General features: G+C 62.9%; 58 protein-coding genes and 1 pseudogene (2 of these 59 only partly in view). 29 read left to right on the plus strand and 30 right to left on the minus strand.

Features of this window, described 5'->3' with window-relative positions:
• From JTE92_RS20460 to merT, 7 genes are all read right to left on the minus strand, one after another.
• Positions 1-72, minus strand: partial view of a recombinase family protein gene (locus JTE92_RS20460; RefSeq protein ID WP_003124096.1) — the start only. It extends 489 nt beyond the left edge of the window; the window shows 72 of its 561 coding nt (coding positions 1-72); the start codon lies at positions 70-72; its stop codon lies beyond the left edge, outside the window.
• Between the two features lie 130 nt (positions 73-202).
• Positions 203-1,192 (minus strand): DUF3330 domain-containing protein, encoded by a 990-nt coding sequence (locus tag JTE92_RS30795; RefSeq protein WP_003132006.1) that lies wholly within the window; start codon positions 1,190-1,192, stop codon positions 203-205.
• The gene (merE, locus tag JTE92_RS20470; RefSeq protein WP_003132004.1) at positions 1,189-1,425 is read right to left on the minus strand and encodes a broad-spectrum mercury transporter MerE; all 237 of its coding nucleotides are present in this window, start codon (positions 1,423-1,425) and stop codon (positions 1,189-1,191) included. Before merE ends, JTE92_RS30795 begins: the two co-directional genes overlap by 4 nt.
• Complete coding sequence (gene merD / locus JTE92_RS20475; RefSeq protein WP_000995360.1) at positions 1,422-1,787, minus strand: mercury resistance co-regulator MerD; 366 nt, start codon at positions 1,785-1,787, stop codon at positions 1,422-1,424. The genes merE and merD overlap by 4 nt, the downstream gene beginning before the upstream one ends.
• A gap of 17 nt (positions 1,788-1,804) precedes the next feature.
• The gene (gene merA, locus JTE92_RS20480) at positions 1,805-3,490 is read right to left on the minus strand and encodes a mercury(II) reductase (protein WP_003156770.1); all 1,686 of its coding nucleotides are present in this window, start codon (positions 3,488-3,490) and stop codon (positions 1,805-1,807) included.
• Positions 3,491-3,561: 71 nt separating this feature from the next.
• Entirely contained in the window at positions 3,562-3,837 is a 276-nt protein-coding gene (gene merP / locus JTE92_RS20485; protein ID WP_003131987.1) for a mercury resistance system periplasmic binding protein MerP, read from the minus strand.
• Between the two features lie 12 nt (positions 3,838-3,849).
• The gene (gene merT, locus JTE92_RS20490) at positions 3,850-4,200 is read right to left on the minus strand and encodes a mercuric ion transporter MerT (RefSeq protein ID WP_006224622.1); all 351 of its coding nucleotides are present in this window, start codon (positions 4,198-4,200) and stop codon (positions 3,850-3,852) included.
• A gap of 71 nt (positions 4,201-4,271) precedes the next feature.
• On the opposite strand from merT, the gene merR reads away from it, so the two are divergent.
• The 6 genes from merR (at position 4,272) to JTE92_RS20520 (ending at position 9,013) form a co-directional block, all read left to right on the plus strand.
• Positions 4,272-4,706: a mercury resistance transcriptional regulator MerR gene (gene merR, locus JTE92_RS20495; protein ID WP_003131969.1), complete on the plus strand. Its 435-nt coding sequence runs from the start codon at positions 4,272-4,274 to the stop codon at positions 4,704-4,706.
• A 98-nt stretch (positions 4,707-4,804) separates the two neighbouring features.
• Positions 4,805-5,587 carry a sulfite exporter TauE/SafE family protein gene (locus JTE92_RS20500; protein ID WP_063238898.1) on the plus strand — a complete coding sequence of 261 codons (783 nt, stop codon included), beginning with the start codon at positions 4,805-4,807 and terminating at the stop codon, positions 5,585-5,587.
• A gap of 99 nt (positions 5,588-5,686) precedes the next feature.
• A complete protein-coding gene (locus JTE92_RS20505) occupies positions 5,687-6,649 on the plus strand; it encodes a chromate resistance protein ChrB domain-containing protein (protein ID WP_063238897.1) in 963 nt (320 codons plus the stop codon).
• Between the two features lie 35 nt (positions 6,650-6,684).
• Positions 6,685-7,878, plus strand: a complete 1,194-nt coding sequence (locus JTE92_RS20510) for a chromate transporter (RefSeq protein WP_084254560.1) — start codon at positions 6,685-6,687, stop codon at positions 7,876-7,878.
• A 22-nt stretch (positions 7,879-7,900) separates the two neighbouring features.
• A complete protein-coding gene (locus JTE92_RS20515) occupies positions 7,901-8,491 on the plus strand; it encodes a superoxide dismutase (protein WP_063238895.1) in 591 nt (196 codons plus the stop codon).
• 63 nt (positions 8,492-8,554) lie between these two features.
• Positions 8,555-9,013 (plus strand): chromate resistance protein ChrB domain-containing protein, encoded by a 459-nt coding sequence (locus tag JTE92_RS20520; protein WP_063238894.1) that lies wholly within the window; start codon positions 8,555-8,557, stop codon positions 9,011-9,013.
• A 123-nt stretch (positions 9,014-9,136) separates the two neighbouring features.
• Here the strand turns inward: JTE92_RS20520 and JTE92_RS20525 are convergent.
• Both JTE92_RS20525 and JTE92_RS30720 read right to left on the minus strand, forming a co-directional pair.
• Positions 9,137-9,265, minus strand: a pseudogene (locus JTE92_RS20525) (plasmid pRiA4b ORF-3 family protein); the annotation flags it as partial.
• Positions 9,266-9,499: 234 nt separating this feature from the next.
• Complete coding sequence (locus JTE92_RS30720) at positions 9,500-9,832, minus strand: hypothetical protein (protein ID WP_306431148.1); 333 nt, start codon at positions 9,830-9,832, stop codon at positions 9,500-9,502.
• 81 nt (positions 9,833-9,913) lie between these two features.
• Between JTE92_RS30720 and bufA1 the strand changes: the two genes are divergently transcribed.
• The 6 genes from bufA1 to JTE92_RS20560 all read left to right on the plus strand — a co-directional run bounded on the left by bufA1 (position 9,914) and on the right by JTE92_RS20560 (position 13,551).
• Positions 9,914-10,222, plus strand: a complete 309-nt coding sequence (bufA1, locus tag JTE92_RS20535; RefSeq protein ID WP_063238892.1) for a BufA1 family periplasmic bufferin-type metallophore — start codon at positions 9,914-9,916, stop codon at positions 10,220-10,222.
• Between the two features lie 12 nt (positions 10,223-10,234).
• Positions 10,235-11,125: an MNIO family bufferin maturase gene (gene bufB, locus JTE92_RS20540; RefSeq protein WP_063238891.1), complete on the plus strand. Its 891-nt coding sequence runs from the start codon at positions 10,235-10,237 to the stop codon at positions 11,123-11,125.
• Complete coding sequence (locus tag JTE92_RS20545; RefSeq protein ID WP_063238890.1) at positions 11,097-11,912, plus strand: HvfC/BufC N-terminal domain-containing protein; 816 nt, start codon at positions 11,097-11,099, stop codon at positions 11,910-11,912. Before bufB ends, JTE92_RS20545 begins: the two co-directional genes overlap by 29 nt.
• Positions 11,909-12,415, plus strand: a complete 507-nt coding sequence (locus JTE92_RS20550; protein WP_063238889.1) for a DoxX family protein — start codon at positions 11,909-11,911, stop codon at positions 12,413-12,415. The genes JTE92_RS20545 and JTE92_RS20550 overlap by 4 nt, the downstream gene beginning before the upstream one ends.
• 145 nt (positions 12,416-12,560) lie before the next feature.
• Entirely contained in the window at positions 12,561-12,737 is a 177-nt protein-coding gene (locus JTE92_RS20555; RefSeq protein ID WP_169834810.1) for a hypothetical protein, read from the plus strand.
• 289 nt (positions 12,738-13,026) lie between these two features.
• Positions 13,027-13,551 carry an OmpH/Skp family outer membrane protein gene (locus JTE92_RS20560; protein ID WP_063238888.1) on the plus strand — a complete coding sequence of 175 codons (525 nt, stop codon included), beginning with the start codon at positions 13,027-13,029 and terminating at the stop codon, positions 13,549-13,551.
• Positions 13,552-13,820: 269 nt separating this feature from the next.
• Here the strand turns inward: JTE92_RS20560 and JTE92_RS20565 are convergent, their stop codons facing one another.
• Together JTE92_RS20565 and JTE92_RS20570 are read right to left on the minus strand one after the other, a co-directional pair.
• On the minus strand, positions 13,821-13,994 hold the full coding sequence (locus tag JTE92_RS20565; RefSeq protein ID WP_157096923.1) for a hypothetical protein: 174 nt from the start codon (positions 13,992-13,994) through the stop codon (positions 13,821-13,823).
• Between the two features lie 105 nt (positions 13,995-14,099).
• Complete coding sequence (locus JTE92_RS20570; protein ID WP_306431149.1) at positions 14,100-14,561, minus strand: GNAT family N-acetyltransferase; 462 nt, start codon at positions 14,559-14,561, stop codon at positions 14,100-14,102.
• Positions 14,562-15,049: 488 nt separating this feature from the next.
• On the opposite strand from JTE92_RS20570, the gene JTE92_RS20575 reads away from it, so the two are divergent.
• The 3 genes from JTE92_RS20575 to JTE92_RS20585 all read left to right on the plus strand — a co-directional run bounded on the left by JTE92_RS20575 (position 15,050) and on the right by JTE92_RS20585 (position 18,514).
• The gene (locus JTE92_RS20575) at positions 15,050-15,712 is read left to right on the plus strand and encodes a helix-turn-helix transcriptional regulator (RefSeq protein WP_063238887.1); all 663 of its coding nucleotides are present in this window, start codon (positions 15,050-15,052) and stop codon (positions 15,710-15,712) included.
• A gap of 198 nt (positions 15,713-15,910) precedes the next feature.
• Entirely contained in the window at positions 15,911-16,648 is a 738-nt protein-coding gene (locus JTE92_RS20580) for a slipin family protein (protein WP_063238886.1), read from the plus strand.
• A 174-nt stretch (positions 16,649-16,822) separates the two neighbouring features.
• Positions 16,823-18,514 (plus strand): site-specific integrase, encoded by a 1,692-nt coding sequence (locus tag JTE92_RS20585; RefSeq protein WP_198065757.1) that lies wholly within the window; start codon positions 16,823-16,825, stop codon positions 18,512-18,514.
• A gap of 258 nt (positions 18,515-18,772) precedes the next feature.
• Here the strand turns inward: JTE92_RS20585 and JTE92_RS20590 are convergent, their stop codons facing one another.
• A complete protein-coding gene (locus tag JTE92_RS20590) occupies positions 18,773-19,831 on the minus strand; it encodes a GNAT family N-acetyltransferase (RefSeq protein ID WP_084254559.1) in 1,059 nt (352 codons plus the stop codon).
• A 597-nt stretch (positions 19,832-20,428) separates the two neighbouring features.
• Between JTE92_RS20590 and JTE92_RS20595 the strand changes: the two genes are divergently transcribed.
• Positions 20,429-20,698 (plus strand): hypothetical protein, encoded by a 270-nt coding sequence (locus tag JTE92_RS20595; protein WP_063238884.1) that lies wholly within the window; start codon positions 20,429-20,431, stop codon positions 20,696-20,698.
• A 124-nt stretch (positions 20,699-20,822) separates the two neighbouring features.
• Here JTE92_RS20595 and JTE92_RS20600 read toward each other — a convergent pair whose 3' ends face one another.
• Entirely contained in the window at positions 20,823-23,033 is a 2,211-nt protein-coding gene (locus JTE92_RS20600; protein WP_063238883.1) for a penicillin-binding protein 1A, read from the minus strand.
• Positions 23,034-23,196: 163 nt separating this feature from the next.
• Between JTE92_RS20600 and JTE92_RS20605 the strand changes: the two genes are divergently transcribed.
• Complete coding sequence (locus tag JTE92_RS20605) at positions 23,197-23,499, plus strand: hypothetical protein (RefSeq protein ID WP_084254558.1); 303 nt, start codon at positions 23,197-23,199, stop codon at positions 23,497-23,499.
• A 280-nt stretch (positions 23,500-23,779) separates the two neighbouring features.
• Here the strand turns inward: JTE92_RS20605 and JTE92_RS20610 are convergent, their stop codons facing one another.
• From JTE92_RS20610 to JTE92_RS20655, 10 genes are all read right to left on the minus strand, one after another.
• Entirely contained in the window at positions 23,780-24,541 is a 762-nt protein-coding gene (locus JTE92_RS20610) for a GntR family transcriptional regulator (protein ID WP_063238882.1), read from the minus strand.
• A 97-nt stretch (positions 24,542-24,638) separates the two neighbouring features.
• Positions 24,639-25,697, minus strand: a complete 1,059-nt coding sequence (locus JTE92_RS20615; RefSeq protein ID WP_232353278.1) for a branched-chain amino acid ABC transporter permease — start codon at positions 25,695-25,697, stop codon at positions 24,639-24,641.
• A gap of 4 nt (positions 25,698-25,701) precedes the next feature.
• Positions 25,702-26,568 carry a branched-chain amino acid ABC transporter permease gene (locus JTE92_RS20620; protein WP_063238881.1) on the minus strand — a complete coding sequence of 289 codons (867 nt, stop codon included), beginning with the start codon at positions 26,566-26,568 and terminating at the stop codon, positions 25,702-25,704.
• An 8-nt stretch (positions 26,569-26,576) separates the two neighbouring features.
• Positions 26,577-27,278, minus strand: coding sequence for an ABC transporter ATP-binding protein (locus JTE92_RS20625; RefSeq protein ID WP_063238880.1), 702 nt, complete (start codon positions 27,276-27,278; stop codon positions 26,577-26,579).
• A complete protein-coding gene (locus JTE92_RS20630; protein WP_063238879.1) occupies positions 27,275-28,003 on the minus strand; it encodes an ABC transporter ATP-binding protein in 729 nt (242 codons plus the stop codon). The genes JTE92_RS20625 and JTE92_RS20630 overlap by 4 nt, the downstream gene beginning before the upstream one ends.
• A 7-nt stretch (positions 28,004-28,010) precedes the next feature.
• Positions 28,011-28,916 carry a SphA family protein gene (locus JTE92_RS20635; protein ID WP_239477836.1) on the minus strand — a complete coding sequence of 302 codons (906 nt, stop codon included), beginning with the start codon at positions 28,914-28,916 and terminating at the stop codon, positions 28,011-28,013.
• 42 nt (positions 28,917-28,958) lie between these two features.
• Positions 28,959-30,215, minus strand: coding sequence for an ABC transporter substrate-binding protein (locus JTE92_RS20640; protein WP_116386848.1), 1,257 nt, complete (start codon positions 30,213-30,215; stop codon positions 28,959-28,961).
• A 165-nt stretch (positions 30,216-30,380) separates the two neighbouring features.
• Positions 30,381-32,159: an FAD-dependent oxidoreductase gene (locus tag JTE92_RS20645; RefSeq protein WP_063238877.1), complete on the minus strand. Its 1,779-nt coding sequence runs from the start codon at positions 32,157-32,159 to the stop codon at positions 30,381-30,383.
• A 34-nt stretch (positions 32,160-32,193) separates the two neighbouring features.
• Positions 32,194-33,048, minus strand: coding sequence for a fumarylacetoacetate hydrolase family protein (locus tag JTE92_RS20650; protein WP_063238876.1), 855 nt, complete (start codon positions 33,046-33,048; stop codon positions 32,194-32,196).
• A 155-nt stretch (positions 33,049-33,203) separates the two neighbouring features.
• Positions 33,204-34,166: a VOC family protein gene (locus tag JTE92_RS20655; protein ID WP_063238875.1), complete on the minus strand. Its 963-nt coding sequence runs from the start codon at positions 34,164-34,166 to the stop codon at positions 33,204-33,206.
• A 630-nt stretch (positions 34,167-34,796) separates the two neighbouring features.
• Here JTE92_RS20655 and JTE92_RS20660 point away from each other — a divergent pair.
• The 9 genes from JTE92_RS20660 to JTE92_RS20700 all read left to right on the plus strand — a co-directional run bounded on the left by JTE92_RS20660 (position 34,797) and on the right by JTE92_RS20700 (position 45,377).
• Positions 34,797-35,762, plus strand: a complete 966-nt coding sequence (locus tag JTE92_RS20660) for a WD40/YVTN/BNR-like repeat-containing protein (protein ID WP_063238874.1) — start codon at positions 34,797-34,799, stop codon at positions 35,760-35,762.
• Positions 35,763-35,794: 32 nt separating this feature from the next.
• Positions 35,795-38,182 (plus strand): efflux RND transporter permease subunit, encoded by a 2,388-nt coding sequence (locus JTE92_RS20665; protein WP_063238873.1) that lies wholly within the window; start codon positions 35,795-35,797, stop codon positions 38,180-38,182.
• A gap of 66 nt (positions 38,183-38,248) precedes the next feature.
• Positions 38,249-39,895 carry a DUF1302 family protein gene (locus JTE92_RS20670; RefSeq protein WP_232353280.1) on the plus strand — a complete coding sequence of 549 codons (1,647 nt, stop codon included), beginning with the start codon at positions 38,249-38,251 and terminating at the stop codon, positions 39,893-39,895.
• 26 nt (positions 39,896-39,921) lie between these two features.
• On the plus strand, positions 39,922-41,181 hold the full coding sequence (locus tag JTE92_RS20675; RefSeq protein ID WP_084254557.1) for a DUF1329 domain-containing protein: 1,260 nt from the start codon (positions 39,922-39,924) through the stop codon (positions 41,179-41,181).
• 85 nt (positions 41,182-41,266) lie between these two features.
• Positions 41,267-43,042, plus strand: coding sequence for an FAD-dependent oxidoreductase (locus tag JTE92_RS20680; protein ID WP_198065741.1), 1,776 nt, complete (start codon positions 41,267-41,269; stop codon positions 43,040-43,042).
• Positions 43,043-43,058: 16 nt separating this feature from the next.
• Positions 43,059-43,724 (plus strand): alpha/beta hydrolase, encoded by a 666-nt coding sequence (locus JTE92_RS20685; protein ID WP_084254556.1) that lies wholly within the window; start codon positions 43,059-43,061, stop codon positions 43,722-43,724.
• 12 nt (positions 43,725-43,736) lie between these two features.
• Positions 43,737-44,141 carry a hypothetical protein gene (locus JTE92_RS20690; protein ID WP_063238871.1) on the plus strand — a complete coding sequence of 135 codons (405 nt, stop codon included), beginning with the start codon at positions 43,737-43,739 and terminating at the stop codon, positions 44,139-44,141.
• 101 nt (positions 44,142-44,242) lie between these two features.
• The gene (locus JTE92_RS20695) at positions 44,243-44,686 is read left to right on the plus strand and encodes a nuclear transport factor 2 family protein (protein WP_063238870.1); all 444 of its coding nucleotides are present in this window, start codon (positions 44,243-44,245) and stop codon (positions 44,684-44,686) included.
• A gap of 196 nt (positions 44,687-44,882) precedes the next feature.
• The gene (locus tag JTE92_RS20700; protein ID WP_063238869.1) at positions 44,883-45,377 is read left to right on the plus strand and encodes a LysR family transcriptional regulator; all 495 of its coding nucleotides are present in this window, start codon (positions 44,883-44,885) and stop codon (positions 45,375-45,377) included.
• Positions 45,378-45,458: 81 nt separating this feature from the next.
• On the opposite strand, the gene JTE92_RS20705 is transcribed toward JTE92_RS20700, so the two are convergent.
• Positions 45,459-46,130 (minus strand): ArsR/SmtB family transcription factor, encoded by a 672-nt coding sequence (locus tag JTE92_RS20705; RefSeq protein WP_063238868.1) that lies wholly within the window; start codon positions 46,128-46,130, stop codon positions 45,459-45,461.
• A gap of 176 nt (positions 46,131-46,306) precedes the next feature.
• Between JTE92_RS20705 and JTE92_RS20710 the strand changes: the two genes are divergently transcribed.
• Both JTE92_RS20710 and JTE92_RS20715 read left to right on the plus strand, forming a co-directional pair.
• Positions 46,307-47,053 carry an MBL fold metallo-hydrolase gene (locus JTE92_RS20710; protein WP_063238867.1) on the plus strand — a complete coding sequence of 249 codons (747 nt, stop codon included), beginning with the start codon at positions 46,307-46,309 and terminating at the stop codon, positions 47,051-47,053.
• Positions 47,050-48,312, plus strand: coding sequence for an MFS transporter (locus JTE92_RS20715; RefSeq protein ID WP_063238866.1), 1,263 nt, complete (start codon positions 47,050-47,052; stop codon positions 48,310-48,312). The genes JTE92_RS20710 and JTE92_RS20715 overlap by 4 nt, the downstream gene beginning before the upstream one ends.
• Positions 48,313-49,113: 801 nt before the next feature.
• Here JTE92_RS20715 and JTE92_RS20720 read toward each other — a convergent pair.
• Positions 49,114-49,359 (minus strand): hypothetical protein, encoded by a 246-nt coding sequence (locus JTE92_RS20720; RefSeq protein ID WP_147318566.1) that lies wholly within the window; start codon positions 49,357-49,359, stop codon positions 49,114-49,116.
• Positions 49,360-50,228: 869 nt separating this feature from the next.
• On the opposite strand from JTE92_RS20720, the gene JTE92_RS20725 reads away from it, so the two are divergent.
• Positions 50,229-51,446: a Fic family protein gene (locus JTE92_RS20725; RefSeq protein ID WP_063238865.1), complete on the plus strand. Its 1,218-nt coding sequence runs from the start codon at positions 50,229-50,231 to the stop codon at positions 51,444-51,446.
• A 249-nt stretch (positions 51,447-51,695) separates the two neighbouring features.
• On the opposite strand, the gene JTE92_RS20730 is transcribed toward JTE92_RS20725, so the two are convergent.
• The 5 genes from JTE92_RS20730 to JTE92_RS20750 form a co-directional block, all read right to left on the minus strand.
• The gene (locus JTE92_RS20730; protein ID WP_157096922.1) at positions 51,696-51,863 is read right to left on the minus strand and encodes a hypothetical protein; all 168 of its coding nucleotides are present in this window, start codon (positions 51,861-51,863) and stop codon (positions 51,696-51,698) included.
• 66 nt (positions 51,864-51,929) lie between these two features.
• Positions 51,930-53,099, minus strand: a complete 1,170-nt coding sequence (locus tag JTE92_RS20735; protein WP_063238864.1) for a CaiB/BaiF CoA transferase family protein — start codon at positions 53,097-53,099, stop codon at positions 51,930-51,932.
• A 34-nt stretch (positions 53,100-53,133) separates the two neighbouring features.
• Positions 53,134-54,060, minus strand: coding sequence for an IclR family transcriptional regulator (locus JTE92_RS20740; protein ID WP_232353282.1), 927 nt, complete (start codon positions 54,058-54,060; stop codon positions 53,134-53,136).
• Positions 54,038-54,949: an alpha/beta fold hydrolase gene (locus tag JTE92_RS20745; RefSeq protein WP_063238862.1), complete on the minus strand. Its 912-nt coding sequence runs from the start codon at positions 54,947-54,949 to the stop codon at positions 54,038-54,040. The genes JTE92_RS20740 and JTE92_RS20745 overlap by 23 nt, the downstream gene beginning before the upstream one ends.
• Positions 54,950-54,958: 9 nt before the next feature.
• A protein-coding gene (locus JTE92_RS20750) for an alkyl sulfatase dimerization domain-containing protein (protein ID WP_063238861.1) crosses the window boundary here: on the minus strand, positions 54,959-55,688 show its 3' portion. 581 nt of this gene lie beyond the right edge of the window; the window shows 730 of its 1,311 coding nt (coding positions 582-1,311); its start codon lies beyond the right edge, outside the window — the gene reads right to left on this strand; it ends in the stop codon at positions 54,959-54,961.

Here is a 55,688-nt window from a genome sequence, read left to right on the forward strand (position 1 = left end):
CTGTTCGAGCTGCCGTTCTGGGTTCTGGTCGAAGCTGCTGACGCGGACGTAACCGATGCGCTGACCGTGCAAGGTATCCTCCTGAGGGAAATGTGTCAGGAAGAAATCTATGACCCTTGACGGCGTATGTCAATCAATTCGGAAGGCAACTCTATTCTGACGATTTAGCGCCGGATGGTCTGACGCCAAGTTAGGGTATGCCTCAATCTGACGGTAGCGAGTCGCAGGCGTTCGGATCGGCATCGGTTTCGTTCCCTGTCTTGGCACGCGCTTCGAAGCGTTGATAACACTCCAACCCGCAGAAGTGCTCGACGTATTCCGCGCCTTCCGGGGTGAAGGCGGCATCGAGCGGGATTTCCTTGCAGCACACGCAGCAACTGGTGGTGGTCGAGTCACTTGCATTCATGGTGGCACCCCTCCATTGACTGACGAAGACGGCGAATGCCGCCGCCGGCATTGGCTTCGCGAACAGGAAGCCTTGTCCTGTGTCGCAGTCCGCTTGTCGCAATAGATCAAGACTCGCCGATGTTTCCACGCCTTCAGCCACCACATCCATGCCCAGCCCGTGCGCAAGCTGAATCACGGTGTGCACGATGGTTTGGTCGCGGCGGTCGTTGGCGAGCCCGGCGACAAACGATTGGTCGATCTTGAGCGTGCTGATTGGGCAGCACTTCAGATGTTGCAGACAGGAATACCCCGTCCCGAAGTCATCGGCGGCGAAGCGCACACCGATCTGCCGCAAGGCGTCCAGGGCGGGGAAGATCGCCGGATCACCAAACGCGACCGATTCGGTCAGCTCGATTTCGAGATACTCGGCGGGCAACTCGGCATCAGCCAGCACGCCCTTTACCCACCCGTCGAAGTCCGGTCCCACTTGGCTCGCCGAAACATTGACGGCCAGCCGGAACGGTCGCCATGCCAGCATTCGCCAGTCACGCATCTGGCGGCAGGCTTCGCCCAGCACCCAAGCGCCGATTTCAGGCATCAGGCCGGACGATTCGACCACGGGCAGGAACTGGCCCGGTGGCAATAGTCCAAGCGTCGGATGACGCCAGCGCAACAGGGCTTCCGCGCCGACAATCCCACCACTGCGCAGATCGACGACGGGCTGGTAGTGCAGTTCAAGCTGCCCGCGCTCGACCGCTTGGGCCAGTTCCGGCGTCGTCCATCCATCCGGCCGGAAAGCGCTCATTCTCTTTCCCTGAATGCCCGCAACGCCCGCGACAGGGACAGAAGGAACAGGCCGGTCAAACCGAGCGCCGCGATGACCCAATGCTCGCCGAGGAAAGCACCGGCGGTTGTGCCGGCCAGCACGACAGCGAGGATGGGCAGGTGGCAGGGGCAAGTCAGCACAGCCAGTCCGCCCCACAGGTAGCCGGTGATCGGTTTGTGCGTCTCGGACGGCAAGCGCTCGGGGTTGTTCATGGCAGACTCTCCGCGTGCTGTGCCGGCTCGGTCGGCAGGGTGGCCAACTGCACTTCCAGATCGGCCAACGCTTCGCGCCGACGCTCGACGAACTGACGCAGCAGGGCAAGCTGCGCGGCCGCTTCGTCGCCGTCCGCCGCATCCAGCGCCCGGCACAGCCGCGCCAGCGCGTCGAGGCCGATGCCCGCCTCGAAGGCCGCCCGCACGAAGCACAGCCGTTGCAAGGCGGCGTCATCGAACAAGCCGTAGCCGCCTGGTGTGCACGCCACCGGGCGCAGCAATCCGCGCAGCAGGTAGTCGCGCACGATATGCACGCTCACCCCGGCATCAAGAGCCAGCCGGGACACCGTGTAGGCGTTCATTGAACACCTCCTTTTTCTCACCCGGCGCAGCAGGAAAGCTGCTTCACATCCTTGTTGAAGGTCTGCGCCGCGAGCTTCAACCCCTCGACCATCGTCAGGTAGGGGAACAACTGGTCGGCCAGTTCCTGCACCGTCATGCGGTTGCGAATGGCCAGAGCCGCCGTCTGGATCAGTTCACCCGCTTCCGGCGCGACCGCCTGTACGCCGATCAGCCGATGGCTGCCTTCCTCGATAACCAACTTGATGAAGCCGCGTGTGTCGAAGTTGGCGAGCGCACGCGGCACGTTGTCCAAGGTCAAGGTGCGGCTGTCGGTCTCGATCCCGTCGTGGTGGGCTTCCGCCTCGCTGTAGCCCACGGTCGCCACTTGCGGATCGGTGAACACCACGGCCGGCATTGCGGTCAGGTCGAGCGCCGCATCGCCGCCGGTCATGTTGATCGCGGCACGGGTGCCGGCCGCTGCCGCCACATAGACGAACTGCGGCTGGTCGGTGCAGTCGCCGGCCGCGTAGATGTTCGGGTTGCTCGTGCGCATGCCTTGGTCGATGACGATGGCACCTTGCGCATTGACAGTGACCCCCGCTGCGTCCAGCGCGAGGCTGCGCGTGTTCGGTGTCCGACCGGTGGCAACCAGCAGTTTGTCGGCGCGCAATTCACCGTGCGTGGTGGTCAGCACGAATTCACCGTCCATATGGGCGACCTGGCTGGCTTGCGTGTGCTCCAGCACCTCGATGCCCTCGGCACGGAAAGCGGCTGTCACCGCCTCGCCGATGGCCGGGTCTTCACGGAAGAACAAGGTATTGCGCGCCAGGACCGTGACCTTGCTGCCCAGCCGGGCAAAGGCTTGCGCCAGCTCCAGCGCCACCACCGACGAGCCGATTACGGCAAGGCGTTCGGGAATGGTGTCGCTCGCCAGGGCCTCGGTGGAAGTCCAGTAGGGTGACTCTTTCAAGCCCGGAATCGGCGGGACCGCCGGGCTGGCACCCGTGGCGACCAGGCAGCGGTCGAACATCACGACGCGCTCGCCACCCTCGTTCAAACGGACGGTAAGGCTCTGGTCGTCCTTGAAGCGCGCCTCACCGTGCACAACGGTGATGGCCGGATTACCGCCCAGGATGCCTTCGTACTTGGCGTGCCGCAGTTCGTCGACGCGGGCCTGCTGCTGGGCCAGCAGCTTACTGCGGTCAATCGTAGGCACAGTTGCCGCAATACCGCCATCGAACGGGCTTTCCCGGCGCAGATGGGCGATGTGGGCGGCGCGGATCATGATCTTGGACGGCACACAGCCGACATTGACGCAGGTGCCGCCGATGGTGCCGCGCTCGATCAGCGTGACCTGCGCGCCTTGCTCGACGGCCTTCAGCGCCGCCGCCATCGCGGCTCCACCGCTGCCAATGACCGCTACCTGCACCGGGGGCTCGTTGCCACTGTGCTTTTCGGCGGCGGCCATCCATCCCCGCACCTTGTCGAGCAGTCCGACGCGGTTGTCCGCCAGTGGCGCATCGGCTAGCGTTGCCTTGTAGCCCAGTCCGGCCACGGCGGCAGTCAGCGCGTCCGGCGATGTGCCCGGCACGATGGCGAGTTGCGCTGTGCCCTTCGGATAGGACACCAGCGCCGACTGCACGCCTGGCACTTTTTCCAGCGCTTCCTTGACGTGCGCCGCGCACGAGTCGCAAGTCATGCCGGTGATTTTTAGATGGGTCATGCAACAGATCCTTTATCGTTTGTGGCGCCAGACAATGACGTCCGTTGTGCTGCGGTGCCGTTTTCAGTGACTCACTGCTTGACGCTGGACGGATAGCCCGCGTCTGCGGTTGCCTTGGTCAGCTTCTGCACGCTGGTCTTGGCATCGTCGAAGGTGACGACCGCTTGGCGTGTCTCGAAAGTCACGTCAACTTTGCTGACGCCTTCGACCTTGGAAATCGCCTTCTTGACAGTGATCGGGCAGGCGGAGCAGGTCATGCCCGGTACGGACAGCGTGACGGTCTGGGTGGCGGCCCAGACGGGGGCAACAACGGCGGCGAGGGCGAGGGAGGCAAACAGTTTCTTCATGGTGAACTCCGATCAGTAGAAAAATGGCATGACGTAGGGAAATCCGAGCGCGACCAGAACCAGCGCGGCCACGATCCAGAAAATGAGCTTGTAAGTAGCTCGCACTTGGGGAATCGCGCAGACCTCACCCGGTTTGCAGGCCGCTGCCTGCCGGTAGATGCGCCGCCAGGCGAAGAACAACGCCACCAGCGCCACGCCGATAAAGATGGGGCGATAGGGATCCAACACCGCCAAGTTGCCGATCCAAGCGCCGCTGAACCCCAAGGCGATCAGAACCAACGGCCCGAGGCAGCAAGCCGAGGCGAGGATGGCGGCAAGCCCTCCAGTGAAGAGCGCGCCGCGCCCGGTTTTTGGTTCAGACATGCGCTTGTCCTTTCGAATTGAAATTGGATAGCGTAACCTTACTTCCGTACTCATGTACGGAGTCAAGCGATATGGAAAACAATTTGGAGAACCTGACCATTGGCGTTTTCGCCAAGGCGGCCGGGGTCAATGTGGAGACCATCCGTTTCTATCAGCGCAAGGGCTTGTTGCTGGAGCCTGACAAGCCCTATGGCAGCATCCGCCGCTATGGCGAGGCGGATGTAACGCGGGTGCGCTTCGTGAAATCAGCCCAGCGGCTGGGCTTCAGCCTGGATGAGATCGCCGAGCTGCTGCGGCTGGAGGATGGCACCCATTGCGAGGAAGCCAGCAGTCTGGCCGAGCACAAGCTCAAGGACGTGCGCGAGAAAATGGCTGACCTGGCGCGCATGGAGGCCGTGCTGTCTGAGTTGGTGTGCGCCTGCCATGCGCGAAGGGGGAACGTTTCCTGCCCGCTGATCGCGTCACTACAGGGTGGAGCAAGCTTGGCAGGTTCGGCTATGCCTTAGCGTGCTTTATTTTCCGTTTTCTGAGACGACCCCTATGTGGCAGAGTTGAGCCATAATAATCGAAATTCGATAGCGAAACACGATAACGAAACAAGCCCATGGAACTCGTTCTGATCGGAGTTGTGGCCCTATTAACATCTGGGCTGACGTTGTTCTCCGGCTTCGGCTTGGGAACGGTCCTGATGCCGGTGTTCGCCCTGTTTTTCCCGTTGTCGCTTGCCATCGCAGCAACAGCCGTGGTGCATTTTGCCGCCAACCTCTTTAAGTTGGGGCTGATGGCCCGGCAGGCAGATTGGCCAGTTGTGGTGAAATTCAGCGTGCCCGCCGCCGTGACGGCAATCCTTGGCGCACGCTCCCTCGCGTTCTTCGATCAGTTGCCGCCCCTCTGGCACTACACCATCGCAGGCTCAGATTTTGAAATCACCGCCGTAAAAGCGGTCATCGGTAGTTTGATCGTGCTGTTTGCACTGCTTGAACTATCCCCTCGGTTTCAAGCGCTCGCATTTCCAGCGCGCTGGCTTCCTGTTGGCGGGGCGCTCTCGGGCTTCTTCGGGGGGTTATCGGGCAACCAAGGTGCGTTGCGTTCGGCGTTCCTGTTGAAGGCGGGCCTGTCCAAAGATGCGTTCGTGGCGACAGGTGTTGTTTCGGCGGTGATCGTCGATGCTGTGCGCCTCGGGGTGTACGGCACCGCCATGCTTGCAGGCCAATTCTCACAGGCTCAGACACTCGCATTACCCGTTATCGTGGGAACGATCTGCGCGTTCATCGGTGCTCTTGTAGGCAAGCGCATCTTGCAGAAGGTCACGCTGCGCACGGTACAGCTCATTGTTGCAATAGCTATGTTAAGCATAGGTACCGGATTGGCTCTTGGCTTGCTCTAGGTAGCATTCTCAGCGCAGGCCGAAATGTGTCGCAAAATGCTTTAATGTAGAGATCTCTACAGCATTGAAATGCGAGTTATGGGCTCCTAACATGCGCTCATGACTGCTTTCTCTGATTCTTGGGCTTTGCTGATCGTCACCCTACCAACCTCCGGCGCCACCGCCCGGATGCGGATATGGCGTGCAATCAAGACAATCGGTTGCGCCGCACTACGTGATGGCGCCTACCTTTTGCCCGCACGCGATGAGCAAATTGCCCAGTTGCGCGAGTTGGCCGGCGAGGCCCGGCAAGAAGGCGGCCAAGCCTGGCTTTTGAATGTCCGCGCCGCCGATCCGGAGGAAGAGACTGCTTTCCGGGCATTGTTCGATCGCAGCGCTGACTATGCGGAACTTCAGGTTGCCCTGTCAGATGCGCGCAAGTCGCTGTCCGATCAGAGCAGTGCCGAACTCAATCGCCTGCTGCGTCGCCACGGGCGTGCCTACGAAGCAATCCGCATGATCGACTTCTTTCCCAATGCGGCGTCGAGCCGCGCCGAAGCCCAATGGCATGACTTCAGCCGCGCCATCGAGACCATCCAGTCTCCCGGCGAACCACAGGCGCTCACGCGAGCAATCCCTCGTCGGGATCCTGCCCAGTATCAAGGGCGGCTTTGGGCCACGCGCCCCCACCTGTGGGTGGACCGCGTGGCAAGCGCCTGGCTGATCCAGCGCTTCATCGATCCTCACGCCCGGTTTCTGTGGTTGGAAAGCCCGGCTGATTGCCCTGAGGATGCGCTGGGCTTCGATTTCGACGGCGCGACCTTTACGCATGTGGGCGAGCGTGTCTCGTTTGAAGTGTTGCTGTCGAGCTTTGGCCTCGAGTCGGACCGCGGGCTCAGCCGGCTCGGCATCATGGTCCATGCGCTCGATATTGGCGGCATTTCGGTACCGGAAGCCAGCGGCTTTGAAGCCATGCTGGCCGGCGCACGAGCGCGCCTGGCGGACGACAACGCCGTGCTGGCGGAGATCGGCACGGTACTGGATTCGCTATACGCACACTTCTCGACCAACAAGAAGCCCTGACTTCAACTCTCTTCCAGGATTTAGTTATGAGTCGCATGCAACAAGCCGGCGTGGCACCGCCGGACGTCACGGAACGGCCCGCCTATACCCTCTGGCAACTCGTGCTCTATTTCCTTCGCCTGGGCACGTTCGGCTTTGGCGGGCCGGTCGCGCTGGCCGGCTATATGCACCGCGACCTCGTGGAGCGGCGGGGCTGGATCAGCGATGGCGACTACAAGGAAGGCATAGCGCTGGCACAACTGGCGCCCGGGCCGATGGCAGCGCAACTGGCGATCTACCTCGGCTACGTCCACTATCGAGTCCTCGGCGCAACGCTGATCGGCCTGGCCTTCGTGCTGCCGTCGTTCCTGATGGTGCTGGCGCTAGGCTGGGCCTATGTCCGGTTTGGCGGGCTGACCTGGATGCAATCGGTGTTCTATGGTGTGGGCGCCGCCGTCATCGGTATCATCGCGATCAGCGCCTACAAGCTGACCACAAAGAGCGTGGGCAAGGACAAACTGCTGTGGGCAATCTACTTGGCGCTGGCTGCGGTGACCATCGTCACAGAGTCCGAGATCGCCTGGCTGTTCCTGGCAGCCGGCGTGCTTGCCTGGTTCTGGCGCGCCCCACCCAAATGGCTGCGCCAGAGTGGCGCCAATGCGCTCGCGGCCACACAGGTACCGGCCGCGAGCGGCCTGCTGAGCACGCTGGACTGGCCGCTACTGACCCAGATCGGCGTGTTCTTTGCCAAGGCAGGCGCCTTTGTCTTCGGCTCGGGACTCGCCATCGTGCCATTCCTCTACGGCGGTGTCGTGACGGAATACCACTGGCTCAACGACAAGCAATTCGTCGATGCGGTAGCCGTGGCCATGATCACGCCCGGCCCGGTGGTCATCACGGTCGGCTTCATCGGCTACCTGGTAGCCGGGCTGCCCGGCGCCTGCGTGGCAGCACTGGCAACCTTCTTGCCCTGCTACTTGTTCACAGTGTTGCCGGCCCCTTATTTCAAGAAGTACGGAAAACTGCCAGGCATCCTGGCCTTTGTCGATGGCGTCACCGCGGCTGCGATTGGCGCCATCACCGGTGCAGTGTTCGTGCTGGCCAAGCGCTCGATTGTCGACGTCCCGACCGTCCTGCTGGCGCTGGGCACGGTCGCGTTGCTGCTGAAATTCAAGAAGCTGCCTGAGCCAGTCATCATCACCGGCGCCGCGCTGATCGGCCTCGCCGTTTATCCGGTGCTGCACCACTGAATCAAACGAACCAGGGGACACCATGAGCTACGAAATGAAACCGCTGGCATGCGATCCAGCCCGGCTTTCGGGCCTGTCGGAGAAACTGATTGTCAGCCATTACGAAAACAACTATGGCGGCGCGGTGAAGCGGCTGAATGCGATTACCGCAGAGCTGTCAGCACTCGACGTGGCAGCCGCACCCGTCTTTATGCTGAACGGCCTGAAGCGCGAAGAACTGATTGCAACCAACTCCATGATCCTGCATGAGGTGTACTTCGACAGCCTCGGCGACGGCGGCAGTCCAGGCGGTGAACTGGAAGCCGCGCTCTTGCGCGATTTCGGCTCTGTCGCGCGCTGGCAAGCGGAGTTCGCCGCCATGGGCAAGGCACTTGGCGGCGGCTCGGGCTGGGTACTGCTGACTTACTCTCCGCGCGACGCTCGGCTGGTCAACCAGTGGGCTTCCGACCACGCCCATACCCTGGCTGGCGCGACGCCGATCCTGGCGCTGGATATGTACGAGCACTCCTACCACATGGACTATGGTGCGAAGGCCGCGGCCTATGTCGATGCGTTCATGCAGAACATCAATTGGGCAAGAGTCGCCAATCGCTTCGGGGGCGTGAGTAAATAGTCAGTGAGAATCCCGGCCGCCTAGACCCAGCCACCACCTCGACAAACCAGAGCGGAGACCGCCATGAAATGGATTACCCGGGAACGCCCCAAGATCGACCGCATCGCTTGCCCGTGGCTCATCGCCCGGTTCATCGACGAGGCGCCGGAATTTCTCTATGTGCCCGCCGGCGACGTGTTGCGCGTGGCAGGCGAGACCGGCGCCACTCCCTATGACATCCCCGGCGTGGAGCTGTCGCATGTCGGTGAGCTGTGCAGTTTTGACGCCTTTCTGGACAAGTACGGCCTGCCCGATCCCGCCTTGCGGCAACTGGCGGAGATCGTGCGCGGCGCCGATACGTCGAAGCTCGACCTGACGCCGCAGTCCAGCGGATTCTATGCGATTTCCCTCGGCCTCTCGCAGGTGTATGCCGACGATCACGAGATGCTCGGCCACGGCATGGTGATGTACGACGCGCTCTATGCGTGGTGCCAGCACTGCCAGGCGGAAACCCACCGCTGGCCGCCGAAGATACCTGCTTGAACGCTGCACCCACTGGACGGCCATACCGGCCATGAGCGAGACGATCCTGTCATACGCCGCTCCATGCATCTCATGTCGCCACCACGCGTTGAACCTATGCGCATAGACGAAGCCTTCGTGTTCGCGGAGACGAAATGCGGTCAGCGGCAATTCGTTTGCCACTTTGCAGAAGTGTATGACGCCCTCATGCGCTTCGCCGTAACGCCTGCTACGAATGCTGAACTCGTGCAGATGCTCGTCGGCCCAGCCCATGATGATATGGATGACCGAGGCCTAGGGTCAAAGAAGGCAGACCAATATCTGAGTCTGCCAATTTCATCCGCGGGGCCGGATGGCGGCCGAATGGGAAAGTGGCCTCCAAAGACTGCTTTCGGCAAAGGCGAGAGTCTCCAAGGGGGATCGATGGGAGACGATCAGTCATCCAGTGCCCGTGGCGCTTGACGATAAGCTGACACAGATTCGAAATTTCCCTTATAGATCAACGCCTTAGGCTAGATTTGGCGAAAATTTCACGAATTCCGGCCGACCCTCGTTGCGGTTCCGGACATGGCGCGCCGCCAGCGCCCGCAGATATGGGGTGATGTCCTCCAGCAGCCGGCGATACGCCTCGCGGTCGCCGCCCTGGGCGCGCACCATCGCCGCCGACCAGTCCGCCGTGCCGTCAGCCCGGCTGACTGAAAGCTCGGACGGTAGCCCGGCGGCAGCCGGATCCTGGGTATGGTTCACACGGTTTCGTTTCACCTTGCGACGGTGCGCTTGGGAAGATGCCTGAATTCTGCTGCATGCGGAATCGTTTGTCGCTGCAAAAAAATCTTCCATAAGACGTAACCTTTGGTCGTTCCGGACCGAACTTGCTGAAACGGTGCCGAATCGGCGCCGCAACCCTCAGGAGACAGAAAGATGAACAGACGCGTACTGGCCGCCTCCACCTTGTCATCCGCCCTCGGGCTGGCCCTGGCTATGGCCGCTGCGCCCGGACTGGCGCAGCCCAAGGAGGTGCCACAGGTCGTCAAGGACAACATGGCCAGGATGGAGAAGGGCAAGCTGGAGAAGTGTTATGGCATCAATGCCGTGGCCAAGAACGACTGCGCGGAAGGCGCCCATTCTTGCGCGGGACAAGCGACGCAGGCACGCGATGCGAAGTCGTTTGTGCTGTTGCCGGCCGGTGACTGCAGCAAGATCCAGGGCGGCAAGCTGAAGCCCGCCTGACCGGAGCCAGCGATGCCTGCCGCGTCTGTTGCACCGCAACGTGGGTCCGGCCTGATCCCGGCGCGAGCCGGGATCGGGTTGCGCTTCCGGCATCATCAGGCTGTGGCCGAGGCGCGCCCGGCGGTCGCCTGGTTTGAGGTGCACACCGAGAATTACATGGGTGGCGGCAGCGCGCCGGCGTATCTGGACGCAATCCGGCGCGACTACCCGCTCGCCCTGCACGGGGTCGGCCTGTCGCTGGGTAGTGCCGAAGGGCTGGACAGCGCCCACCTGGCGCGCGTGCGCGAGGTGGTCGGGCGGGTGGAGCCTGGGCTGGTTTCGGAGCACCTGTCCTGGAGCATCGCGGACGGCAAATATCTTGCCGACTTGCTGCCGCTGCCAATGACCGAGGAAGTGCTGGTCATCGTTTGCAGCCATGTCGACCACGTCCAGAGCGTTCTGAGGCGGCGCATCCTGGTCGAGAACCCTTCGACTTACCTGCGCTTCTGCCACTCGACCATCCCGGAGTGGGAATTTCTCGCCGAGGTCGCTCGGCGCACCGGTTGCGGCATCCTCTGCGACGTCAACAACATCTATGTCAGCGCCTGCAATCACGGTTGGGAGGCCAGGATGTATCTGGACGCGCTGCCGCCGGCGGCGATAGGCGAGATCCACCTGGCCGGCAATAGCGTGCGGCAACTCGGGCAGGGGCGAACGCTGCGCATCGATGATCACGGCTCGCGCGTCGCGCCCGAGGTATGGGCCTTGTACGAGGAAGCGCTCCAGCGTTTCGGTCCGGTTCCCACGCTCATTGAATGGGACACGGCGGTGCCGGCGCTCGACGTCCTGCTGGAAGAGGCGGCCATTGCCGGGGCCGTGCTGGAGAGGCAAGACAATGCATGCCCATCCCCCTACGCTGCTTGAACTGCAGCGCGCGATCGGCCGGGGCCTGCTGCATGGCGCCGACGACGACCTTGCCGCGCTCGTGGTGGCGGACGGGTTGGCGCCGGAGGCGCGGCTCGCTGTCTACCGGAACACCGCCACCGGGACGCTGGTGACAGCGCTACGGCTAACATATCCGGCCGTCCACGCCCTGGTTGGCGCCGAGTTCTTCGAAGGCGCGGCCCGGCTGTTCATCGAAGACTCGCCGCCGCAGAGCGCATGGCTGGATGCCTATGGCGAGACGTTTCCCGAGTTCCTGGCGCGGCTGCCGCAGGCCGCCTCGCTGGCCTATTTGCCGGACGTCGCCCGGCTCGAGTGGGCCGTGGGTAACGTGCTGCATGGTCCGGACGCGGCGCCGCTCGCCCTGGACCGGCTGGCGCGACTGGAGGCGGCTGAACCGGGCGAGGTGTGTTTCAGGCCGCACCCGGCGGTGCGGCTGCTGCAATCGCGCTTCCCGGTGGATGCGATCTGGCGCGCGGTCTTGAACCATGACGACGATGCCATGGCGGCTATCGACCTGAATGCCGGCCCGGTCTGGCTGTGGGTGCGGCGCAGCGCTTCCGGCGTCGCAATCGACCGGTCCACCGAGAGCCAATGGCGCTTCACCGCGGCCCTCTTCGACGGGCGCGCATTGCACACGGCACTGGACGAGGCACCATCTGCCCACGCCCACACCTGGCTCGCCACCCTGCTGGCAGGGGGATGCTTTGCCGAGGTCCGGCTGGCCGACCTGGCAGCCGATCCAACCATTCGGAGTGCCCACTCATGACGCACGTACCTGAATCGATCCGCGCAAAGCCCACCATGACCGCCCGCGTGCTGCGTGCCATCGGGTGGCTGGAAAAGGTCCCTCACACCGTGCTGGCGCTGCCGTTGCGGCTGGCGGTGGCCACCGTGTTCTGGAACTCGGCAATGGCCAAGCTGGCCAACTGGAATAGCGCCCTGGAACTGTTCCGCGAGGACTACCAGGTGCCACTGGTGCCCCCGGAGCCGGCGGCCTACCTGGCGGTGTCGATCGAGCTGGCTGCGCCGGTCCTGCTGATGCTGGGGCTGGCGACCCGCCTCGTGGCGCTGGTCCTGCTCGGCATGACGGCGGTGATCGAGATCTTCGTCTATCCGCTCGCCTGGCCCACGCATATCCAGTGGGCGGCAATGCTGCTGGTGCTGCTGTGCCGGGGTGCGGGCAACTGGTCCCTGGACCATCTGGTGTACGAGCGGCTCGGGCGTGCACACCGCGGCGGGCCGCCACACGCGGCGGCAGGCGAACGATAGATCGATAGCTCGATGCGGTACGCATCAAGGCCATCTTGACCTTCCCTCCGTAGGAACGTCCATACTAACTGCAGGGGACAGAAGCCCCTACGGCCCATCAGCTCCAGGGCTGCGGGGCCATTGGACTTCCCGCTGGAGGCGCAAAATGGAAGCTGCGGGGCGCACATTGCATGAAGCGGTGTTTGCGGTGTTCGAACGGGCATGCCGGGAAGGCAATTTCGAACTGGCCGAGCACCTCTTACGTGCGCTGGAGGCAATGGCTCGGCGGGAAGAGGCGGAACGGCAACTCGACCGTGCCTACCTGCTGCTGGCCGATCTCTGAGAGGGGTCATCGGTCCGGACGTTGGCACCGCGACTTCCACCGGCTTGCCATGATCCAGCTCCTCCTTTGGACGGTCACGATCTCATGGGGGCGTATCGGTATGCGCGCAACGTGGAGATCCATGACAGGTAGACGTCCAGGCTGATCTCTGTATCGGCGAGTAGACGGCTCACGAAACATTCGTCTTGGGGAAGCAAGATTCGCATGGGAAAGATGAGATGCGTTTCCATGGGCGTCGACAAGGCTTGCGGTTCTCCAGATTGCCGTGTACTGACAGCGGCTCCGATTCATGAAAGGGTCAACTCCACTGTTCAAGTCCCTGATCGCCGGGTTGGCCGCCACCGCGATGTGCGTGACGGCACCGGCGCAGGCGCAGCCAGCGCGAATCGCCGCCGTGAATTCCGAACGGATCCTGCGCGACTCGCAGCCCGCCAAGCGGGCTCGGAACAAGCTTGTGCAGGAGTTTGCCGAGCGCGACCGTGACCTCCAGCAAATGGCGCGGAAGATCAGCGCCCTGGCCGCCCAACTCGACCAGGACGCAGCCGCGCTGGGTGACGCCGAGCGTCAGCGCCGCCAGCGCGAGGTGGCTGAGCTGGACCGTGAGTTCCAGCACAAGCAACAGGCATTTCGCGAGGACCTGCAGCGCCGACGCAACCAGGAGCTGGCCCTGTTGGTGGAGCGTGCCAATCGGGTGATCCGCCAACTCGCCGAACAGCACAGGTACGACCTGGTCGTACAGGAAGCGGTCTACGTGAATCCGCGCATCGATATCACCGACGACGTCATCAAGGCGCTGAATGCCAGCAGCAAGTGAAGGGGGAGTCGTTTGAATCGTGCTGTCCAAGCCGTCATGACGATTGCTGGGATAGAGATCATTGAATAGGCGTAGGAAACGGCGTACACCATTCCCTCCCTCCGAACCCGGTGTGCGGTTCCCCTGCGACTGGCTCCCCAACGACTGGCCGCGCGCCGTCGGAGCTAGCGGTCTCACAGCATGTGCTGGCCGCCATTGATGGCAAGGTTAGCCCCAGTCATGAAACCAGCCTCGTGCGAGCCTGGCGACCCTGCCGCCGACTTGGCGTGCTAGCGCTTGGCAGCGCGCGTGGCCTGGGCGGTCGCTTGCTGTGCCGTGTCCGAGGCCGCGGTGGCCGCGATATTCAAATTGCTCTCGGCGATCTCGCCCGCTTGCTTGGCGGCCCGCTGCATCGTTTCGAACAAGCTGGTGGTGGCGGTCAGCGCCGACTGCCAGGCGGCCATGGCAGCTTCCGAGCCGGCCGGCGCCCCCTTCCTCTCGGTAGCGCCGTATCGGGGCATGCGCCGCTGGCGCTCGCATGCCCCAGGCTTCAGGCATGCGGGCGCCCGTTATCGCAACTCGCATCTCATGCAAAGCGCCGATGCTCGGGTCGCGCGCTGTGCGGCTATCGATGACATGACCTCCTGAGGAACAGCCTCGTTTGCGACGAGTGTGAATCCCCAGCGCGCGAAGTAAGCAGGCGCCACTACGGAGAAAACATAGGCATCCCGTGCTTCTGTGCCGCGGGCCCGCATTAGTAGTGCGTCAACTATACGCGTTGCGATACCTCTGTCCCGGTATGCAGCCTCGACTGCTGCCGAGCGAATAAGAACGCTCGTGCCGTGGTGCTCCGCCGCTGCGCATCCGACAATGAGTCCTTCGTATATCGCAATCTGGAAGCTTTCGATTATCAGGGATACGTCAGAGGTTGGTAGGCCGCAGCGTTCGAGCAAAGCAGCAACTTGGTGCCAGTCTGAAGGGGTGGCCGGACGTAGGAGAACGTCGGTCATCATGATGGTGTACTCCTGCATACGTCCTCGTCGACCAGGAAGGGCCGCGGCACGCGTCTAATTATAGGCAAGGCGGTGCGTCGCCTTCCTTGCGCAGCGCTCTGCGGTCATGCGACCGCGATGCAAAGGTTAGAAAGACTATCATCAGGATTCCAGGCTGTAAGCAAGTGTGAGTCAGCCGCTAGGCATTTTCTTGACAGTTGTGCCCGTGATAGGCCGGATAATCCGATGCGTCTACTGCGTATCAGCTGTCCTCATGCCCAGGCCCGTCCTGCCCTGCCGACTGCAGGCGAACCCCGCGATGGCGGGCGGCGTAGATGGCTTCGATTTTGTTGTGGCCGCCGACGCGGTGGTACAGCCAGCGTGTTAGTTTTCGCCGTCGCAAGCGAGACGTTGAGTGCATGTGCTGCAAGCTTAACGCGGAGTTTGTCTCGACTACACTTAGTAAACTCCTGCATAAAACGGTGCGAGCTTCACGCGTGGCTCGAGTCCAGAAGCTGCCAACCAGCATGCGCGTGGGCGAACGCATAAAAGCAACAATCTTCTGTGTAACGGGGGACCAGATGCGTGCGCTTCTAATTGCAGACAATTCGCTGCAGCGAACTGCCCTCGTTGATTGGCTACGGCATGTTGGCGGCTTCGAGCAAGTGTCCTGTGCCAGCTTCGCCGACCTTGCGGGGATGCCAGGCAAGCCAGAAGAGAATCAGTTCCTTTTGATTGTTGTCGGGCCATCGGTCCACGGTAGAACGGCGCGCTTGCTGGACGAGTTCCGGCACCGTTTGCCGCCTGCGCCCCTGTTGATGCTGCCCGACCTGCCATTGCATCGGGGCCACAAACCAGCAACGGGCTCGCGTGCGTTTGCAAAGTCAGATACGGCGGAGCGCGTTGTCCGCTTGGCCGCGGCTGGGCACCTGGCAGGACTGTTGTCGACCCCGGAGCATCAGGAGACTTCCGCGCAATTGGACGAAGCCCGCATGTTGCGGTTGACGAAGCGCCAATATCAAATACTCGTGTTGCTATCGCAGGGACATCCACTGAAGATAATCAGTCGCAGGCTTGGCATATCGCTTGCGACGGTTAAGAGCCACTCAGGACAGCTCTACCATCGGCTCGGGGCGAGCAACAGCATCGAAGCCGTCTTCACCGCCCGCCAACGCGGCGCCAAACTATAAGGGGCAGACCGAAAGAGCCAGCTGATGACGATTGAGGTGAATTCTGGGACTCGCTGTCCAGCAGTTCAGTCCGAGCCCAACATGCTATCCACACACGGACCGGACTTTACGGTGGCCCAATGATAGCTCGCTAACACCGCAGCGGCGCGACCGATTTCTTCAAACAATGCGGGTGTTCGTTAACTTGGGAGCCTGATCATGGCATTCGAAATCACCGCCGGCGGCGTCCTCTTCCTGATGGCGCTGCTTGTCATCTCCGCCTTTCGTGTTCTGCGAGAGTACGAACGCGGTGTGGTGTTCATGCTGGGACGCTTCTGGAAGGTTAAGGGGCCCGGGCTCGTGCTGATCATACCGGTGGTCCAGCAGATGGTCAGAGTCGACTTGCGCACCGTGGTAATGAATGTCCCCCCGCAGGATGTGATTTCGCGCGACAACGTGTCGGTCAAGGTCAGCGCGGTCGTGTATTTTCGCGTGGTCGACCCCGAGCGTGCCATCATCCACGTTGCCAACTTCCTTGAAGCCACCAGTCAACTATCGCAGACCACGCTGCGCTCGGTGCTGGGCAAGCATGAGCTAGACGAGATGCTCGCCGAACGCGAGCGGCTCAACTTTGATATCCAGCAATCCCTCGACTCCCAGACCGACGGCTGGGGTATCAAGGTCTCGAACGTTGAGATCAAGCACGTCGACCTCAACGAGACCATGATCCGGGCCATCGCACGCCAGGCCGAGGCTGAGCGGGAACGGCGCGCCAAGGTGATCCACGCCGAGGGGGAATTGCAGGCGTCGGTGAAGCTGCTGGAGGCCGCACAGATGCTGGCCAAGGCCCCGCAAGCAATGCAGTTGCGCTATATGCAGACCCTCACGCAGATCGCGGGCGACAAGAGTTCGACCATTGCCTTTCCACTGCCAATTGATCTCCTCAGTGCGCACTGAGCGGAAAGCCCTGAGGCAGCGGCATGCAAGCCCAAGTCTAGCGCCCTGACGCTCCGATGGTGACGATAGCCAGATGAGGAATTGTTGTTGGCGAGCGATGGTTTCATACGTCTATTAACATAACTATTCTTATCGTAATAGCGTCATCGATGCACTAAACTGGCAGACATGAAAATGCTGCCAGCCAACCCCCAGACCCATCCCGCGCCGCCTGACTTCCCCGATGCGGCGTCGCTGGCCGCGCTGCGCGCCTGGTACGAGGGCGTCTCGGCCCGCGACGCGGTGGTGCGCTATTTGGCTGAGCGCAGGGCCAGCGGCCAGTCCGCGCGCGGCATCCTCGGCCGCATCCAGCAGCAGTTGGCCGAATTCGCGCGTCGCCGGCAGCGCCAGGACCTGGCCGCCTTGTTTGACCACAGTGCGGTCGAGCGGACCGGGCGGGCGAAGGCCATCCACCAGACGATCGACGTGCTGCGCCGCCTACCGCCGCCGGAACCGCAGGTCAGTGATGACATCGGTCAATGGCTGCCGGCCCGTGCCGTGGCCGCGCTGCGCGCGCACGGCATCGAGACGCTGGCGGACCTGACGGTGCGGGTGCCGCGCCGACGCCGCTGGTGGGCGGCCGTGCCCGGCCTGGGCCCAGCGAGCGCGCGGCGCATCGAAGCCTTCTTTGCCGAACACCCGCAACTCACCGAGCGCGCCCGTGCGCTGATCGCCGTGACGGACCGCGGGGAAATCGTGCCCTGGGAGCAACTGCGCCTGCCCCACGAAGTCGACGGCTCGTCCGGGATCTTTCGTGCCCCGCGGCAAACCTGCACCCTCAATGCGGACAACGACTACGATGCGGTCCAGGCATGGCTCGCGCTGCACGAGTCGCCAGCCACCCAGCGGGCGTATCGCAAGGAAGCCGAGCGGCTGATCCTGTGGGCGATCGTCGAGCGCGAGCGGCCGCTGTCGTCGCTCACCACCGAGGACGCGATTGCCTACCGCAGTTTCCTGCGCCGGCCGACCCCACACAAGCGCTGGGTGGGACCGCCGCGGCCACGCACCTCGCCCGAATGGCGCCCGTTTGCGCAGGGCCTGTCACCGCGTTCAACGGCCTATGCCTTGGCGGTGCTCGGAGCCATGTACCGCTGGCTGATCCAACAACGCTATGTGCTGGCCAATCCGTTCGCCGGCATCAAGGTGCGCGGCAGCGGGCGGACTGCGCCGTTGGATACGTCGCACGCGTTCACCGAGGGCGAATGGATGCTGGTGCGTACGCTCGCCAACGGACTGGAGTGGTCCTACGGCTGGGATGCCGTGGCGGCGCAGCGGCTGCGCTTCGTGCTGGATTTTGGCTACGCCACAGGTCTTCGCGGCAGCGAGCTCGTTGGCGCCACGCTTGGCGGCATCGAGATCGATCCCCATAGCGACCACTGGCTCAACCTGGTCGGCAAGGGCGCCAAGGCGGGCAAGGTGGCGCTGCCACCGTTGGCACGCATAGCGCTCGACCGCTATCTGGTGGAGCGCGGCCTGCCGGTCACGCCGGCGCGCTGGGACCCGCATACCCCCTTGATCGGCAGCCTCGGCCAGGAGCCTGCCAACGGCATCACCGGCACGCGCCTATGGGGCGTGTTGCGGCGCTTCTTCGCGCAAGCGGCGGACCTGATCCAGGCCGACCACCCGGTTGCCGCCGAGAAGCTGCGACAGGCCAGCCCACACTGGATGCGGCACACCCACGCGACCCATGCGCTGGCGCGCGGCGCGGAATTGACGACAGTCCGGGACAATCTGCGGCACGCGTCGATCTCGACCACCTCGATTTACTTGCACGGCGACGAGGTGAAACGGGCACGCCAACTCGGGGCGGCGTTTTCCGCTCCATAGCGACTTGGGATGCGCCGCTTGACGGCGCTGCCAGCGAATCCAGTGCTTATATCGAAATGAAGCGTTTCTTTCTTTTCTATATAACCGTAAGGCTTATGATAGCGGATTGGCCGCATCTTGGCATGACCCCAAATCCGGAATTTGCTGAACCGCCCTTTCCGCGCACTGAAACACTGAAACCGAGGCCGCAGACTGAATCCCGTGATTCATCACAACGCAGTATGTAGGGCGCGCACCTGAACCGTGACGGACGATTCCTTAGGGCTTGCGGAGCGAACGCAGGAACAGGTAGGTCAGGAGTATGCGGGATGGGGTTTTCTGAACAAAGAAGTAAGGCTGCGGCCTGCCTCCGAATCCCCTGAAGAAGCGCTCGACCGGCTCCAGCACCGACCCTTCGAAGTCAAACGTGCGCGCCACGCCAGAGGCAAATCGGATTGCGTTCCAGATGCACAGGCTGCTAGCGCCGCTGGTGCGCAGCTTCGGGTCCGAGCCGGCCATCAGGTAATAGGCGACCTGTCCGTCCCAGACCAGATAGGCGCCTGCATGACGGTGCCCCAGTTTATCCACAGCAATGAAGATCTTGCGGGCCCCTCGCGCCGCGCACGCAGCGTCCAGGCGGCGCACGTAGTCGTCGGTATATGGCAACCGCATGCATTGCCGGGTGAAAACCTGCCGGTTCAGCTGGATGAACTCATCGATACCGAGGTCGTCGCGCACCTGCAGACCATGGCGGGAGCCCGCTTTGCGAATTTCGCCCCTGATGTTGTGCTGCATGCTATTCCAGAGCGCGGCCGTATCCGACAGGTCATCGAGCACATACGTGTACTTGGTGGTCTGGCGGAATCCCTTCCAGGCAAAGGGCAGCCAATTGGTCTGGCTGGGATCCCAGTGCTGTTGGAAATGGTCGAACCGCGGCAGTTGCCCAATCAGTTCGTCCATCAACTCCTTCTGTTGGCCCAGTATCCTCGCCGGTTTTCCCGCCATCGGTGCCAGCCACGGTCCGGCCATCTTGGCCAGCGCTGGCTGGGCGATGACTGAGAACCCATACAGCCGCCGGCGGGCATAGGGAAGGCTTGCGACCACCTGGCCACCGCGTTCCACCAGGGCAACGTCCCAGTTCCCGGGACCGGCGGTGGCATCCAGCCACCACGCCTGGCTGAACAGGGGAATATTGACCGTATTGCAAAGCTGACGGTACCGGCGTTGCGCCGCGTCGCCCCCAGTGCCGATGTCAGGGATTTGCTTGACTGAATTAGCGGGCCAACTTGCGGCTGGCGCATTAGGATCAGCATAAGGTTTGCGCAGATCGTCGAGCATATCGGGTGGGCTTCCTCGAAAGGTTTCTGGCTCGTTCTCATGCCAACTTCGGCGAGCGGTAGCCCGCGCCTGAAGCTGAAATGAAGATACATTGGATTCCCAAGCAAACGACGAGGCATTGGTGTATTAAGCAACAAAACTACATGTATGAGCTTGCAAGCAGCTAACCATAGGATGCTCAATATGTCGTGGCGAAGAGAGGCCTCAGTGCTCACAACCATACTTAGCCCGGCAAGTCCGGTTTTCCATGGTACGAGTGAAGCCGTGATTTTGGATGGATCTTGACGCCGCAAGGCTTCGCCAAGAAGCAGCTCTGGTTCCCAACTTTGGAGGGGGCGGTCGCTGCAGGCTGGGCGTCGCGGCCGGGAGCAGATCAGCGACTACTTATTGTTCTTGCTAGCATGCCCGCTGGAACACTGCGGTAACATCGTCGGTGAAGGTCTTTGTAGAAATAGATTGACGCGTTCCAGTGAGCTCCTGCGATGGTGTGATTCCGGCACTGTAAACAAGGGCTGGCTATATACTGAATTTATGCAAAGCGGCCCGCCCAATCCTGGGCCTACGAGCAGATGAGCAGCCATAGTATGCATAATCGACATGGCGGCCATCTGCGGTCATAAGCGAATTGCCATGCTTCCTCTCATTGAAGAGCGCCGGCATCTGGAGCTGGCCGACCGTCACATTGCGGAAGGTCGTGTGCGAATCCGGCGGCAGATTGCCGTAATCCGCCGGCTACGAGTCTCAGACTTTGACGACACGACTGCGCTGGAATTGTTGCGCGTGCTGCGAGCTATCGGGTTGACGTCGCGCGATCATCGGCACCTGGTGGTTCACAACCTACTCGACGCATTGCAACACCAGAATTGATGGGACGTGCTGATGACTGCACGCGCCGAGTTCGGCGAACTCACTGTACCCGGCAAGCCGGCTGGCCGGAACTTGTGGAACCAGCGCACTGGAGGCCGGGCGTTGGTTTGCCAGCCGATGGGCATCAGAACGGCCAGAACGAGGGGCGGTTATGGTCTTGGGACCGAGGCCTGGAGGCAGGATTGGGCGCGGGTCCGAGCTTCGCATTCGAATCGATAGTTCCTGCCCGCAGTGCCATGTCGTAGAACGCGCCCACCATCGGCAAGGCGCTATGCGCACCCTGCCCCCAATCATTGCCAAGCGTCACGCGCCCATCGTCGAATCCCACCCAGGCGCCGGAAACCAGTTGCGCATGCATGAGGATGAACCATCCATCCGTGTTGTCCTGCGTCGTGCCGGTCTTGCCGGCCACGTCGGCACGAATCCAAAAACGGTTTCTGATACTCATGGCAGTGCCGCGATCAATCACGCCACGCATGACGTCGACGAGAGTATGTGCTGCAGCAGCGGGAAGTGCCTGCTCCGGCGACGTGCTTGGGAATTGGGCGAGCACTTTGCCTTCGTGGTTTTCGATGCGAGTGACCATACGCGGTTCAATATACGCGCCGCGGTTCGCGATCGTGCTATACGCCGAAACCATTTCCTTAAGCGTAACCGGGCTCGTGCCAAGGGCGAGCGAGGGGACCGCCTCGAGCGAACTCTCGCGTACGCCCATCTTGCGCGCGAGCCGTGCGACTTTCTCGGTACCTTCCTTTTGCATGAGCTGCGCCGTGACGCGATTACGCGAATACACGAGGGCGTCGCGCAGCGTCATTGGTCGGTCTGTGGGAGGCGCCGCATCGGTAGGCCGCCACGTCGCTTGGCCTTTCATCGGAATGGCGACGTTTTTGTCGACGAGTGTATCGCCCGGCTGTGCGCCACGTGCAAACGCCGCGCCGTAGACGAAGGGCTTGAATACCGATCCAGGCTGACGTCGCGCCTGCTGCACATGGTCGAACGGAGTTTCATTGAAATCACGACTACCAACCCATGCCTTGATCTCGCCGTTGCGCGGATCAATCGCGAGAAAACCCGCTTGGACCTGCGTCTTGCTGCGGCAAAGTGCGCGGACAAACGAGGGGTTCGCGCCGAGCTTTCGAAGCGCTACGCGATCAGATTGGCCGGCATCGCGCGCGGCACGGTAGTCGGGAGTTTGCCGGATGAAGCTCCGAAAAAGGTCGTTCCCGGGGCTACAGCCCGTACGTTCATTCCATGCCCGATTCGCTATCCATTGCAACTGGCTTGCCTGCCAGTTCATCGCTTGCACTGCCATCGACTGCAATCGGGAATCGATGGTTGTGCGCACGACCAGCCCGTCGGCATAGATGTTGTAGCCATGGCGCTCGGCCCATGCAGTCAACCACTTGCGCAGGTGCGCCGAGAAATGCGGGGCGGCGCCCAGTGGCGCGATCTGCTGCTCGAATTTGACGTAGAGATGCTGTCGCTTTAACCAGCTGTAATCCTTGTCACTGAGCTTGCCGTACTTGTTCATCTGCGCAAGCACTGTATTTCGCCGCTGGATTGCGCGATCCGGATTCAGCATAGGATTGTAGCTGCTGTTGGCCTTTAGCATGCCGACGAGCATCGCGCTCTCGAGAATGTCGAGCTGTTGGGCCGATTTGGCGAAATAGGTGCGCGCGGCCATTTCCACGCCATAGGCGTTGTACAGGAATGGCACATTGTTGAGGTAGGTTTCAAGGATCTGGTCCTTGGTGTACACGAATTCGATCTTAATCGCCGTGATCGCTTCCTTGACCTTGCGCGCGAGAGTCGGGGCGCGGCCGATTTCATCGGGATACAAATTACGCGCCAGTTGCTGCGTAATGGTCGATCCGCCCTGGCGATCGCCAGTCAATGTACGTAGTGCGGCCGACGCGGTGCGCAACCAGTCTATGCCGTGATGCTGGTAAAACCGGTGGTCTTCGGTCGCGATCAGCGCCTCTGCCATGTGGGGCGAGATCCGACTAAGCGGTACCCATTGGCGATTGACCGGTTTGAACTCGTCGATCAGTCTGCCGTCGGCCGATACGATCAGCGCTGGCCTGTCGATGCGGGCTTTGCGGATATCGTCAGTGTCTGGAGTAAAGGGAATCAGCGCCAGCACATACAGCAGAAACATTGCTGGCAGGGCAAAAAGCGTCAGCATGATGCCGCGTCGTGACGGACGGGCAAGGGAACGCAGCGCGCCGGTGAGCGTTCGCCTCGCCTTGGAAAACCTGCTGAGAACCAAGGGTCCGATGCAAGGAAGCCGCCGTGCACAAGTCTCACGAAAGAACGTAATGTAGCGGCGATTCACGGTACCGAGCGATGGCGGAAAAGGAGGAGCGGATCGTACCAAATGGAGGGCGCAGCGCCAGAGCGAGGTGCTAGAGTTACTTTTGTAACTTTCTTGATACAGGTCTCCGTGGTCCCGTCTGTTACCCTCGAGATGTCGCCAACGTTTAACTTTTGGGGCTTGTATGTCTCGTCATTTCATCAGCCTGCTCTTGCTGGCCGGCTTGAGCGTCACCTCCGCTATCGCGTATGCCGATCCATGGAAGGATGAGTCTGGGCATGGACATGGCCGGAAGTACAAGGGCGGCGACTATAAGGAGGAGTATTGGGACGGTAGCTGTAAGGTCGAGCGAAAGTGGGAAAAGAATGGGGAGTACAAGGAAGAGCGCAAATGCAAGGATCGGCCGGCCGCTTACCATCCGCCTGGGGCAGTCTATTATCCGGAGCCGGCAATCGTTGTAAGTCCGCAAGTCATCATCCGGCCCTGACGCCGATACTTCGAAATAGAAAGAGGGCCGGCTGCAACGCAGTGGGCCTTGCCACTGCGGTCACGCCCTAAGCTGCCTTGGCACGACCGCCCGGTTCTGGCCCTTGCCCCCGCCCGAACTGGCGCAACTGCAAACCTGCACGTGCCGTACAGATGGGCCTCGGCACAGAAGCATAACTCCACCATTTATCCACTGGGACATCTCGTCCGGCGGGCCGTTTGCCTAAACGTTGCCGCGGAACAAAGCCTCTGTGGCCCCTCGTAATGGCGTCCCGGCGTGTTCAGAGCGCCGCTTCCGTAGCCCCGCTCCGCCTGGACTTCCCCGTGGCGCCGGCTTTGCGCTGCTGGAGGTACTTTAGAACAAGGTCTGTGGTGTGCTGGAAATGGTCCGACAGGAGTTTGCATGCCTTGGTTGCATCCCGCGCCAGGATGGCGTTGACCATGGCTTCATGCTCTGCCGCCACATCGCGGCTACGCTCTGCCTTGGGCGCAGCAAGAGACAGAACGCGGTAGCGCGCGGTCTGGTCTCTCAGCACCCGCGAGAACCGGCGCATCCAGGGCGAACTGCAACCGGCGATCAGCACTTCGTGAAACGCTGCGTGGGCGGTTTCCCATTCGGGATTCAGGGTGCCGCCTTGACCGCGCAACACCATCGGAATGCGCGTGAGGCGATGGTGAGCGGCAATCACTTCGGATTCCCAGGCAATATCGGCCGACTCAATGGCATCGCGCAGGGCAGCGGTCTCGATCTGCTGTCTGACCCGCGTGACATCCAGCAATTCATCCGGCGACAACTCCGCGACCCGGAAACCCTTTTGATCGATGGCCAGCACGAAGCCCGTCGTGCAGAGGCGTGAAAGCGCCTCGCGCAGCGGAATGACGCCGGCCTGGTAGCGGTCGGCCAGTTCTTTCAGGCGCAACTTGCTGCCGGCGGGCAGCTTGCCATTGATGATGTCTTCGCGGACGGCCTGCTCAAGGACCGACGCCCAGGTCCGCCCGCCCAGGTCGGGAAGGGCGGTGGCGGTATCGTCGTTGACTGCCATGTTTGCTGACTTGGCTGGCACGGTTGCGTCTCGCAGAATGATAGATAGTGACCTTCATTATATATATTCCTCGACTTACCGATGTCGCAGCCATGCGTCAGGATCCACCCCTCGCAGAAGGCAGGAGCAGTTTCGACGAGACCGGCAAGGCCTCCAGCCCGAAGCGCTGCCGCACCCATCCCCACAGTCCTTGCGGAAAGAGCAGGGTGACCAGGATGGCGGTGGCGCCCAGGCCGATCAGGTAGCCGGTACCGTACTGGCCGAACCAGCGGTCGAGCGCCCAGAACAGGCAGGCGCCCACAAGCGGGCCTTCGATCGTGCCGATGCCGCCCACGACCACCATGAAGATGGCAAAGGCGGTCCAGTCCACTGCGAAGGCAGCGTCGGGGGAGATCCGCAGGTTGCCGATAAAGTAGAGGGCCCCGGCAAGCCCCGCGCCGCCGGCGCACACGACGTAGATGACGTAGCGTGACTGGCGTACGTTGATGCCGTGTGAGGCGCTGGCCAGCGGTGCGTCCTTGATGGCCCGCAGGGCAAGCCCATGCCGCGTCGACAGCAACAGGTGGACGCCGAACAGGCCGCAGGAGGCCGCGGCCAGCGTCATCCAGTACACCAGTGCTTCGCGTGTTGCGCTGTTGAAGTCGGCAAGCCCGAGCAGGCTTGTTCCGGTGCCGCCACCGAGCCATGGCATGTTGGCGATCGTCAGCCGTGCCAGTTCGGCAAGCGCCCAAGTGCCGATCGCGAAATAGCCGCCATGGAGACGGAAGGCGATCGGTGCGGCCAGGGCTGCCGCAGCGGCGGCCGCCAGCGCTGAGAGCGGTACCGACCAGAACGGGTTCAGGCCAGCATTGTTCGACAGGGCGACGATGGCGTATCCGCCCAACCCGAAGAAGGCCTGCTGCCCCACGGAAACCATGCCGGCGAAGCCAGCCAGCAGGTTCCACATTGCAGCAAAGACAAAGTAGCAGCCGATGCGCGTCAGTTCGCGCATCCACGCCGGGTCGCCCCAGGCCGGCAGTGTCGCCGCCGTCAGCACCAGTGCCAGCAGCAAGCCATAGCTGGCATAGCCGGCGCGGGTCATCCGACGCACCCGCCATGCCGGTTCGGCCTGCAGGAGCCCGGAAGGCGGGATGGAGGTCGTATCGATGTGTTCCATGTTTTCAGTCCCTGGTTTGGGGAAGAAGTCCCTGAGGCCGGACCAGCAAGGTCAGCAGGAAGATGAGGTGCCCGAACCACGTGCCCCAGCCCGGATCGAAGTACATGCCGACGGACTGGGCCACGCCGAGCAGCGCCGCGCCCAGCCAGGCGCCCCAGAACGATCCCATGCCGCCGACGATGACCGCCTCGAAGGAGAACAGCAGCAGGCTGGGCCCGTCTGCGGGAGAGACGGTGGTGCGCATGCCTTGCAGCACGCCCGCCGCGGCGATCAGCATGAAGGCGATGGCGGTCGCCAGGCCATACACGTGCCTGGCATCCAGCCCGGTCAGCTGGGCGGCTTCCGGATCATCGGAGACTGCCCGGAAGGCGCGGCCGATCGCCGTGCGCGTCATCATTGCCTGCAGGCCCGCAGTGGCCAGCAATGAGACGGCGAAGACGAGCAGCGGCAGGGCGCCAATGGACAGGTCTTGCGTCAGCGGCAGGGCCACGAGGTTAAGTCCGCCTGCGTCGATGGAGCGCGGGTCCGACGTGAAGACGGCAAGCAGGACATTCTGGATCACGATGGATAGCCCGAAGGTGACCACCAGCGCAGGCAGGGGATCGCGCGACAGCACACGGTTGAGTAGCGCACGCTGCAGCACGTAGCCGAGTGGGAAGAACAGCCCCACCACCAACACGGCGGCGGCAAGCGCCGGCCAGCCGCTGGCAAGCATCGCGGCGATGGCCGCGAACGCCGCCAGGACGAGGCAGTCGCCGTGGGCGATATTGGTCAAGCGCATGACGCCGTACATCAGGGCTAGTCCGAGCGCAAAGAGGGCGTACACGCTGCCGAGCAGCAGCCCCTGGATCAATACATCTGTCAATAGCATGGCTTACCTCAGCAGCCGAAATAGGCTTGTGTGATTTGCGCGGCAGACAGTGCGTCGGCGCGACCGGAGAGCGTGACCCGTCCCCGTTGCAGACAATAGAGCCGCTCGCTGACCCTGCATGCCGTGGACAGGTCTTGCTCCACCACCACGACGGTGGTTCCCTCCTGGCCGACGGTCGTGAGCGCCGCATAGACTTCCCGTACCACCGCGGGCGCGAGACCGAGCGAGATTTCGTCGCACAGCAGCAGCAGTGGATTGCCCATCAACGCGCGGCCGATGGCCACCATTTGCTGCTGGCCGCCCGACAGCGAGGTGGCCGGCAGGGCACGCTTGTCTTTCAGCGCAGGGAACAAGGCGTACACACGTTCGAGTCCCCAGGTCCCGGCCCGGCCGGTGTGCTTTCCCATCAGCAGGTTTTCCTGGACCGACAGGCTCGGGAACAGCCTGCGGCCTTCCGGCACCAGACTGATTCCCGCTCGCGCCGTCGCGGCGGCTCCGATCCCGCCGATGGTGGTATCCCCGAATCGCACCGCATTCGCATGGACCGGCACCAGGCCGACGATCGACTTCAGCAAGGTGGACTTGCCGGCGCCATTCGCCCCGATGACCGCGACGATTTCGCCAGGATAGATGTCCATGTCGACGTCATGCAGGGCCTGGAAGTCGCCGTAGCGGCTGGACAATGCTCTGACTTGCAGGATGGCGTTCATGTGCCGTGCTCCTCGGTTCCCAAGTAGATCTGCCGGACCTTGGGATCGGCCATCACGGCATCAGGCTTGCCGTCGCAGACAATCTCGCCGAAGTTGAGCACCACCAGGCGGTCCGCGACCTTCATCAAGGCATGCAGTACATGCTCGATCCATACGATGGTGATGCCCGACTGCTTCAGCACCTGCAGTTCAGAAACCAGCAGCGCGGCTTCTGCCTCGGTCAGGCCGCCGGCAATTTCGTCGAGCAGCAGCAGCGTGGGGGAGGTGGAAAGCGCGCGAGCCAGTTCCAGGCGTTTGCGGTTGAGCAGCGTCAGCGTGCCGGCAGGCTGATTCGCCAGCCCCAGCATGCCGCTCATGCGCAGCGCGTCGACGGCGCGTGCTTGCGCGGGCCCCGCGCCCAGTCCGGCGCCGAAGCGTGCCGCGGTGAGGCAGTTCTCGAATACCGTCATCGAGCCGAAAGGCCGAGGGATCTGGTATGACCGCCCGATGCCCAACCGCGCCCGCTCATGCGCTGGCCGGCTAGTCACGTCGGCACCATCAAAAACGACGGTGCCACGGTCGGCGGCAACATCGCCGCTGATCAGGTTGAACAGCGTGGTCTTGCCGGCCCCGTTGGGACCCAGGATGCCGACCGTCTCGCCATGCCGAACCGAAAGCGAGACGCCCCTGCTGACATGGATGGCGCCATAGTGCTTGCTGACGCCCTGCAGTTCCAGTGCTGACATGAGCGCCTCACTTCAGCGGGAACGCGGCCTTGAGCCAGAAGGCATCACCGGCCGCGCGATTTTCGACCGCGAACTCTTTTTGCCACTTCAGCGTGAGGAACCAGCCCTTGCCGCTGTCATACTTGACCGACGGGCCGATGGCGAAGGCCTGGCCGCGTCTGCCCGGCAGGGTCTGTCCGTCCTGCTTGTCGTCCGTGATCTGCTTGTAGAGATATCCACCTACGCCGGCGACCCAGTGCGGAGACACGCCCCACCCGATGGCATAGTCGGCATGGAGCTCCTGCCCGGAGCGGTATCCGGTATCGCGATTGCGGGTGTTGATGGCCCACATCGCCTTGAAGTCTAGGTTCAGGCCGTCTGGCTTGACGCGGGAGATGGCGATGACGGGCTCGACCGCCCAGTAGTTGCGCCCGATGTTGGCGAGGTCGTTCCGGTCGTAACGGCCGGTCGGGGCATAGATGTCGAGCGCATAGACGACATGCCACTCGGGCGAATAGTGATAGCCGATCCCGGTGCCAAACGTCATGTCGCCAAGGCCCGATTTGGCCTGCGCGCTGCCATTCACGCCGACCTTGAGGTCGACCAGCGGCGCGATCGCATGCAGGACGATATCGCCGCCAAGGAACTTCTGCCCGGGTACCCAGACGATGCGCGGGGCAATGGCGCTTGCTCGCACGGAGAAGTCCACCGGCACGCGGTTGCCATCGCCATCCATCAGGCGATCCGCGCGGTAGTGGCTGGCAAACACCTGGCCATAGAGGCCGGGGGGCGGCAAGGCACCGGTCATGTAGTTCTCGGCGCCATGCGGGTAGATCGAGCCACCATTCTCGGTGGCCATGCAAGCGGCGCTGGCGGCGACGAGCGTCGTCGCAGTCCAGGCTTTCATCCTGACTGACATGCAGTCTTCCTCCATTGTGTGTTCTGCAGGCGAGGCCGGCCGGCCCCGGCCGTGGCATCAGAGCGGTATCAGCTTTCCGCCTACCGGTACTTGGGGCGAGCTCTGATTGCTGACGACTGTCAGCTCGAACCTGCGCTTGGCTCCACGCTTCCACTGCCCTCCGACCAGCCCTGTCTTGGCGACATTGCCGACCGGGCCGCCCTGCCAGCGGATCGGTCCGACCACGGTATTGAGATCGGTCTGGGCGAGCGCGTCCCGGATCGCCGCGCGGTTGCCCGGGTCGCGGGCGCGCCGGATGACGTCGACCGCCACTTCGAGCAAGGCATGCACGAAGCCGATCGGTTGCGTCCATTGCCGCCCGGTGGACTGCTCGTAGTGGCCCGCCAGGTCGGCGGCGCTCTGGCCGGTCAGCGACGACCGGTACGGATGCCACGGTGTCCACCAGACCTCCGTGGTGATGCCCTCTGCCAGGTCGCCAAGTGCTTCGACCGTAGTGGGATACAGCATGGCCTTTGCCACGGAGATCACCTTCGGGCGGAAGTTCTGCTGGCGCGCCTGCGTCAGGAAGGTCTTCATGTCAGGCGGGATCACGACCCCGGTGACGATATCCACGGACTCGCGCCGGAACGCCGAGAGGTGCGACGCGAAGGATTGCGTCATGTTCTGGTAGCGGCCGGGATCGACCAGTGCAAAGCCCTTGCGGGCCAGCGCTGGCGGCAAGCCAAGTTTGCGGTCGCCCCAGGCGTTGCCGTCACTGTCGTTGGGAAAGAGGCCGCCCACCTTTTTATTGGTCGCGGCCATGGCCCACATGTTGGTGAAGACCTCGATGACGTCTTCCAGGCCCCAGAAAAAGTGATAGGTCCATTTGAAGCCACGCTCCGCCGTGCCGCCGCGACCGAAAAACCACGGCTGCCACGGTGCCATCGTCGAGATGCACGGAACGCCGTTCAGCTCGCAGGCGTCCGAGACCGGATTGGTGGTCTCGGGTGTCGACGAAACCACCATCAGGTCGATCTTGTCCTTCAGGATCAGCGCGTTGGCGACTTCGCCGGCGCGGTTCGGGTTGGACTGGCTGTCGCGCAGCAGGATCTCGACCCGCGGTGCGCCGCGCTTCTCCAGTGCCGGCATGATCTGCTGGATGCTCCAACGGTCGGCCTCGCCGAACGCGGCAAGCGGACCGGTCTGCGGCGAGACCAGGCCAATGCGGATGGGGCGGGATGGCTGTGCCATCAGGGGCGGACTGACAGCGGCGGCGGCCAGCGTGGCCGCCGATCCACACAGCAGTTTCCGACGCGATGCGTTCACGTGATTCATGTCTTCCTCCATGTTTGCGCCTTGTTTTGCGTCTCTTTTTTCGGGCGCGTGCTCCCCTGGCGCCAGGGCAGGCCCCGGCGCCATTGGCTGACGCTGTGGTAAAGGGGGGCGGCGGCCAGCGAATGCAGCCGCCGGCGTTACGCCGTGCGCGCGCGTAGGCCGCCGTCAGGCGGCGCGACGGCAGCCGGTAGCATCGGGGGCGCGGCCCAGGATGTCGTGCAGGGCATCGGACAGCGCCTCTTCCGCATCTGCGCCCAGTTCCTGCCGGCGCCAGCTGACGAAGCGGTCCGGCCGGACCAGGATCGCGCCCGCGTCGGAAATGCCGCGCAGCCGGCTCCAGGTGCCATAGACATCATGGGCATCGCAGTTGGGGCCACCGATGCTGACGACGTCAATCCCGACACCCAGGCGGTCCGACAGCCGGGCCGCGATGTCCTTCCAGGCCTGCCCGCCGATGCCGGTAAGCAGCGTGAAGCGGCCATGGCCAACCAGGTCCAGGGTCGACACACGGGCCTTGCGATGCTCCAGCCAGGCATGGGGCACCACCCCTCCCGGCGACGAGCACGGGTGGTAATAGAGTTCGGGATCCCTGGCGGCGGGCTCGCGGGGCAGGCCATCGGGCACCACGGCCGACGACTGGTAGACTTGCCCGAGCTCGACGCCATGGCAATTGAATTGGTAGTTCTGCAGTTCGACGGCATCCTGCAGCGCACGTCGCCGCGCGCGGCCGGTCTCGGTGTCGCTGAACAGTTCATCGACATTGGCCCAGCCTTCGGCTTCGCTCTGCCCGGCGCCGAAGCCCAGTGCCTTGGCGATCGGCAGCATGTCCTGTACCGATTTCATGGCACGGTCGACGACCTGGCGGGCCACCGGCTGGCGCTCGGCCGAGTAGGTATCGAGCAGGGTGTCGTCGGCATCGCCGCGAATGACGTACGCCAGCTTCCACGCCAGATTGAAAGCGTCCTGGATTGAGGTGTTGGTGCCAAGGCCGTTTGCCGGTGGATGGCGGTGGGCGGCGTCGCCAGCGATAAAGACCCGGCCCTTGCGCATCGTCTTCGCCGCCACATGGTTAATCTGCCATTTGCTGACCGCTTTGACCTTGATGGGCAAGGAGTCGTCGCCGATGGTGGCGCGGGCGCGGCGGATTACGGCCTCCTCGCTGAGATCGGGCTCGCCCTGCGCCGGGTCGTACATGAATAGCAGCACCCACTCGTTCCACGGACGCACGCAGATGTAGGTGCCGCTGCCGACCCAGTAGTCGTTGCCCGGCTGCGTCATCCAGTACAGCACGCCGGGACGGTGTTCGCAGTATTTGGCGAGATCGACTTCGAGCCAGCAATTGACCGCTGCGCCGAGGCCCATCTTTCCGTCCATCTCGAATCCGCACTGCGGCACTACGGTGCTCGCACCGCCGTCGGCACCGATCACGTAGCGCGCCTTGACCCGGATGGTCTCGTCGGTAAGACGATCCTTCAGGATGGCCGTCACTTCGGCATCGTCCTGGGTGATCTGCGTCAGTTCCGTGTTGAACAGGAACTCCGCTCCGCGCTCGCGCGCGCACGCCAGGATTTCGGGTTCCAACAGATGCTGCGGCGCATTGCACATTTGGGAGGGACTGGCCAGCGCATAGTCGGCCTTGCGCTGCTCCGAACTGCCCCAGGTCTGTAGCCGCGCGATCTCGGTGCCGGCAAAGCTGGTGGCCCAGATGTTGTTGCTCATCAGCTCATTGGGCGTTGCGAGCTGGCGCACGCGCTCCTCGATGCCCAAGTCTCGGAGCACTTCCATCGTGCGCTGGTTGGTGATGTGCGCACGCGGGGAATTTGCCGTGCCCGGATACTTGGTGATGGTGAGCGTGCGAATGCCATAGGTCGCAAGCAGGGCCGTGGCGGTCAGTCCAGACGGACCTGCCCCGACGACCAGAACGGGTACTTCAATGGTTTTCAACTTTGTCTCCTCTCGATCTGTGTTGGTGGATGCCTCAGCGCGTGGACTCGTCGACGATCGGGTTCGACAGCGTGCCAATGCCTTCGATGCTGACTTCGCAAAGGTCGCCATGGCGCATCAGCAGCCGAGGGCTGCGCGCCCAGCCGATACCGGATGGCGTGCCGGCCACGATGACGTCTCCCGGTTCCAGCGTGATCGCCTCGCTGATGATCGAGATCAGCGACGGCACGTCATGCAGCATGTCGGAAGTGTTGGCAGACTGGACCATCTGCCCGTTGAGCCTGGTCTCCAGTCTCAGGCCGGCGGCACCCGCCGGCAGCTCGTCCGCGGTCACGAGGATCGGGCCAAAGCCGCCCGTGGCATCGAAGTTCTTGCCCACCGTCCATTGCGGCGACTTGAACTGGTATTCGCGCACCGAGCCATCGTTGAAGATCGAGTACCCGAACACGTGGGAGAGAGCGCTCTCGCGTGCGATATGCCTGCCGCCCTTGCCGATGATGACCGCCAGTTCGCCTTCGAAGTCCAGCGAATCGCTCGCCTGCGGTCTCACGATGGCGCCGCCATGCCCCACGAGGCTCGTCGGCACGCGCAGGAACAGCGTCGGGTAATCCGGCTGCTCGTACGGCGATTCCTTGGTGTGATCGGCATAGTTGAGGCCGACGCAAAGAATCTTGCGCGGATTGATGACTGGCGGCAGGTAGCTGACCTCGGCCGTGGCCGGCACGGGCGTCGCCTCCGCGGCCAGGTTTCGCCACTGCTCGGGGCTCAGACCCGCGGCGATCAGCGCTCCGGCATCGATGCCGGTCGACAGGGGTAGGACGGCAATTCCCTGGTCGGACACGATGCCCACGCATTGCTGGCCATCGAGCCGTAACGTTGCCAATTTCATATCGAACTCCTATGTGGATCAATGCCGTTGTCTAGAACGGCTCAAAGATATAAATAACGAAAAAACGTATATATTCAGGCGCGATACGAACGAACGCTGAACTCGCGTCCTGCTATTGAAGGAGCCGAGCTACTCGCGCTGCTTGCCCGGTGTAATCAGGCTTCGGTGTTGCGCACGAAGTCTGCGGGAACGTCAGGACCCCACTGGTACAAGGAGTCCTCCGGGGGAAAATCGCCGGCCGGCCAGGTTTGCCCTGCGGCGATGTAGTCGATGTCGGCCGAATACTCGAAGAACGAGCCCCAGGGATCGCGCACGTAGAAGAAATAATTGGATCCGAGCACATGGCGGCCAGTACCCCAGCCAGCGGGGTAGCCGGCCGCGGCCATCTGGCTGGCACCCTGGCCAACTTCGTTGACGTTGGCGACGTCCCACGCGGAGTGGTGCCAGCCTTTGGCCGAACTCTTGACCAGCGCCAGCAGATGGTGATCGCTGCCGTAAGGCGCATGGGTGAAGGCAATCAGGTCACCGGAGCGGTCGGAAAGGCGCAGGCCGATGGCCTCGCGATAGAAGTCCAGTGCTCTGCCCACGTCAGGCGAGAACATCAGCACGTGCGAAAGGCGACGCGGCCGGATCTGGGGTACCTGGCTGCGCGTGGCCGAGCCCCGCACGCCGGCAGGCGTACTCTCCATGCGCATCACCGACTTGCCGCTCGGAGAGGTCTTGGGCCCTGCCTTGACCTGAACCAGGTTGCCGTCCGGGTCGAAGAACCACACGCCTTCGAGGCTGCCGAAGCGCGCGTCGTCGACGATCGTCGCGCCGCACGCCGCGAGTTGTTGCCGGATGCCCGAGAGATCTCCCTCGAAGCAATTGAAGCTGAGGTAGGCGAGCCGCTTGCTTTCGCCTTCGTAGAATCGGGCCCACCGATGATGGTCCGCGGCAAATACGTCGAGGCAGTCGCCGTTGCGCAGCACGGTCAGTCCGAACGACAGCAGGAAGTGTTCGGCGACGGCCAGGTCAGGCACCTCCAACGCGAAGTGGTCGATGGAATGTACCGCGTGACTGGCCGCTGCCGGCTGTACGTCAGGAAGTGACCGGTTCTTGGCCTGGCTGCTATCCATCCTTTGTCTCCAAGTTGTTCTGTTGATCAGGCTTCATGGCGAGCCCTGTGAGCGCGGCGTCAGCGAATGAAGCTGTCGGATGCCCGCTTGCGCATAAAACCTATACTAGAGCAAAAAATATATAAAAACAACGTTTGACTATGATGTTGTCGAATCAACCATCGCGATCGTCACTCTGTCGCAGGGGAACCGAGGCATGGTCTGGGATGCCGGCTGACCGGTGCGGTGTGTCGCTGGTTGTGCGGACGCCATCGCGCCGCCATTGATGCCATCGGCACTGCTGTCATATCTGGGCGCTGAACAGGGGCAATGCGTCGCTGATTCCTGCTCTGCATGCGCATTGTTGTGCGACTTCACGTTATTCCGCGGGCAGCGCCACATCTTCATTGTTTGAATATATATATTCGTAGGGTTAACGATGCTTTAAATGAATAGATATGAAGAGGTGTTTTATATATATTTCACGGCGGGCGTTCGCAGCATAGGCGGTAGGGCAATCGGGGGTACGCCCTGCCGTTCCTGGCGATGGTTAGACGGAGTGGTGGTATCGCGCATCGCTGCCTTGACCCGACGCCGTTGCACGGCCGCGTCCCGGCCGGTTGATCCATTGCGCAGCACAGAGAGTCACGCATGAAGCAAATCTTCAAGACATTGATTTCCGGCCTGCCGTTGATGGTGATCGGTGGCCTGCTTTACGCCGGCCTGTTCATCAAGCCCAAGCCCTCCGGGGTCAATCTCACGCCACCGCTGTTCCAGCGCGACGACAGGTTCTTTGGCATTACCCGCGGTCCGGCGAACGCTGTCTGGCTGGTCGGCGCGCATGGCAGGGTGCTTCACAGCCGGGATGCGGCAAAGACATGGCAGCCGCAGGTTTCCAACGTGACGGTAAATCTTCAGGACGTCGCCGCATGGGATGCGCTGCATGCGGTGGCTGTGGGCGACGAGGGCGTCGTGGCCGTAACGCAGGACGGAGGCACGAGCTGGCGCCAGGTGGAGGCACCGCGGTCGCGCATCGCGAACAAGCTGGTGCGCGTCAAGGCGATGTCGAACGGGCAGGCGTGGGCCGTCGGCGAGGGCGGCGCCACGTTGCGCACGCTCGACTATGGCGTGAGCTGGACGCGTGCCGGTGCGCAAGAAGACGTCGCGTGGAACGACATTGCCGTGCTTGGACAGCACGCGTGGCGCGTCGGCGAATTCGGCCGCATCGAACACTCGTCAAACGAAGGCGGGAACTGGCAGGCGCAGGAGACCCCTGCCAAGGCAAGCCTGACCGCCGTGGCCTTTCGCGATGCGCGGCATGGCGTCACCGTCGGCCTTGGCGGCACGGTCCTGTCTACCAGCGACGGCGGTCAGCACTGGCGGGTTGAGACACGGGCAACGGACGAACACCTCTTTGATGTCATCTGGGACGGCCACCGCTGGCTCGCCACCGGCGACAAGGGCGTGGTCCTGCTGGGCGATGCGGCGGGACAGGCCTGGCGCGCCACGCGCGCGGCGCCCGGGGACCGCACCTGGCACACCAAAGTGGCCGCGGACGAGACCCATTACTACTTCAGCGGCGCGCAACCGCTGGTGACAAACAAGCAGGCGCTGTAAGGCAAGCGGTGCCAGCAGCCAAGGAGGAGCCGGTGAACAAATTGTTTTCCAATCAGCTTGAACGCTTTGTCGATCTCTGTCTGCGACGGCGCGGGTACGTGGTGGCGATCTTCGTGCTGCTGACCGTGGTGATGGCAGGGTTCGCCGCGCGCGTCAGCATTCGTACGGTCTTCGACGACCTGCTGCCGCAAAGCCACGCCTACATCAAGGTGCACAACGAGTTCCGGCAGGCATTCGGCAGCTCCAACATGGTCAGCATCATGCTGGAGGCCGAGCAGGGCGACATCTTCGATCCTGCGCTGCTAGGGAAGGTCAGGACGATCACCACCGCGCTGCAGCAGGTCGACGGTGTCAACCAGTTCCAGATCGTTTCGCTGGCGTCGAAGAAGCTCAAGGAAATCCGAGGCTCGACCGATGCCATCGAGATGCGGCCGCTCATGTGGCCCGACGTGCCCGATACGCCGGCCGGCCTGGCGGCGTTGCGCGAAGCCGTCCTGAACAATCCGCTGGTCTATGGCGCCTACGTATCGAAAGACCTGAAGTCGACGCTGATCACGGTGGACTTCTATGAAGGCGCGGCCGACTACCGCAAGATTTTCCCGCAGGTGATGAAGATCGCCGACGCGCAGCGCGGCGACGGCGTGGTGGTGCGCGTGGTCGGTGAGCCCATCCTGTACGGTTGGGTGAACCACTATCTGCCGGAGACGCTGAACATCTTCCTGGTCACGGTGGCCTGCCTGGTCGCGTTGCTGTTTATCGCGGCGCGCACCTGGCGTGGGACCTTGCTGCCGCTGCTGGCCGGGCTGACCAGTGCCGTCTGGGCGCTGGGATCGGCCAGCCTGATTGGCTACAACCTGGACCCGCTGGTCATCGTGATTGCATTCTTGATTACGGCGCGAGCGATCTCGCATTCCGTGCAGCTGGTGTCCCGCTTCGATGACGAGCTCGCTGCCGGCGCACCTACGACCGTGGCCGCAGCGCGGGCGGCGATGCTGCAGCTGTTCAAGCCCGGCATGCTCGGCGTGCTGGCGGATGCTGGCTGCATGATCGTGGTCGTTCTCACGCCAATCCCCCTGATGCACAAGGTGTCCATTATCGGTTCGGTGTGGGTGATGACGATTGCGGTGACGGCCTGCGTGATGACGCCGGTACTGTTGTCGTGGATCCGCCGCCCCCAAGGCCATGCACATCCGATTGACGTGTCGCCAGTCCTGCGCGGCATCCTGTCCTGCGCCGTGCGCGTCGTCACATCGAAAGCACGCTACGCCGTGCTCGCCGGGGCCGTGCTGGTGTTTGTCGCATCCGGTCTCTATGCATTCAATCTGACCGTCGGCGATGCGGAGCCGGGCTCACCCATTCTCTGGCCGGACGCGGTCTACAACCGCGACGCGGCCGCCGTCAACCGGCAGTTCCAAGGCGCCGACCGCATGTATGCCGTGGTTTCTGGCGCCCAGCCCGGTGCCATCAAAGACCCCGAGGTCTTGCGGACGATGAGCGAGATGCAGCGCTATATGGCGGCACAGCCGGAGATCGGCGGCAGCGTGTCGGTGGCGGACGTCATTCCGGCGGTCAAGCGGGTGCTGCGCGAAGGCAACCCGCGTTACCAGGACCTCGGCAGCACGGCCCAGGAGAATGGCGAGCTGCTGTACATGCTGGCGTCGGGTTCGGATCCCGGCGACATGACGCGGCTTCTGGACCCGCAGGCCCGGCATGCGTCGGTTACCTTCTTCTTCCGCGACCATCGCGGCGAAAGCATCCGGACCGCGATCGACCGCCTGAAGACCTTCATCGCCGAACATCCGCTGGAAAAGGTGCAGTATCAGCTCGCCGGCGGGCTCGTCGGCGTGCTCGCCGCCGTCAACGAAGTGATCCTGGCCGGCCAGATCGAGAGCATTGCGCTGGCACTGCTGGTGCTGATCATCTGCTGCGCGGTGGCCTATCGCTCCACGATGGCCGGACTGTTCTTCATGGTGCCGGTGGTGCTCTCCAACACGGTCACGTTCAGCTACATGGCATGGAAGGGCATCGGCATGAACCTCAGCACGCTGCCCGTTGCAGCGCTTGGCATTGGCCTCGGTGTGGACTACGCGTTCTATATCGTCGATGGCATCCGCGAAGAGCTGGAGCACGATAACGACCTGGTGCGCGCGATCGCCAATTCGCTGGCTACCGCGGGCAAGGGCGTGCTGATCACCGCCCTGACGCTGACCGTCAGCGTCGTGCTCTGGTGCACCTCTTCCGTGCGGTTCCAGGCGGACATGGGCATCCTGATGGCGCTCTGGCTCTGCATCTCCGCCATCAGCGCGCTCTTCCTGATGCCGGCGATGGTCTACGTATTCCGGCCACGCTTCATCGTGGGCTCGGCGTTGCCCGTCCGGGCCGCGCCCATTCCCGAAGCCCCATTGAAGCAGGCGGCATGACGCTGTCAGCGGACATGCCGCGGGGCATGTCTCGCGCAATAAAAAACCAACAGAGGAGGAGACCCCATGATGCAAGGAGGAAGGCTGCCCGTGCGGCGGCCCGGACAGGCCGCGCCAGCGATGAAATGCATTCCCGCCCTATTGCTGGGCCTTGGCATCGGCCTTGCCCCGGCGACAGCCATGGCGACAAACGCCGATACATCGCAGCCGGTGTCCATCGCCAGCACAATCGCCCAGGCATCCGTCGCTGCCGAGCCGGGCACGCAGGCGGACGAAGACAGCGGATTCATTCACAGTTTCCGGTTCGGCGGTTATGCGCGGACCTGGGCGTCCTGGAACCTGGAGGATCACCCGGAGATTCCGCAACGCAGCGCCGGCTCGCTGCAGATGCTGCGCGGGTCGCTCTCACTGAATGCCGAGGCAACGACCGGGCCGCTGAAGTGGAAGGCGATCGGGCGTGCCGATAAGGAGGTCAATACCTCGTACCAGCGAGACCTCGAGGAGGCCAATCGGCGAAATTCTCCCGGAGGTCCGGGCAGCAACCTGATGGATCAGTACGACCAGGTCCAGCTTCGGGAACTCTATGTCGATATGGATCCGACGGAACGCTTGCACCTGCGCCTGGGGAAACAGCAGGTGGTGTGGGGCGAGACGGATTTCTTCCACCCAACGGACCTGATTCACGGCTTTGACTACCGCTGGCGTTCATTTCTTGAAAGCGACAACGACGAACTCAGAAAGCCGCTCTGGCTGATCAACGCCAAGTTCGATGTGCCGGAAGCGGACGGCTCGCTGCAACTGGTTCTGCGCCCCGGCATCGATCGCGAGCGGGATATCGGGAACAGCTATGACCTTTACGGCGGCCGCTGGGCCGCGCAACCGTACAAGGGCGTTGACTTTCTGGCGCCCGGCTTCCTGAACTACGACCGCCGCCATCCGGCGGGGGATACGCACAATCCGACCGGGGGCCTGCGCTGGACCGGCCTCGCGGGACCGGTCAACTACGCCATTTCTTACCTGAAGACCTACAAGCCGGACCCGGTGGTGAATTCCGCCTTTGCGCCGTACCAAAAGACGCCGACTGGCGGGCTTGGCGATTTCATCTTCCCCAAGATGGATGTGTACGACGTCAGCGTCAGCGGCCAGATCCCCGGACTTGACGCGGTCGTCACCGGCGAGGTCGCTTACCAGCGCAACGTCGCCTACAACGTCGGCAGCAACTTCATGAATGGCGCGCTGCCTGGCTTTGGCGGGATCATCCGCAAGGATGCCGTGCTCACCACGTTGCGTTTCGACAAGCAATTGCGGCTGATGGAGTGGTTGGGCACCAACCAGGCCTCGTTCTTCTCGCTGCAAGTGTTCGACACCTGGTTGCCAGGCTACAAAAGCTCCGACGACATCGTCGAGCAGGTTGGATTCGGGGCCCGCCTGCGGGAGCACACCACGCTGCTCACCTCCTTTATCCAGCTGAACTACCTCAACAGCCGGCTCAACCCCGGCCTGGCTGTCGGTATGGATCTCAGCAACGGCGATGCATTCGTGATCCCCAGCGTCTCGTTCCAGATCGGCAATCACTGGCGTCTGCTGGCTGAGGCCGATCTCTTCTTCCCCAAGCACAGCAGGAAACCGGGCCAGGTCGAGAGTTCGACGCACACCCTCGGAGACTTCGCACGCAACAGCCAGTTCATGCTGCGGGCGACCTATCAGTTCTGAACCACGATAAGCAAAGGAGACAGGTGATGAGAAATCGCATGAAGGGGCTTCAGGCGGCGGTCCTGACAATGGCAGCCACGATGGCGTGTGGTGTCGCGCTTGCGGCCGAATTGCCCGAAGGCACCGTGATCGAGAAAGCCAATCTCGACAAGGTCAAGAATGACACGTTTCAGGGACACACGATAGCAAGCCTGCTGACTGAGAAGCTGGAGTGGCAAATCCGGAACTGGAACCTCAAGCTTCCGCTTTCCCACGCTAAGCCTGTAGCGCTGGATCCGCGCTATCTCGAGGCGACGAGGAAGTATGCCGGACAGGTGAAGTACGACGCAAAGACACGTGAAGTCTCGGACTGGGTCGCCGGCATTCCGTTTCCGGATGTCTCGGCGAATGACCCGGACGCCGGCGAGAAGCTGATCTGGAATTTCTATTACGCGTCGCCGGAAGGGGATATCGCCAACAACAAGGCAACCTATCTGCTGATCAGCGGGGATAAGGGGCTGGAGCAGACGCAGGACTGGCTGTTCATGCGGTATTACCTAAAAGGCCGCCTTGGGGGCGAGAATCCGGTGTCCGGAGATGGCAGCACCCTCACCAAGACGCTGTTCGTCGCGACCGCACCCGAGGATATCCGGGGCCTGGGGACCTTCACCATCCGCTACGACAACGCAAAGCTCGAAGACAGCTGGGCGTATATCCGATCGGCCCGGCGTACGCGGCGCCTCTCCGGTGGCGCGTGGATGGATCCAATCGGGGGTCTCGACCAACTCAACGACGACATCTATATCTGGAACGCACGCCCGTCTTGGTACCGGCAAATCAAGCTGGTCGGCCGCCGCTGGATCCTGGCTAGTTCTGATGCCAGATTGGGCTACAACCCGGCAAAGAAGGGCTCGGCCGATGAGTGGCCCACCGTGGACCTGAAGGAAGCGCCTTATTGGAATCCCGTTCAGAAATGGCAGCCACGCGAGGTCTGGGTCATTGAGGCGACGCCGCCGGCCGAGCATCCGTACAGCAAGAAAATCGTCTATATGGATGTCAAATACCCCCGCCTGTATATGGGCGAGGCGTATGACAAGAAGGGCGAGTTCTGGAAGTTCTTCAACTTCCATATGCGCCCGACGGTGGCGCAGGACGGCATCCGCTACGTCTCGTCGGTGCAGGGCGACACCATCGATTTCAAAGCCAAGCATGCCTCGATTTTCCTGTTCCGCGATTACAAGCTGAACGAGAAGTCCATCAAGGAAGGCGATGTCTCGCTGAGCGCGCTAGAAACGATCGCGCGCTAGGCCTGCGTCTGCCGCGCTGCCATCTCTTTGCGACGATACCCAGCGGCGCGGCAGCTTTATTCGAACCGAAGGACCCGAGAACACAATGCGTAAACTGGACGACGACTCGACATCGCGCATCTCCCGGCGGGACTTTCTTCGCGCCGGCGGTGCAGGCGCGACCGCTACCGCGCTGGGTGTGATGGCGAAAGGCGCCGTGGCAGACATGGCGAAGGTGCGCTGGCGCCAGCAGGCAGACGTCGTGGTGGTAGGCAGCGGCGCGTCCGCTGCCGTAGCCGCGCTGACCGCGCGCAGTCAGGGTGCGAGCGTGATGATGCTGGAGAAATCGCCGGTGATTGGCGGTACTTCTGCCAAATCCGCGGGCATGTTCTGGATTGCCAACAACTTCCGGATGCGTGCAAAAGGCATGCAGGATCCCAGACCGGATTTCCTGGCCTACTGCATTCGGTATTCCTACCCGCATCTCTACAACCCCGCTTCGGCGACGCTCGGTGTCTCGCAGTCGGTTTATGACCTGATCGGTGCGTACTACGACCATGGCGCTGCCATGGTCGATCTGATGCGGTCGAGCGGTGCGTTGCGTGTCGGCAGGTTCCATATCCTGCCGGAAACGGAAGCGGAGGACCTGCCTGACTACTTCGAGCATGGCGCCGAGAACAAGGCCCCGCGCGGCCGGGGCCTGGGCGCGCTGAAGGCAGATGGCACCCTCGGCTTCGGCAGCGAACTCGTGGGGCAGCTCAAGGCAAGGATTGACCAACTCGGCATCCCGGTATTGACCAGCCATCGCGTGACCAGCCTGGTCACCAATGCGAGCGGCGAAGTCGTCGGCATCATGGCCGATAGCGACGAGGGGCCGGTGGCCGTGCGTGCCCATCGCGGCGTTATCTTTGCAACCGGCGGGTATTCCTATAACCGGGAATTGCTGAATCTCTACCAGAGCGGCCCAGTCTTCGGCGGCTGCGGGGTGCCCACCTGCACCGGGGATTTCATCGCTATCGCCGCCGGCGTGGGCGCCAAGCTCGGCAACATGGGCGGGGCGTGGCGGGCCGAGATCGTGCTGGAAGAAGCGCTGCAGTACATCAGCGTGCCCAACGACGTCTGGCAGCCGCCGGGCGACAGCATGATCGTCGTCAACAAGTACGGCCGGCGCGTCTTCAATGAGAAGCGCAACTACCACGATCGCGCCCGTACACACCATGACTATGACGCGAACAAGGCCGAGTTTCCGAACCTGCTGACGTTCATGGTCTATGACCAGCGTGCTGCAGAGCTTTACGGCGGCAACCATCCATTGCCGACGCAACCGACCGGTGCGCCCTATGTGCTCTCCGGCAATACGCCTGTCGAACTCGCCGCGGCCATCGACGCTCGGCTGGCCACGTTGTCCGCCCATACCGGTGGCATCCAGCTCGCGCCTACATTCGCGCGGGAACTGGAGCAGACGATCGCGCGCTTCAATGCTTTCGCACATGCCGGACGTGACGCGGATTTCCAGCGTGGAGAATTTGCATACGACCGGGATTACCGCCCGATCTTCGGCATGCCGCGCAAGGGCACGCATTGGGGCGACGCGGCGGGAAAGAACCCGCTGCTATATCCGCTGCAGGAAAAAGGCCCGTACTACTGCATCATCCTGGCCCCCGGCACGCTGGACACGAACGGCGGGCCCGTGATCAACGCGCGAGCGGAAGTCTTGCGCAGCGACGATCGGCCGATTCCCGGACTTTACGGCGCGGGCAACTGTATCGCGAGCCCCGCGCACAACACGTACTGGGCCGGCGGGTGCACCTTGGGTAGTGGCATGACGTTCGGCTACCTTGCTGGCCTGCACGCAAGCCAGGCTTCGCCCCACGCTCTGTGAGGGAGTTTGAGCCGAAATGAAAATGCGCCGGTCCACACTCGAGTACCACTTTGAACCCGGCACGGATGCCAGGCTGCCGCGGGTGCTGGCCCTGCATGGCGCCGGCGCCGACCAGCGACAGCTATTGCCGCTGCTGGCGCGAACAGCTCCGCACGCGGCCATCGTCGCACCGAAGTCCGGACGCTGGTTCGCCTGGACGCCGGACGGCCAGTCCTATGCCTGGTACCAGGACTTGTCCTTTCCGGCTGTCGAGCCGATCGGCTTTGGCGACGCCCTTTGGCAGCTGGAGCGCTTCTGCGCGGAGCGTGCGGGCGAAGGCACCGGCAGAAGGCCGCGCCTATCTGAACGGATCGATGTCGTCGGGTTCGGGCAAGGCGCGGTGCTTGGACTGGTGCTGGCCGCGGTATGGCCAGAACGCTTCAGGCATGTCATCGCGCTGGGCGGATATTGGCCGCGCATCAAGGGTTGGCAGCCTCCGCGGCGTGCCATGCATGAGGTACAGGTGACCCTGTTCCTGGATCCGTCCGGCCCCGTTGATCACGCGCTGGCCGAAGCCACCGCCGGCGAGCTTGCGCAACGCGGGGCCTGCGTGGAGGCTGCGTGGTTCGTTGGTGCCAACGACCTGTTGGCGGCAAGCCTGGACACGCAATTGGCGGCGCGCCTGTCGCGCCCGCTCTCATGACAGGAGGAAAGGATGAAGGCATTCGGCATTCCTTGCCTGGCGCTGGCCGCTGGTGTGCTGTCAGCAACCTTGAGTGGACCATGCCGTGGTGAAGGCGTCAGCTTCGCCAGGGATATCAAGCCCATGCTGGTGCAGAACTGCGCCGCATGTCACCAGGGGATGAATGCCCCCGCAAGCCTCGATTTGCTACCCAAGGTCATTTATACCAGCTTGGTCGGTGTCAAGTCGACGCAGAGTCCGATGCTGAGAGTCGCCCCCTCGGCGCCGGATGCCAGCTACCTGGTGCGCAAGCTGGAGGGGGCTCACCTCGAAGTGGGAGGGCAGGGCGTGGCCATGCCTCCCGGCGCTCCGCCGCTCGACCCCGCACAGGTTGGGGCGATTCGCCAGTGGATCGGCAACGGGGCGATGAATGACTGACGTAGCGACATCGGAATCGCGCCTACGCTGCCATACCGTTCATCAATCTTCCGGCGTCACCCCCAGCTTTGGGCATGCCGGGAACATCAACAGGAGACACCATGGAAATCCGTGCAATGACCGATGAGCAACGCAAGGCGATCGCGTTGGAGTACCTCAAACGACTCGACCGGGCGCAGGATGTACTAGACCTGTTCGACATGCATGCGGAAGTGTATTTTCCCAAATGGGGCGTTGCCGCAGGCAAGGACAAGATCGGTCAGCTTTTCACCGACCTGATCGCGCTCTTCGATTACATCAGCCACGACTACACCTATGCCAACGTGATTCAACAGGGAGACAAGGTCGTGGTGGAGTCGACCACGCACGGACGTACGCGTGCCGGTGTCGAATGGCGTGCTGGTGTGACCCACGCGGGCCGGTGGTGCGATGTGTTCGAGATCCGCGATTTCAAGATCCAGCGGCTGTATATCTATCTGGATCCGGATTACGAAGGGGCCGACACGGCACGGTACCCTTGGCTTCGCGAGCGCCAATACGTCTAACGGATGCCTGGAAAGTAGCGACCGGGGCGGGGCGAGCAGCCCTTTCCCTGATTGCCGCTATGGCGCTTCCGCAGTAACCTCTGTCCTGTCGAACCGGCCAATTACTCGGCCATCCCACAGAGGAGTTCCCATCATGCCGGCAGCGCCTGGTACCAAGGCTGACACGCCATGAGGGACCACGCTCGAACAATGGCGCGTGGTGCAGGCCATTGTCGAGCACGGCAGTTATGCCCAGGCCGCCGAGGCGCTGCACCGCAGCCAGTCGTCGGTTAGCTACATGGTGGCCCGCCTGCAGGAGCAACTGGGCGTGGAACTCTTCTCAATGGAAGGGCGCAAGGCGCGGCTGACTGAGAACGGCGCGGCCCTGTTGGCACGCGCCAGTGAACTGCTAGGCGATGCCTACCGCCTCGAGCAGCTTGCCGAAAACCTCCAGCGGGGCTGGGAAGCGGAGGTGCGCTTGGCGGTGGATGCTGCGCTGCCTGCCGATTTGCTGCTGTCGGCGCTGAAGGCATTCGCGCGCCTTGCGCCCCAGACGCGCGTGCACGTCACCGAAGTGGTGCTGTCCGGCGCCGACCAAGCCTTGCTGCAACGGCAGGCCGGCCTGGCGGTCGGCACCCGTATACCGACCGGACACTTCGGCGAGCGACTGCTGGACATTCCGTTCGTAGCCGTCGCGCTGGACTGCTCCTGACTGCTTGTTCACTGACTCTTGCTGGCCTCTCGGCCATCGTCGTTGGCGTTAGCGAATGACCGAGAGCACCCGAACGCCTGGTCAAGCGGGGTTGACCTCCACTTCTAGGCCAGCCGCCTTCCATTCGGGAAAGCCGTCGACGAGGCGGCGTACCCGGTAGCCCTTGTCACGAAGTGCCGCGACTGCCTCGAACGACAACACACAATACGGCCCGCGGCAGTAGGCTACGATCTCCTGGTCTCTCGGCAACGCCGACAGACGCCGCTCGAGTTCATGCAGCGGAATATTGAGCGCACCTGGCAGGTGGCCGAGGCTATATTCATGCTCGGGACGGACGTCGAGCAGCGTGACTGCGCCTGCCCGAAGCTGTTCAGCCAGCTCCTCGCGCGACATTGGCGAAAGCGCATCGCATGCCGAGAAATAGTCGGTCATGACCTGCCGGACTTCAGCCATATTCCGCTCCCCGACGCAGCCTAGTGCCTTCAGCAAGGCAACTACTTCGCTTTCTCCGGACAGGCTGTATAGAACGTGCTTGCCCTGCCGCGCTGTGTCGACAAGGCGCGCCCGGCGCAAGATCTGCAGATGGCGCGAGGCGTTGGCGAACGTCAGCCCGGCAATGGTCGCCAGCTCATCAACGCTGCGCGGCCCTTGGGCTATGTGCTCCAGCAGCTCAATCCGATGCGGATGACCGACAGCTTGCGCGATGCCGGCCAGACTTGCGTAGATGGCCTGCTTGGGCCCTCTCTGCGCCATACGTTTTCTCCAATTGATGTGTGCGCGCCTAGCGCTAGGACGCACCGTGCCCAAGGACTGGAAAGCGCGGTCGCATGCAATCCTCTTCCGGCAGTGCTTGACACGCTAACCGGCAATGATCAATCATTCTCGGGATTGATTGAATGATTGCATATCGCTCAGGAGGTGCGCAAGCCATGATCGTCAGGCAGTTTCTCAATGACACCCCTATTGGAGCGTCATATCTCGTCGGATGTGGCGGGAAAGGCATCGCCGCTGTCATCGATCCGATCCGAGAGCCCAGCGTGTACCTTCGTGCCGCCGAAGCCGGGGGAATGCATATCGCTTTCGTGGTTGAGACGCATATTCATGCCGATCACATATCAACCGGCCGCGCCTTAGTCGGCGCCACCGGCGCCGACTATGTGCTGTTTGCCGACGCTCCGGTGTCATACCCGTTCAAGGGGGTGCGCGACGGCGACGAACTGCCGCTGGGAAACGTCACCGCGCGGGTACTGCACACCCCTGGCCACACCCCGGAACATATCTGCCTGCTGATTACGGACCGCACCCGGGCTGACGAGCCCTGGTTTGTGCTCACCGGACACACGCTCATGGTCGGCGACCTCGGCCGTACCGAGTTGGCGACGAGTGTCGAGGAAGGCGCGCGCGATCTGTTCCGAAGTGCTCGCCGGCTGGCTACGCTGCCAGATTACGTTGAAGTGTTGCCTGGGGCCTATGCCGGTTCGGTGTGCGGTCGCAGCCTAAGCGGTAAGCCTTGGTCCAGCATCGGGTTCGAAAAACGCTTCAACAAGGCATTGCGCATCGAGAACGAGGCCGCCTTCGTCGCACACATGATGGCCGACATCCCGCTGCCTCCCCCCGAGGCGGCGAAGATCCGCGAAGTGAATGCGGGACTTCAAACACGGGCCACACCGGCATGACGGCCGCCACGGAATCGACGGCCAGGCACAGCGCCGGCGTCAGGCTCGGTCTCAAGGAAAACTGGCGCCAGTTTGCGCTATTGGTCCTGATCAATGCCTTCGTGGGCGGACTGGTGGGCATCGAACGCACCGTCGTTCCGCTGATCGGCTCCGAAGAGTTCCATATCGATTCCACGACCCTCATAACGTCGTTCATTATCAGTTTTGGCGTGGTCAAAGCCTTTGCCAACCTCGTGTCGGGCCAGCTTGCCGACTCCTGGGGGCGTAAGCGGGTGCTGGTGATCGGGTGGCTGGTGGGATTGCCTGTGCCCTTCATGATCGTGGCTGCGCCAACTTGGGGATGGGTCGTAGCGGCCAACGTGCTGCTGGGGCTCAGCCAAGGTTTCGCCTGGTCCATGACGGTGATCATGAAGATCGATCTCGTCGGCCCCAAGAGCCGCGGGTTGGCGGTCGGACTGAATGAGTTCGCCGGCTACTTCGCTGTGGGGGCGACAGCTTTCCTCACAGGCTACCTGGCAAGCCGGTTTGGCCTGCGGCCGGTGCCGATCTATTTGGGCATCGGCTATGCCGTATTGGGAACTCTGCTGTCGATCCTGTTGGTGCGCGACACGCGCGAGCATGTGCGTATCGAAGCCCGGAGGGGGCACAAGGTCGAGTCGACACTGAGCTTCCGCGAAGTCTTTACGCTAACGTCCTTCCGCAACCGCAATCTGTTCGCGGCCTCGCAGGCCGGCTTGGTGAACAACCTCAACGATGGTATGAGTTGGGGCATCTTCCCGCTATTCTTCACGTCCTTCGGACTAGGGGTTGAGCGAATCGGCATTCTCAAGGCCGTCTATCCGGTCGTGTGGGGCGTGGGCCAGGTCGTTACCGGCCCATTGAGCGACCGCTGGGGTCGCAAGGGTCTCATCGTGGCCGGCATGTGGGTACAGGCCGCTGGCCTTCTGGTGACCGCCGCCACAGGTCAGTTCGTATGGTGGCTTGTGGCCAGCGTGCTGCTCGGTCTGGGCACCGCCATGGTCTACCCCTGTCTGATCGCCGCCGTCTCTGATTCCTCCGAACCGGCTTGGCGCGCCCGCTCGCTCAGCGTGTACCGCTTTTGGCGGGATCTGGGCTACGCCATCGGCGCGCTGTCCGCCGGACTGATCGCTGATCGCTTTGGTTTTGCCGCCGCGATTTACGCGATTGGTGGCCTGACCTTCCTCTCTGGCGCCATCGTCGCCGTGGTAATGCGCGAAAACAGGCCAAGGCCGGCTTGACCCTCTGAAGGGGGGCTGCCAGTTTTGGCTCATCTGTAAGGACGTCCGTTCCAGGAGGGATGGCGCCTCTCACCTAGCGCACGGTCTCAATGTCGACGCGCGTTACGCGGTAGTCAATTGGGCCTTCCTATGCTCCGCCCCGTTGTCTCGCTCTTGGTGTTGCCCATCGTGCTTGGCACCGCTTCCGTCTCAGTGCAAGGCGCCCCATGGTAGGGATCGGGTGGGCCGGCCCACCGGGGGACATGCCGTTCCAGCAGCGCTCGCCGAGTCTCCGGGCATCGGCTGCGCGGCAGTTCAGCCAATTCCGGATTTCCAGTCCAGCAAACGCGCACGTAGTCGGCTATTGACGGCGTTCCTTTTACCGGCCGTGATTAAAGGTCTTTGACTATTAAGGAATTTCGGCTGGCTCGCGATGAAACGCCGTCACCAAAAATGACACAAAAGTGCTTACATGCTAGCCATGGAGTCGGGTTTAGCTAGCAAGGCCGTCCGCTGGCCGAGCATATTGCTGCAGGTACTGGCTGAGTTGTCACGACTTTTGTGTCACCACTGAGTATTCATGCGGGATACCGGACCATGTGTCATCAACTTTGCGTCCTGAATGTCATCAGTTTTGTGTCAACAGCCGGCGAGGTTGTCACCTCATGCAGCAAAAAAGCGCGCTCCCCTGCCGCGACAGTTGACATAGCGCCAGCTATGTCAAATTGCATATCGTTGCAACGATACGGAAGAACCAAACAGGAGGAAGCGGTGGGCTAGCGGCGCATGGCCGAACATGCCTTTCGCCCCTGGGCGAGCGCCTCATCCAGCGTTAGGATCGTCGGATGGCGCCCGACGCGATATCGCGCCGCTCTGGCGCGCAGGGTTGGCTGAAGGGACAGCTTCGACGATGACAATGGTCGTCGGACCCGCGCTCGGCTGGATGGTCGGATCGCCGGCCGGCGTCAAACCTGCCGCACGCGTCCTGGCCACCGCCTGCTCGATCGCACGTCCGACCACGTCTTGAACGCGTTGGCTCATGATGTAGTGAGTCAGTTTCGAAGCCATGGCGCCTCCCTCTGTGGTTCGTGAGTGCATCATAGTCGGTTACGCCAAGCAATGCGTTGCGCTGCGCAGGCGTTCCGAGTCCGGTAGACTCTCCAAACAGGAGGTCCAGGCATGGCAACGAAGCTGTCCCTATACATCCTAAGCGAGAGGTTTCAGGAGGCCTTTGCGAGGGCGGTGGCGCGGGCCGCAGAAGAGGCCAGGGCAGTTGGCTTGCCTCCGGCAGGCAGTCCGGTGAAATCGCCGCCGTCGAAGCGACGCGCGACGGTCGTGTATCTTCCCCCAAAGCCCACCCGTAGAGGCGAGGGAAGCCGGTAGTCAGCCTGGTTACGCCTTGCTTGCGGGAAGGTGGCGCGATGGTGGCGCGGCCCAGTGTGACGGCGGTGGCCGCGAAATTCGCCGGCTGGCAGCGTCACGCTGGCCACCGGTTCCTCGCGGCCGCGTCGCTTCTCGGCACCCAGGCACGCTGCTCCGCTGGGCCAGGCGCGGTGCCTTCTCTTTCCAAATTCGGACGGCCCGCTGCGCGGGCAGGCTTTCCGCCATCAAGGCTGGGCGACAGGCAGCGGCATCGGCCAACTGGCGTCGTCACCAGTGAGCGCCCACCTGGCGTGAACAGACCTGCCCGGACCCAACGTCAGCGGATCCAACCCACCTGGATGCGCGGTGCGCGCGGCGTACGACGCTGCCGCGCTGTTTTGGTCGCGTCGCGCGCGCACCAGGACGCATCGCGTCGAGAGAAAAAGCGCCTTTCTCTGCCTCCATCATGATTGCCCTTATCAGTGGATCAGGCTCAAGTGCAGAGTGCCTCACGGTGATCCGAAATATCTCAAAATCGGCTCAAAATTTGAGGCGTATATGGCAAAATACGGCTCATGAAACCAATCTCGCCTTGGATTTGGCGTCGCGCAGATTGGCCCGTAGGGGCTCTCGCCTATGACGCCGAGAGAGCCGCGCCCGATTTGGCGGAGGCCTACCGGATGCACGGTGTCTTGGAAGGCAAGGCCATTGCCATCGGCCTTGGCAGTACCAGCCAGGTAGCCCTCGATGCGCTGTCCGATGAGGTGCTGGCCACGGCTGCCATTGAGGGTGAACGGCTCTCGCTCGATACCGTTCGCTCGTCGGTCATGAGGCGACTTGGATTGGCGACGTCCGGACCCATTAACCGAAGTGTCGACGGCCTGGTGGACGTCATCAGTGACGCAACGACAGCCATTGATACGCCCTTGGACGAAGACCGTCTGTGCCGCTGGCAATCTGCGTTATTCCCTGGTGGCACTTCAGGCATCCATCGAATCGCCGTCGGTCGCTATCGTGACCATGCCGATCCAATGCAGATCGTGAGCGGTCAGCCGGGCCGCGAGGTGGTCCATTACGAGGCACCGCCTTCAGAGGACGTACCGGCTCAGATGAAACGTTTCATTGCCTGGTTCGCCGACACCTCGCCGGTCCAGGCCTCGGCGTTGCCGGCAAGTCGCAAGCCCGTCGATGGCTTCGCCCGCGCCGCAATCGCGCACCTGTGGTTCGAGAGTATCCACCCGTTTGAGGACGGCAACGGCCGCATTGGTCGGGCTATTGTCGACATGGCCATGGCTCAGCATCTGAGACAGCCGGTGCGCCTGTACAGTCTGTCGCGGCAGTTCCTGTTCTCACGCTCGGCGTACTACGATGCCCTGAACCATGCTCAGCGCGGCGAAACGGACGTTACAGCATGGGTGCAGTGGTTTGCGCGCCAAAGCACGGCTGCCTGTCATGCCGCGAGCCTGGTCATCGACCAGGCAATTGAGAAAAGGCGCTTCTGGGAGAAGCAAGAGGGCAGCGATCTTCATGAGCGGCAGCGCAAGGTGCTTCAGCGCCTCCTCGACGACGGAGACGGCGGCTTCTTGGGCGGACTGAACGCTGAGAAGTACATGAAAATGACGGGGGTCTCAAAGGCCACGGCCACTCGCGATCTATCGGAGATGGTCACGGGCGGGCAATTGCGGAGCCACGGTGCGGGCAAGGCGGTGCGCTATTACATCAATGTGCCCGGGTGGTCGCATGGTCTAGCTGTGGAGGCGATCCGGGTGGTCCAGACCCCGAAGGAGATCTAGTCGTTGCAGGGACTGGCCTCAGGGTCCAGTTCCGAGCTCAGGTTTTCCAGGCGGCGCAACGCCGGATGGGGGCCGCCGTGCCACAGGTGCCACTTGGCGCCATACAACGCCTTGATCGCGTACGACGTCAAAGCTGCAAATGCACTGCCGGCAGGGGTACAGCCTCGCCATCGCCTTGCCGCGTAGTCAGCCCCCGGTTTGGCGCGGTCTCCTCTGAAGCTTCGAACGATGGATCTACATTCATTCTTCCTATTCGACGATGAGGCCAAAGAATTCAAGCCACGCCCCCAGCGTGGACAAGAATTTGGAAGGGATGTTCTGGAAGCTCATATGAGCGTCATACCCGACCGAGACTTCGCCGATACTGCGTCGCGAACCGGCCTCAGAAAAGGGGGTTATGATACTTGCGATCGGCATGCGCGATGTCCTAACCCTCCGCGGGCCGTGCAGCCTCAGCAAGGTTCTCCACTTGAAGTGGCGACATTACTCTGCATACAGTTCGGCCAAGACTTCATACGTATGCTGGCCGATTGTGGGCAGACTGCCCCCGTCCCTGCGCATCAGATCGATTCGGAGCGGGAGTCCCGGCAAAGCAATGTCGTTGCGCCCCACCGCGGCAACCGGGACAAAGGCATGCTCGTCACAGCCGCCGTCGATCTCGGCAAGCGTGCGCACTGCGCCCGATACCACGCCTGCCCGGGTCAGCAACTCGCACACTTCTTCGGACCTGATGCCGCGCAGGACCTCCCCGAGTTCCGCACGCAATGCGGCGCGATTTGCGACGCGCCCGGCGTTGTCCGCGAAGCGGCTGTCGGCGGCAAGGTCCTTGCGGCCCAGACATTCGCACAAACGCGCGAAGTGATCGTCGAGATAGGCGGAAACGACTACCTGCCCATTCGCGGTCGCGATCAGGTCCGCCGCCGGCGCGACGGTGGGCTGGCCATTGCCGCAGCGCAGTGGCACGTTCCCCGTCAGGCGATACTCGGCCCAGGACTGGCTCAGGGCTTCCAGCGCAACGTCGATCAGCGACACGTCGACCCTGCTGCCGCGCCCCTTGGTTCCGCGCCGGATGAGGGCGGCGAGTACGCCGGTCACCAGCGCATGCGAGGCCATGACGTCGACCACCGCGAAGCCCACCCGCATCGGATCGGCATGCAGTTCTCCGTTCAGGCTCATCATGCCGCTTTCCGCCTGCGCGGCAATATCAAATCCTGGGCGCGCCGCCGCGGCGCCTTCGTGTCCAAAGCCGCTGACCGAGCCATAGATGACACGGCTTGACCTGGCCAGCAGGTCATCCGCCCCGAGACCTATCCTGTCCATGACGCCCGGGCGGGCGTTCTGCAGGACCACATCGGCGCTGGCGGCCAGTGCGAGCGCCTGATCTCGCTGCGCCTCGACACGCAGGTTGAGCACCACCGACCGCTTGCCACGGTTGTACGCGGAGAACATCGGCCCGAACTCGTCCTGGCGCCAGCCAGTGAAGCGGCTGGCATCCCCGCCGGGCGGCTCGACTTTGATCACATCCGCGCCCAGCTCAGCAAGGGTCTGCGCCGCGGCAGGCACCGCGATGAACTGACCAAACTCGACCACTCTGAGCCCCTTCAGCGGGGCATCCGCTTCACGCTTTTCCGGTTCTGACATCATCATATTCATTCGTGGATCACCCGGGACCGGGACCCGCTCCGAACTACTTGTCCAGAAGCCTGTCGCCAATCTGCCGCGCAGCCGCCAGCAGTTGCCGCCCTGCGCTCGCTTCCAGCGCCTCCTGGTCGCCGTGACTAATCGACAGCACGCAGGACAGCACCAGCAGCTCTGCGCCTTGCCCTCGCGGCAGCGGCGCGGCCAGCGCGGTGGTATGCGCCCTTAGCAGGTTGCGGCGCAGCACGTAGCCATGGCGCATGAAGTAGCGCCTGAACTCCTCGAACTCACCCTTCCGGCCGGACCAGCTTCCCGGCTCCTCATGCTCCAACTCTCGCGTGGCGCGCTTGCGCTCCTCGGCAGACGCGCCCACCAGCCATCCAGCGCCCACCGTGCTGTCCAGCAAGGGCAGCGTCAACCCTGCACCCGGCTTGCGCTTAAGCACATCCCTTGTCGTCACGCTTTCGATCTGCACCATCTTGAGCCGGTCCCTGACCGAGATGGTGACGGAGCCGTCGATGGCGTCGGCCAGTTCCTTCATGGGTCCGATCGAGAGCTGGCGCAGTTGCAAGCCGGCGAGCAGCGGGTAGCCAAGGCAAAGCACGCTGGTGCCAAGGCCAAACTCGCCGGTCTCGGGATTGCGACGCAGGTAGCCAAGCTTGATCAGCGTGTGCGTCAGGCGGGAGACAGTTGGCCGTGGTAGACCCGTGCGCCGGGCCAACTCCGCATTGCCCATCTCGGGAAAATCGACGGAGAAGCACTGCAGCACCCTCAGGCCGCGCTCGAGCGTGCTGGCGAACTGGCGATCATTGGGCTCTCGCAGGACGGCATGGGTCGCGCCGCGGCGCTTCTCAGGTGCGATAGTCGGGCTGGATGGGGTGCGCATGTCTGCGATCCGTGGCTGAACGTGGATCGACAAGTGTGCCACCGGTGCCGCCGCCCGTGAACGTTGCTCAGAGCCGATCGATTCTTTCATTGAGGAACTCCGTGATCAGGCGATTGACCTTGAGCCCCTTCTCGTGGACGACCCAGTGGCTGGCATCCGCGATCCGCTCCACGCGCCGGTCAGGGAAATAGTCGCCCAGACCTTCGAGGCAGCCGGGCAGCAGGAAAACGTCCTGCTCGCCCCAGATGATGAGCGTGGGCACCGGCACTACCATGGCGGCACGGTCGAATTTCACGCCGCTCGCGCCCGGATCCATTCGGGATGCCGGATGCAGCGGCGAAGCTCGGTAGTAGGCAAGGCCGGCGCGTACCGAGCCCGGGCGCGACCAGGTGCGGCGGCAAGCCGCCAGCAGGTCGTCATCCAGCCAGTCCGGCAAGCTGGCCGTCCCCGACGCCAGCATACCGATGAGGTAGTGATGATCGTCCGCGCACACCCGCGCCTCGGCGTCGTCTTCGAGGAAAAAGGTCATGTAGGCGCTGGCGGCCTGCTGAGCCGGGTTCTGGACCAGCTCGCGCCGGTAGATGTCGGGGTGCACCGCATTGATCATCACCAGTCCGTGCAGCCGCTCAGGGTGGCTGAAGGCCAGAGCACAGGCAATCGCACCACCCCAGTCGTGCCCAACGATCACGCATTTCTCCACGCCGAGGTGGTCGAGCAGCGCCACGAGGTCGGTCACCATGTGACGCGCACGGTAGCCATCCACCGCCGCGGGCCCGGTGGACTCGCCGATGCCGCGCGTGTCGACGGCCACCGCGTGAAAGTGGTCCCCGAACGCCTCAAGTTGCGCCCGCCAGGACATCCACGATTCGGGAAACCCGTGAACGAACAGCAGCAAGGGGGCATCGGCATGCCCGCACGCGGCATAGTGCAGCCGGATGCCGTTCAGTTGGACGTATTGGTGCCGGATCTCGAGCGCCATGCCTGCCCCCTAGTTCCAGGAAAAGTCCGCGGGTGGATCTTCCGCAGCCGTGCTGCCAATGGGCATGCCGAGCAAGTCCTCGGCACTGCTCAGCAGCAGTTGCCGCGAGACGACAGACGGCATTTGCGCCGCACGCTGTCTGCATAGCGTCGCTTTCAGCTCGACCGCCGCGCGCGTCGTGTCGCAAACAGACCCGGCCTCCGCCAGCAGATCTACCACATGGAGCGCGAGCTGGAACTCGCCCGCCGCCTGCAGCCGCCTTGCCTCGGCCAGCACGCCCTGGGGATCGGGAATCGCCGACAGCACAGCGGCGGCGGCCTCTGCCGGCCGCGCCGGGTGCAGGTGCGTGGGGTTGCGGTCCCACCAGCCATTCTCCATGCGCCAGATCTCGCGCACGATGTAGTCCGGCGCGCCGTAGATCGGACGCATGAACTTGTGACCGAACAGTGCTTCCGGATAGTCGATGTGATGCAGAATCTCCCGCTCACTCATTCCGGCGTTCATGCACTTGACCACCTCCTCTCGCAGATAGCGCAAGGCTCGGATCGGGATCTGGAAGGCGTCGTGGATGTCCCGCGGATCCGTGATGGGATCCCCGAACTCTGGCAGCACCTGCTGCGGCGCAAGGGCGTGCAGGCGCTCCAGCGTGCGCGCCCAGCGCAACGGGTCGCGGATGGTACGCAGAGGCGTGCCCACGTTGGGGATGCTGCGGATCATCGACGGCCCGCCATAGAGGAAC

The sequence above is a fragment of the Cupriavidus oxalaticus genome, assembly GCF_016894385.1.
GTDB classification, from domain to species: domain Bacteria; phylum Pseudomonadota; class Gammaproteobacteria; order Burkholderiales; family Burkholderiaceae; genus Cupriavidus; species Cupriavidus oxalaticus.

Coding starts and splice junctions, on each gene's coding strand:
- JTE92_RS30795 (WP_003132006.1), bottom strand. CDS start 1,192: ATGAGCGCTTTCCGGCCGGATGGATGGACGACGCCGGAACTGGCCCAA.
- merE (WP_003132004.1), bottom strand. CDS start 1,425: ATGAACAACCCCGAGCGCTTGCCGTCCGAGACGCACAAACCGATCACC.
- merD (WP_000995360.1), bottom strand. CDS start 1,787: ATGAACGCCTACACGGTGTCCCGGCTGGCTCTTGATGCCGGGGTGAGC.
- merA (WP_003156770.1), bottom strand. CDS start 3,490: ATGACCCATCTAAAAATCACCGGCATGACTTGCGACTCGTGCGCGGCG.
- merP (WP_003131987.1), bottom strand. CDS start 3,837: ATGAAGAAACTGTTTGCCTCCCTCGCCCTCGCCGCCGTTGTTGCCCCC.
- merT (WP_006224622.1), bottom strand. CDS start 4,200: ATGTCTGAACCAAAAACCGGGCGCGGCGCGCTCTTCACTGGAGGGCTT.
- merR (WP_003131969.1), top strand. CDS start 4,272: ATGGAAAACAATTTGGAGAACCTGACCATTGGCGTTTTCGCCAAGGCG.
- JTE92_RS20500 (WP_063238898.1), top strand. CDS start 4,805: ATGGAACTCGTTCTGATCGGAGTTGTGGCCCTATTAACATCTGGGCTG.
- JTE92_RS20505 (WP_063238897.1), top strand. CDS start 5,687: ATGACTGCTTTCTCTGATTCTTGGGCTTTGCTGATCGTCACCCTACCA.
- JTE92_RS20510 (WP_084254560.1), top strand. CDS start 6,685: ATGCAACAAGCCGGCGTGGCACCGCCGGACGTCACGGAACGGCCCGCC.
- JTE92_RS20515 (WP_063238895.1), top strand. CDS start 7,901: ATGAGCTACGAAATGAAACCGCTGGCATGCGATCCAGCCCGGCTTTCG.
- JTE92_RS20520 (WP_063238894.1), top strand. CDS start 8,555: ATGAAATGGATTACCCGGGAACGCCCCAAGATCGACCGCATCGCTTGC.
- JTE92_RS30720 (WP_306431148.1), bottom strand. CDS start 9,832: ATGGAAGATTTTTTTGCAGCGACAAACGATTCCGCATGCAGCAGAATT.
- bufA1 (WP_063238892.1), top strand. CDS start 9,914: ATGAACAGACGCGTACTGGCCGCCTCCACCTTGTCATCCGCCCTCGGG.
- bufB (WP_063238891.1), top strand. CDS start 10,235: ATGCCTGCCGCGTCTGTTGCACCGCAACGTGGGTCCGGCCTGATCCCG.
- JTE92_RS20545 (WP_063238890.1), top strand. CDS start 11,097: ATGCATGCCCATCCCCCTACGCTGCTTGAACTGCAGCGCGCGATCGGC.
- JTE92_RS20550 (WP_063238889.1), top strand. CDS start 11,909: ATGACGCACGTACCTGAATCGATCCGCGCAAAGCCCACCATGACCGCC.
- JTE92_RS20555 (WP_169834810.1), top strand. CDS start 12,561: ATGGAAGCTGCGGGGCGCACATTGCATGAAGCGGTGTTTGCGGTGTTC.
- JTE92_RS20560 (WP_063238888.1), top strand. CDS start 13,027: ATGAAAGGGTCAACTCCACTGTTCAAGTCCCTGATCGCCGGGTTGGCC.
- JTE92_RS20565 (WP_157096923.1), bottom strand. CDS start 13,994: ATGGCCGCCTGGCAGTCGGCGCTGACCGCCACCACCAGCTTGTTCGAA.
- JTE92_RS20570 (WP_306431149.1), bottom strand. CDS start 14,561: ATGCAGGAGTACACCATCATGATGACCGACGTTCTCCTACGTCCGGCC.
- JTE92_RS20575 (WP_063238887.1), top strand. CDS start 15,050: ATGCGCGTGGGCGAACGCATAAAAGCAACAATCTTCTGTGTAACGGGG.
- JTE92_RS20580 (WP_063238886.1), top strand. CDS start 15,911: ATGGCATTCGAAATCACCGCCGGCGGCGTCCTCTTCCTGATGGCGCTG.
- JTE92_RS20585 (WP_198065757.1), top strand. CDS start 16,823: ATGCTGCCAGCCAACCCCCAGACCCATCCCGCGCCGCCTGACTTCCCC.
- JTE92_RS20590 (WP_084254559.1), bottom strand. CDS start 19,831: ATGCTCGACGATCTGCGCAAACCTTATGCTGATCCTAATGCGCCAGCC.
- JTE92_RS20595 (WP_063238884.1), top strand. CDS start 20,429: ATGGCGGCCATCTGCGGTCATAAGCGAATTGCCATGCTTCCTCTCATT.
- JTE92_RS20605 (WP_084254558.1), top strand. CDS start 23,197: ATGTCTCGTCATTTCATCAGCCTGCTCTTGCTGGCCGGCTTGAGCGTC.
- JTE92_RS20610 (WP_063238882.1), bottom strand. CDS start 24,541: ATGGCAGTCAACGACGATACCGCCACCGCCCTTCCCGACCTGGGCGGG.
- JTE92_RS20615 (WP_232353278.1), bottom strand. CDS start 25,697: ATGGAACACATCGATACGACCTCCATCCCGCCTTCCGGGCTCCTGCAG.
- JTE92_RS20620 (WP_063238881.1), bottom strand. CDS start 26,568: ATGCTATTGACAGATGTATTGATCCAGGGGCTGCTGCTCGGCAGCGTG.
- JTE92_RS20625 (WP_063238880.1), bottom strand. CDS start 27,278: ATGAACGCCATCCTGCAAGTCAGAGCATTGTCCAGCCGCTACGGCGAC.
- JTE92_RS20630 (WP_063238879.1), bottom strand. CDS start 28,003: ATGTCAGCACTGGAACTGCAGGGCGTCAGCAAGCACTATGGCGCCATC.
- JTE92_RS20635 (WP_239477836.1), bottom strand. CDS start 28,916: ATGGAGGAAGACTGCATGTCAGTCAGGATGAAAGCCTGGACTGCGACG.
- JTE92_RS20640 (WP_116386848.1), bottom strand. CDS start 30,215: ATGAATCACGTGAACGCATCGCGTCGGAAACTGCTGTGTGGATCGGCG.
- JTE92_RS20650 (WP_063238876.1), bottom strand. CDS start 33,048: ATGAAATTGGCAACGTTACGGCTCGATGGCCAGCAATGCGTGGGCATC.
- JTE92_RS20655 (WP_063238875.1), bottom strand. CDS start 34,166: ATGGATAGCAGCCAGGCCAAGAACCGGTCACTTCCTGACGTACAGCCG.
- JTE92_RS20660 (WP_063238874.1), top strand. CDS start 34,797: ATGAAGCAAATCTTCAAGACATTGATTTCCGGCCTGCCGTTGATGGTG.
- JTE92_RS20670 (WP_232353280.1), top strand. CDS start 38,249: ATGATGCAAGGAGGAAGGCTGCCCGTGCGGCGGCCCGGACAGGCCGCG.
- JTE92_RS20675 (WP_084254557.1), top strand. CDS start 39,922: ATGAGAAATCGCATGAAGGGGCTTCAGGCGGCGGTCCTGACAATGGCA.
- JTE92_RS20680 (WP_198065741.1), top strand. CDS start 41,267: ATGCGTAAACTGGACGACGACTCGACATCGCGCATCTCCCGGCGGGAC.
- JTE92_RS20685 (WP_084254556.1), top strand. CDS start 43,059: ATGAAAATGCGCCGGTCCACACTCGAGTACCACTTTGAACCCGGCACG.
- JTE92_RS20690 (WP_063238871.1), top strand. CDS start 43,737: ATGAAGGCATTCGGCATTCCTTGCCTGGCGCTGGCCGCTGGTGTGCTG.
- JTE92_RS20695 (WP_063238870.1), top strand. CDS start 44,243: ATGGAAATCCGTGCAATGACCGATGAGCAACGCAAGGCGATCGCGTTG.
- JTE92_RS20705 (WP_063238868.1), bottom strand. CDS start 46,130: ATGGCGCAGAGAGGGCCCAAGCAGGCCATCTACGCAAGTCTGGCCGGC.
- JTE92_RS20710 (WP_063238867.1), top strand. CDS start 46,307: ATGATCGTCAGGCAGTTTCTCAATGACACCCCTATTGGAGCGTCATAT.
- JTE92_RS20715 (WP_063238866.1), top strand. CDS start 47,050: ATGACGGCCGCCACGGAATCGACGGCCAGGCACAGCGCCGGCGTCAGG.
- JTE92_RS20720 (WP_147318566.1), bottom strand. CDS start 49,359: ATGGCTTCGAAACTGACTCACTACATCATGAGCCAACGCGTTCAAGAC.
- JTE92_RS20725 (WP_063238865.1), top strand. CDS start 50,229: ATGAAACCAATCTCGCCTTGGATTTGGCGTCGCGCAGATTGGCCCGTA.
- JTE92_RS20730 (WP_157096922.1), bottom strand. CDS start 51,863: ATGCCGATCGCAAGTATCATAACCCCCTTTTCTGAGGCCGGTTCGCGA.
- JTE92_RS20735 (WP_063238864.1), bottom strand. CDS start 53,099: ATGAATATGATGATGTCAGAACCGGAAAAGCGTGAAGCGGATGCCCCG.
- JTE92_RS20740 (WP_232353282.1), bottom strand. CDS start 54,060: ATGAAAGAATCGATCGGCTCTGAGCAACGTTCACGGGCGGCGGCACCG.
- JTE92_RS20745 (WP_063238862.1), bottom strand. CDS start 54,949: ATGGCGCTCGAGATCCGGCACCAATACGTCCAACTGAACGGCATCCGG.